This is a genomic window from Gordonia aichiensis NBRC 108223 (assembly GCF_000332975.1).
Classification (GTDB): Bacteria; Actinomycetota; Actinomycetes; order Mycobacteriales; family Mycobacteriaceae; genus Gordonia; species Gordonia aichiensis.
The window spans coordinates 1-44472 of sequence record NZ_BANR01000030.1 but is presented as its reverse complement, the minus strand read 5'-3'; the positions used below and the strand labels follow the sequence as shown (position 1 = coordinate 44472).

Below are 44472 nucleotides of genomic sequence, written 5' to 3'. Positions count from 1 at the left end.
CCCCCCAACCGTTTCGACCGCCCCAAATACAGGGGCACGCTGGTGTGCTCGGCGAACACCGCCAAGAACGGTTGCACCCCGCTTGCCGAGCGGGCGGCCATCGCGATCAGATCCGGGACCGGTACCAGGGTCCCGGATGCGGTCTGCGCCACCCCGGCGTGTGCCTGCAACTCGGCCAGCGTGGCCGTGGCGATGACCTGGATCGGCAGCCCACGATGCGAGCGGCCGAGTACACCGGCATCAACCACCTGCGACAGCAACGCCGACACCGCGTCATGGTTGCGTTGGGCTTGTGAGCGTTGATCACGTGCGGCTGCCTGCGCCACCACCTCGGCATCAGCCTCGCCCACCGGCCCTGCCGGTGAGGTGTCGTCGTCGGGGTTGTTCATGCCGGGTGTCGCCCACGCATCCAGCACCACATCCAGGCGGGCGCGGGTCGCCGGGTCGAGATCAGCAGTCAACCTGGACATCAGATCCGCACCTTGGCGGTTCACCCACAACCGGCGACGCCGCCTGCGGTCGGTGTCGTCGGTGACCGTGCCATCGGGATCGAGATGTGCCATCAACCGGGTACCCAGAGTGGTGATTTCTTTCGGCGTGAACTGCACCCCATAACCAGCCATCTGCGCCTCGGCCGCCGCACACACCTCAGCCGGAATCTGATGCGGAATCTGGCCCAACACCTCCAACACGGCCCGTGCGCGGGCCGGCGCTATCAGCCCCTGCCCCCAATACTGTGCCAACGTCGGGCAGCGTGGTTGCTCTTTCTCACCCACGATCGACGTGAACGAACCGGTCGCCGAGATGAGTTGATGTCGTGCCGCCGGGTCCCCGACACCCAACCGGTGGGCCAGAAAGTCCCGCACATCCCGGTAGCCGAGCGCGCGTGGCAGAGTACGATCCGATGCCTCGACCACCAGCCGATCAGTGACCGCTGCCGCGGTGCGCCGCGCCAACCGCTCAGCCACCTGCGCCGCCTCCACCACACCCGCATCCGAGAGCTGCGACACATCACAGCCGGCCAACTCATCGACCACCTCAGCAAGACGCGTCAACGCCTCCGCCACCCGCGCATCAGCAGACCCCGCCACCGCACAACCCAACCCGGCAGCATCCAACAAGGCTGGTGCACACAATGTTTCACCGACACCCGGACCGTCGTTGCCGCTGTCGTGCTCGCTACTCATTCCGTGTCACCCCCACCCTCCCGGAACATCTCGATCGAATATGCGTTCTACGCTAGCCGACGCCACCGACAAATTCCGTCGCACGCTTTCCGGACATCGGTGACGCGCTACCAGCAGCTGGATGGAACCGACCTTGTGTGACCGGCGGGCGTGCGTTCGTCATCCCGTCAATCTCTCCCTCCCGTCAATCTCGGCGGTAGCATGGCGCGTATGCGAAGGCATCCGCTCGGCGCCTCGGCGCGCCTGCTCGTTGTTGCCATTGCGGTGCTCGTGATCATTTTCCTCGTACCGCTTCCGACGTGGCTGGTTGTAGCGCTGTCTGGATTCGGTCTCGTTCTCATCGGTGCGACAGTTGCCGACATGACCGCACGCCGACCGGTCGAGTAGGGCATCAGCTGACAAGACCTCATGCGTCAGCGTGATGGCGCGGCGGGTCAGTGGCTGGCTGAGCAGACGTGAAACGTGCTGTCCACCGTGGGCTTGTGGCGTGGTGCGTGGCGGTGTCGGCGCGTTCGAGCACGACGCTCTGAGAAATGGGTGGAATGCGGTCTTCGGCACGGCCGCAGCGGTAGGTTCGCTCGAGGATCCACGCCGGTGGGGCTGCTCGAAACCGACAGCCCGGCTGCTCCTCCGGGATTCGAGCGCTGGGAAAGGGACTCCGAGGTGGCCCTGCGAGGGTCGCGTCGCCTGAGGCTGGGCGGACCGCATTCGGAAAGCAGTGGTGCCGACACATATCCTTGACGGGTAAACCCGACCGATCAGGAGACACCCATGCTCGCCCGAACCGACCTGCGCGGTACCTCGCCGACGCTCGCTGAGCTGCGTCGCGCGTTGCCCCGTGGGGGCACCGACGTCAACGCCGTTCTGGACACGGTGGCGCCGGTGGTGCATGCGATCGCCGACCGCGGCGTCGAGGCGGCACTGGAGTATGGCGAGAAGTTCGACGGCGTGCGTCCGTCGAGCGTTCGGGTACCCGCGGCCGTGATCTCCGATGCCCTCGAACAGCTCGACCCCGCCGTCGCCGACGCGCTCCGCGAATCGATCACCCGCGCACGCCTCGTGCACGCCGATCAACGACGCACGACGACCCGCACGCAGGTCGTCGACGGGGGAGCGGTCAGCGAGAAGTGGATTCCTGTTCGTCGTGTCGGCCTGTATGTCCCCGGCGGCAACGCGGTCTACCCGTCGTCGGTGATCATGAATGTCGTGCCCGCCCAGGAAGCTGGTGTCGGCTCACTCGTCGTCGCATCGCCTCCGCAGAAGGACTTCGGGGGATGGCCGCACCCGACCATCCTTGCGGCGTGTGCACTCCTCGGCGTCGACGAGGTGTGGGCGGTTGGCGGCGCACAGGGTGTGGCGCTGCTGACCTACGGTGGCGTCGACACAGACGGTGCCGTTCTCGACCCCGTCGACCTCATCACCGGTCCCGGAAACATCTATGTCACGGCAGCCAAGCGCCTCTGCCGCGGACTCGTCGGCATCGACGCCGAGGCAGGTCCCACCGAGATCGCCATACTCGCCGACAACACTGCCAACGCGTCCTTTGTCGCAGCCGACCTCATCAGTCAGGCCGAGCACGACGTTCTCGCGGCATCGGTGCTGGTGACCGACAGCGTCGAACTCGCCGACGCCGTCGACGCAGAGCTCGATCGCCAGGTGTCCGAAACCACACACCGCGAACGCGTCACCACCGCACTCAGCGGCAAGCAGTCGGGCGTCGTGTTGGTCGACGACATCGACGCAGGCCTCGCCGTAGTCGACGCCTACGCGGCAGAACACCTCGAGATACAGACCCGCGACGCAGCGCGTGTGGCCGACCGCGTGCACAACGCCGGGGCCATCTTCGTCGGTGATTTCGCGCCGGTCAGTCTCGGCGACTACTGCGCCGGCTCGAATCACGTTCTGCCGACGTCGGGTTCGGCGCGCTTCGCATCGGGACTGTCGGTGCAGACCTTCCTTCGCGGCGTGCACGTCATCGACTATGACGAGAACGCCCTTCGAGATGTCTCCGCCCAGGTCGTCACCCTCGCCCGGGCCGAAGACCTTCCGGCGCACGGTGATGCGATCACCCGTCGATTCGCCGTCGAGGTAGCGAAGTGACGCCCATGAACGCCCCCAGCCCGTCGATCCCGGGCACCTCGGTGACGGTCGATGATCTGCCGATCCGCGAGAATCTGCGTGGCAAAACCGCTTACGGCGCACCGCAATTGAAGGTTCCGGTGGTTCTCAACACCAATGAGAACCCGCACCCGCCCTCGGCCGAGCTGATTGCCGACGTCGCCGAAGCCGCCAGGGCGGCTGCAGCCGAACTGCACCGTTACCCCGACCGCGACGCCGTGGCCCTGCGTACCGATCTCGCCGCATACCTCAGCGCGGCGACCGGGACGTACCTCGGCGTCGAGAACCTCTGGGCGGCAAACGGTTCCAACGAGATCCTGCAGCAACTCCTGATGGCGTTCGGCGGTCCTGGCCGTAGCGCGGTCGGCTTCGTGCCCAGCTACTCGATGCATCCGATCATCTCCGACGGCACCGACACCACCTGGCTCGAGTGCAAACGGAACGCCGACTTCTCCCTCGACATCGACTACGCGGTCGGGGAGATCACCGCGCGACGCCCCGACGTCGTTTTCGTGACATCGCCCAACAACCCGACCGGTGCGTCGATCCCGAACGAGGGACTGCGAGCGATCGTCGACGCCGCTCCGGGCATCGTGATCGTCGACGAGGCTTACGGGGAGTTCTCCGAACAGCCCAGTGCGGTGGAGCTGATCGATGAGTTCCCGGCGAAGGTCGTGGTCAGCCGGACGATGAGCAAGGCGTTCGCCTTCGCGGGCGGGCGGCTCGGGTATCTCGCGGCGTCTCCCGCGATCGTCGACGCGCTGCAGTTGGTGCGTCTGCCGTATCACCTCTCGGTGCTGACACAAGCCGCGGCGCGTGCGGCCCTGCGCCACAGCGAGGAAACACTCGGCGGGGTCGCAAAGATCATCGCCGAGCGCAAACGTGTCGTAGCCGAACTGGAGAAATCCGGTTTCGACGTCGTGGATTCCGACGCGAACTTCGTGCTCTTCGGACGCTTCGCCGACGCCCCGGCGTCGTGGCAGCGGTATCTCGACGACGGCGTGTTGATCCGCGATGTCGGAATTCCCGCGCACCTGCGTGTCACGATCGGTTTGGTCGACGAGAACGACGCGTTCCTCGACGTCAGCAGAAGACTTGCCACCACAGATCTGGAGAACACACAGTGACCACCCCGGCACCGCGGATCGCGCGCGTCGAACGCACGACCAAGGAGTCGTCGATCGTCGTCGAACTCAATCTCGACGGCACCGGCGCGACCGCCATCTCGACGGGTATCCCGTTCTTCGACCACATGCTGACGGCATTCGGTGCGCACGGCAGCTTCGATCTGACAGTCGAGGCGAAGGGCGACGTCGAGGTCGAGGGGCACCACACCATCGAGGACACCGCGATCTTGCTCGGGCAGGCGCTCGGTCAGGCACTCGGCGACAAGAAGGGCATTCGACGCTTCGGTGACTCGTTCATTCCGATGGACGAGACACTGGCACATGCCGTCGTCGACGTCTCCGGACGGCCGTACTGCGTGCATACCGGCGAACCCGAACACATGCTGACGGCGGTGATCGGCGGCTATCCCGGCGTCCCGTATTCGACGGTCATCAATCGACACGTCTTCGAATCGATCGCGCTCAATGCGCGCATCGCGCTGCACGTGCGTGTGCTCTACGGTCGCGATCAGCACCACATCACCGAGGCCGAGTTCAAGGCAGTCGCGCGCGCACTGCGGGCAGCCACCGAGGCCGACCCAAGGGTGAGTGGCGTGCCATCCACCAAGGGCGCCCTATGAGTTCGACGGGCATCGTCGTCCTCGATTACGGGTCGGGCAATCTGCGTTCCGCGCAACGCGCGTTGGAACGCACGGGCGCCGATGTCACCGTGACCAGCGACTTCACAACGGCGCTGGAGGCCGACGGCCTCGTGGTACCGGGCGTCGGGGCCTTCGCCGCCTGCATGGAGGGCCTGCGCGCGGTGAAGGGCGACCGGATCATCGGAAGACGGCTGGCCGGCGGGCGCCCGGTCCTCGGCATCTGCGTCGGCATGCAGATCCTGTTCGAGCGCGGCGTCGAATTCGGTGTGGAAGCCGATGGCTGCGGGCAGTGGCCGGGAACCGTGTCGCGACTCGACGCTCCCGTCCTTCCACACATGGGGTGGAACACCGTCGACGCACCTGCCGACTCCACGCTCTTCACGGGGATCGACGCGGGCACGCGCTTCTACTTCGTCCACTCGTATGCGGCGCAGTCGTGGGAGATGGACAACGTCGGCTCACCGCTGGCCGCTCCGAAGTTGACGTGGGCACAACACGGCAGTCGCTTCCTCGCGGCGGTCGAGAACGGCGCACTGAGCGCCACTCAGTTCCACCCGGAGAAGTCCGGGGACGCAGGAGCCGAGCTACTTCGCAATTGGGTCGGGAGCATCGCATGAGTACACCGGGCGAGCCATCACGACGACCGCACTTCTCCTACGGGCGGTTCGTCACGCTCGTCCTCGGGTCGGGTGTGCTGGTGTTGGTGGTCGGTACGCCCATCATCCTCGCGCTGGCACACTGGTCACCGATAGCCGGTCTGGTTGCGGCGCTGGTCGTGGTCATCGCGATGGTCGCGGTGATCGGCTGGATCGCGCGCCGCATCATCGGCTCGTACGAACGCAGGGTTCGCGACCTCGAGGAGGGGACCGCGAACCCCTGACCGCACGCAGACCGCCCACAGCGCACGCGACGAATACAGGACCGCGACGAATACAGGACCGCGACGAATACAGGACCGCGACGAATACAGGACAAGGAAGACATCACGTCATGGGGAAGACCCTCGAACTACTACCAGCCGTCGACGTCGCCGATGGACAGGCCGTTCGGCTCGTCCGCGGCGCGGCGGGCACCGAAACCGCCTACGGCTCACCCCGTGAGGCAGCGCTGGCATGGCAACGTGACGGCGCCGAGTGGATTCACCTCGTCGACCTCGACGCCGCGTTCGGCCGCGGCAACAACCGTGAGCTGCTCGCCGGCGTCGTCGGCGAACTCGACGTCAAGGTCGAGTTGTCGGGCGGTATCCGCGACGACGACTCCCTCGAAGCCGCTTTGTCGACGGGCTGCACGCGCGTCAACCTCGGTACCGCGGCACTGGAGAATCCCGAATGGTGCAGGCGGGCAATCGCGACCTACGGCGACCGGATCGCAGTGGGACTCGACGTCATCGCCGACGGCGACTCGTACCGCCTGCGCGGACGGGGATGGGTTACCGACGGGGGCGACCTATGGGAGGTCCTCGCCCGACTCGATGGTGACGGGTGCGCGCGCTACGTGGTCACCGACGTCAGCAAGGACGGCACTCTGGGCGGCCCGAATCTCGAACTACTCTCGGAGGTCACCAGGGCCACCGATGCCCCCGTCGTCGCGTCGGGTGGCGTGTCCGCCCTCGGCGATCTGATCGCCATCGCGAGTCTGACCGACCAGGGCGTCGAGGGTGCGATCGTCGGAAAGGCGCTCTACGCCGAACGTTTCACCCTGCCCGACGCACTGGCGGCGGTCGGTAACCTGTGACCTCCCGTCCTGACCTGGATCCGTCCGCGCTCCTCGAGATCGCGGGCGGCATCCTCGACGGTGTCTCCGCTGAGTTCACCGCAGGGCTCGGTGCACCCAGCGCCGTGGCGAAGGGAGGGACAGACTTCGCCACCCAGGTCGACCTCGATCTCGAGCAACGCATCCGACGCGAACTCACCGATCGCACCGGGATCGCCGTGCACGGTGAGGAATTCGGCGGTCCCTCGGTCACCGAGGGCGCGGTGTGGGTACTCGACCCGGTCGACGGGACCTACAACTATTCGACCGGGATGCCGCTGACGGGGATTCTGCTGGGCCTGCTCGTCGACGGCGAGGCGGTGCTCGGTCTCACCTGGTTGCCGCTGACCGGGACACGCTACGCAGGCCACGTGGCAGGACCGTTGTATCGCAACGGCATTCCGATGGCACCGAATCCCCCGGCAATTCTCGCGCAGACCGCAGTGGCGTTCGGGCCGTTCAACGTCAGCCACGGCGGGAGATACCCGGGCACACACCGTGCACAACTACTCGAAGCGCTGAGCGTGCGTGCAGCGCGGCTGCGCATGACGGGCAGTACCGGAGTCGACATGGCCTATGTCGCAGCCGGGATCTTCGGCGCCGCAATCGCTTTCGGAGCGCACGCGTGGGACAACGCGGCGGGTGCGGCCCTGGTCCGTGCTGCCGGGGGAGTGGCCACCGACCTCGCGGGCAACCCCTGGACGGTGACGTCGCCGTCCCTGGTGACGGCGATGCCTGACGTCCACCGCGAACTGATGGCCGTGATCGACGACGTAATCGGCGACGAGAGGACTTCCCGATGACCCTCGCGACCCGTGTGATTGTCTGCCTCGACTGTGTTGTCGAGGACGCCTCGGCAGGGAGGACTTCCCGATGACCCTCGCGACCCGCGTGATTCCCTGCCTCGACGTGGACGACGGTCGTGTGGTGAAGGGCGTCAACTTCCAGAATCTCCGCGACGCGGGCGACCCCGTCGAACTCGCTGCGCGATACGACGCCGAGGGCGCCGACGAGCTGACCTTTCTCGACGTGACCGCATCGAGTTCGGGCCGTGCCACCATGATCGAGGTGGTGCACCGGACCGCCGATGCCATCTTCATCCCGCTGACCGTCGGCGGTGGCATTCGCACGGTCGACGATGTCGACGCGATGCTGCGTGCCGGAGCCGACAAGGTGAGCGTGAACACCGCCGCGATCTCCCGGCCCGAGGTGCTCGCCGAGATGAGCCGACGGTACGGATCGCAGTGCATCGTGCTGTCCGTCGACGCGCGAACCGTTCCCGACGATGCCGAGCCGACGCCGTCGGGCTGGGAGGTCACCACGCACGGCGGCCGCACGGGTACCGGAATCGACGCCGTCGAGTGGGCTCGGCGCGGACAAGAGCTCGGCGTCGGGGAGATACTGCTGAACTCCATGGACGCCGACGGCACCAAGCAGGGCTTCGACTTGCGGATGCTTGCCGCGGTCCGCGAGGTCGTCGACGTCCCGGTGATCGCCAGCGGCGGCGCCGGCCGGGCCGCCGACTTCGCGCCCGCGGTGCAGGCAGGAGCCGACGCCGTTCTCGCCGCGTCGGTGTTCCACTTCGGCGAACTCACCATTCCCGAGGTCAAGGGTGCGATGGCGGCCGAAGGCATCGTCGTGCGCACCGAACGCGACACGGAAGGGCAGGTGTGATCGCATGGCTCTCGACCCGGAGCTCACCGCACAGCTCAAGCGCAATGACGACGGACTCTTCGCCGCAGTGGCACAGGAGCGATCCACCGGACAGGTACTGATGGTCGCGTGGATGGACGACGCCGCCCTCGAGCGCACCCTGGCCACCCGACGCGCCACCTACTATTCACGCTCCCGTCAGGAGTACTGGGTCAAGGGCGAGACCAGCGGGCACACCCAGTACGTGCACGACGCCCGTCTCGATTGCGATGGCGACACCATTCTGCTGGTCGTCGACCAGGTAGGCGCGGCGTGTCACACCGGCAACCACAGTTGTTTCGACACCCCGTCGCTGTCATTTGAGATCGATGACGGGCAGACACGTGAGGAACAGGCGCAGGCGCGTCCCGGCGCGGCAGGTGCTGCATCGAGTTGATGCCCGGGCCAACCGGTCGAGTTGAGGCCTGGGACAATCGACCGCAGACACACTCCATGAGGATTCGCACTGTCGAGTTCGTAGGCCGTTTCAGCGTTCGGTCGGTGAACTCGACGCGGACCAGCAGACGGAAGGCGGTGACGCAGTCATGCCACTGATCCAGATCTCCCAGACCCCGGGTCTGTCCGATCGGGTCAAGCGCGAGACCATCGCGGCGGTGACCGAGGCGTACGCGAAGGCAACCGGCAAGAACCCGGATTCGGTGTGGGTCACGATCACCGAGGTGCCCCGCTCGCAGTGGGGCGTCGGCGGCGAGCCGCTGGGATGAGCGGCGAACACACGCTGACGGTGACCACCGACAGCGACTCGCATCACCGCGCGCCGTCGGCGACCACCGCAGGCACGACGACGCTCGAGGAGTTCCTCGATCTCGCATCCGACCATCGTGTCGTCCCGGTGACGCGCAAGGTACTCGCCGATTCGGAAACACCGCTGTCTGCATATCGGAAACTCGCCGGTGAGCGCGAAGGCACCTTCCTCCTCGAATCTGCCGAGAACGGAAGGTCGTGGTCGCGGTGGTCGTTCATCGGCGTGGGCGCTCCGTCGGCGCTCACCGTCGTCGACGGTAAGGCGGCCTGGTGGGGAACTGTGCCCGCGGGTGCGCCCGTCGACGGCGACCCGCTCACTGTGCTGGCGGAGTCGCTGCGTCTGCTCGCCACCGATCCCTTGCCCGATATGCCACCGCTGACGGGCGGCTTCGTGGGCTTCATGGCCTACGACATGGTGCGCAGGCTTGAACGGCTCCCCGAGACGACGGTCGACGATCTCGGTCTGCCCGATCTCATGATGCTGCTGGCCACGGATCTGGCCGCAGTCGATCACCACGAGGGCACCATCACACTCATCGCGAACGCGGTGAACTGGGACGGTAGTGCCGAACGCGCCGAGGAGGCCTACGCCGATGCCGTCGCGCGACTCGACACGATGACCAACGCGCTCGCCGCGCCCGCGCCGTCGACGGTGTCGCGATTCGACAGGCCGACACCCGACTTCCGGGTGCAGCGCAGCCGCGAGGAGTACGGCGAGATCGTGACCGGGCTCGTCCGCGAGATCGAGGCGGGTGAGGCGTTCCAGGTGGTGCCGTCGATGCGCTTCGAGATCGACACCGACGCCGATCCACTCGACGTGTACCGCATCCTGCGTGCCTCCAACCCGAGCCCGTACATGTACCTCCTACGGATGCCCGGCGTCGGCACCGACGACGATGGTCATCCGCGCACGCCGTTCACCATCGTCGGATCGAGTCCCGAGGCGCTGGTCACGGTCACCGACCGCGTGGCGACGACACACCCGATCGCCGGCACACGCTGGCGTGGAGCCACCGAGGAAGAAGACCAGCTCCTCGGCAAGGAGCTCACCGAGGACGAGAAGGAGAACGCCGAGCATCTGATGCTCGTCGATCTGGGCCGTAACGACCTCGGACGTGTCTGCGCTCCGGGGACCGTGAAGGTCAGCGACTACCGGCACATCGAGCGGTACAGCCACGTGATGCATCTGGTGTCGACTGTGTCGGGCACCCTGCGTGACGACAAGCACGCGCTCGACGCGGTCACCGCGTGCTTCCCGGCGGGAACGCTGACCGGTGCACCCAAGGTGCGAGCGATGGAACTGATCGAGGCCAACGAGAAGACACGACGCGGTCTCTACGGCGGCATCGTCGGCTACCTCGACTTCGCGGGTAACGCCGACACCGCCATCGCGATCCGCACCGCGTTGATGCGTCGAGGCATCGCCTACGTGCAGTCCGGTGGCGGAGTCGTGGCCGACAGCGAACCCGACTACGAGTACAACGAGGCCCGCAACAAGGCCACCGCAGTACTCAACGCGATAGCGGCGGCCACGACGATGCAGCGCGTCGGCACGGACAATCACGACACGGACAATGACGACACGGACAATGACGGCACGGACAATGACGGCACGGGTAGTGCCAGAGCGGAAAGTGGCGAATGAGTACCCAGGACCCCGACCGGAGTCCCGGCACCGATGCGCCGGTCGATACCGACGGTGACAAGCAGGCGGCGCGGGCGCAGCGTCGAACCAAGCTTCTCGGATCGATCCTGCTCGCCGCCGCAGCGCTCGCGTTCTGGATCGCATCGCGACTGACGTGGGCCAAGGTCCTCGCAGCTGACGGGCTCTCGCCGGCACGCACATTCGAGGTGAAGGGCAGCGACTGGAGTCCGTGGCTGACTCCGCTCGCCCTGGTACTGCTCGCCGCGATCCTGGCCGCGATGTCCCTACGCGGTTGGGGCCTGCGGATAGTGGCCCTCCTCGTCGCCGCAGCGGGTGTCCTTGCTGCGTTCCCGGCGATCTCGCTCGTCATGGGCGGCACCAACGACACCTACGCCGCGACTGCCGCCGGACTCAACGACAGGTATGTCGTGCAGTTGGTGACCACCAACAACTGGGTCGCCGCTGTGGTGCTCGTGGGTTCGCTGTGTGCCGTCGCCGCGGGCGTGCTGCTCATGCGGGTCGCATCCGGTGCAGGGATGTCGTCGAAGTACAAGACGCCCGCTGCGCGACGCGAGGAGCTCGAACGCGAGATCTTCGCCGAACACAAGAAGCGTCAGTCGGATGGGGCGTCGGGAACCGCGCCGAGTTCTGCACCCGACAACTCCGCGACGACTGGAACGGCGGGGTCGTCGCCGGCGCAACCGGCAGGGCAGAAGGGCTCGACAGCGGACGGCGCGACCACATCCGACGCCTTGTCGGGAGACCCGGGCGAGGTGCACGACGCACCCAACGAACGCATGCTCTGGGACGCCCTCGACACCGGGATCGATCCGACGGATCAACGATGACGAAAAGCACAACCCGCTCCCGGTGCACCGAACACGGCCGTCTACCCTGAGAGCACGAACAGAAAGGGAGCCAGCTGTCGTGAGCACGCCCACCGTCCTCGACTCGATTCTCGAGGGAGTGAGAGCCGACGTAGCCGCACGCGAAGCGGTCGTCGACTTTGCGGCCGTCAAAAAGGCGTCCGTTGCCGCGCCGGCTCCTCGCGATGCGATGGCTGCCCTGCGCAAGACCGGAATCGGTGTCATCGCGGAGGTGAAGCGGGCCAGCCCTTCCAAGGGAGAACTCGCCGACATCCCCGACCCCGCCGATCTCGCCGCCGCATACGAGGCGGGTGGTGCACGCATCATCAGTGTGCTCACCGAAGAACGTCGGTTCCGCGGCTCCCTCGCCGATCTCGACTCCGTGCGCGCCCGGGTAGATATCCCGGTGCTGCGCAAGGATTTCATCGTCGGGCCGTATCAGATCCACGAGGCGCGCGCGCACGGCGCCGACGTCATTCTGCTGATCGTGGCGGCGCTCGAGCAGAATGTGCTCGCCTCGTTGCTCGACCGCACCGAGAGCCTGGGGATGACCGCACTCGTCGAGGTGCACACAGAAGAAGAAGCCGATCGCGCGCTCGAAGCCGGCGCATCGGTCATCGGAGTCAACAACCGTAATCTGAAGACCCTCGAGGTCGACCGCGACACATTCGCCCGGATCGCACCCGGCCTGCCCACCGAGACGATCAGGGTGGCCGAATCCGGGGTACGGGGTACCGCGGATCTGCTGGCATTCGCCGGCGCGGGCGCCGATGCGGTACTCGTGGGAGAAGGCCTGGTCACCAGTGGTGACCCGCGGACCGCCGTCTCCGAGCTGGTAACCGCAGGCACCCATCCTTCCTGCCCGAAACCCGTTCGCTGACACCTGCTTTCGATCTAGCGTCGACTTGCGTGTCACGGACGACGAGACGTCTGTGAGAGTTCCGTGACCACCGAATCCCGATCCGCCGATCAATTCGCGAACGAGTTGCCGACCGCGAGCGTCGGTGTCAGCACGCGTACCTCGTCGGAACCCGACGCCCACGGACACTTCGGTGTCTACGGCGGACGTCACGTTCCCGAGGCACTGATGGCGGTCATTGACGACGTCACCGCGGCGTACGAGAAGATGCGCACCGACGACGAGTTTCTCGGCGAACTCGACCGCCTGCAGCGTGATTACGTCGGCCGTCCGTCTCCGCTCTATGAAGCCACACGTCTGAGTGAATTCGCCGGGGGCGCACGGATCTTCCTCAAGCGCGAAGATCTCAACCACACCGGTTCGCACAAGATCAACAACGTGCTCGGACAGCTATTGCTTGCCAAGCGGATGGGCAAGACACGCATCATCGCCGAGACCGGTGCGGGTCAGCACGGCGTCGCCACGGCGACCGGCTGTGCGCTGTTCGGCATGGAGTGCATTGTCTACATGGGCCGCGTCGACACCGACCGTCAGGCGCTCAACGTCGCGCGCATGCGACTGCTCGGCGCTCAGGTCGTCGCAGTGGACAACGGCTCGGCGACCCTCAAAGACGCGATCAACGAGGCGCTGCGTGACTGGGTCACGAACGCGCACAACACCTATTACTGTTTCGGGACCGCGGCCGGTCCGCACCCGTTCCCGATGATGGTGCGTGACCTGCAGCGCATCGTCGGACTCGAAGCCCGCGTACAGATCCTCGACAAGGCGGGGCGCCTGCCCGACGCTGTCACCGCGTGCGTCGGCGGCGGGTCGAATGCCATCGGTATCTTCCACCCCTTCCTCGACGACCGCGAGGTGCGTCTGGTCGGCTTCGAGGCCGCGGGCGACGGCGTCGAGACCGGCCGTCACGCCGCGACGTTCACCGGCGGCACGCCCGGCGCCTTCCAGGGCGCCTACTCGTACCTGCTCCAGGACGACGACGGCCAGACCATCGAGTCGCATTCCATCTCAGCGGGCTTGGACTACCCGGGCGTCGGACCCGAGCACGCCTACCTCAAGGACACAGGTCGCGCCGAATACCGTCCCATCACCGACACCGAGGCGATGGACGCACTCGCGTTGCTCAGCCGTCGTGAGGGGATCATCCCGGCCATCGAATCGGCGCACGCACTCGCAGGTGCACTCACACTGGGCAAGGAACTGGGGGAGGGTGCGATCGTGCTGGTCAGCCTGTCCGGACGAGGTGACAAGGACGTCGATACCGCGGCGCGCTGGTTCCACCTCTTCGACCCACCGCCCTCGGAGAACGAGGTCGGCGTGACGACCGGCACAGAAGCAACCACAGAAGCAACCGGCGCAGAAGCAACCGGGACAGAAACAACCGGCGCAGAAACGACGAACGCGGGGGACGTGCGATGACACACGCGAGGACGCCCGTACACGCTGGCCCGTCGAAGCTCGGCCCTGTGTTCCAGACGTGCCGCGACGAGCGACGTGCCGCACTCATCGGATATCTGCCCGTCGGCTTCCCGACCGTCGAGAAGTCCATCGAGTCCTTCGAGACGATGGTTCGCGCCGGCTGCGACATCATCGAAGTCGGTGTGCCGTACTCGGACCCGGTCATGGACGGGCCGACCATCCAGGAAGCCGCCGACCTAGCCCTCACCAACGGGGTCAGGGTCCGCGATGTGTTCCGCGCAGTCGAGGCGATCACGGCAGCGGGAGGCAACGCCGTCGTGATGAGCTATTGGAACCCCGTCCTGCAGTACGGCGTCGAGAAGTTCGCCCGGGATCTGTCCGAGGCTGGTGGCGCCGGCGTGATCACGCCCAACCTGATTCCCGAAGAGGGCGCCGCCTGGCATGCGGCGTCCGATGAGTTCGATCTCGACCGCATCTACCTCGTCGCGCCGTCCTCGACCACAGAGCGACTTGCGCTGACCGTCGACGCGTCGCGCGGATTCGTCTACGTCGCCTCGACAATGGGCGTGACCGGTGCGCGCGACGCGGTCTCCGACGCCGCTCCCGAGTTGTGCGCTCGCGTGCGTGAGTATTCCGACATACCGCTCGGCGTGGGACTCGGCGTCCGCAATCGCGAGCAGGCCTCGCAGATCGCGAGCTACGCAGACGGTGTGATCGTCGGGTCAGCGCTGGTCACGGCGGCCAAAGCGGGTCAGGATCACCTCGCCGAGCTGGTCACGGAACTCGCGAGCGGTGTCCGCGAACCGCGAGCAGACCTCTGATCGCCCCGAAGCGGAGCCGACGCTTCGCCGTCTGCGCGTGCCCGTCCGTTAGGGTGGCACCGTGACAGCGCCGACGACGACGATGCTCGCCTACATCCCCAGCCCGCCTCAGGGCGTGTGGTACATCGGTTCGTTCCCATTGCGGGCGTACGCGTTGTGCATCATCGTCGGCATCATCGTCGCCGTCTGGTGGGGAAACCGTCGCTGGATTGCCCGCGGTGGCCGGTCGGGCGAGGTTCTCGACGTCGCGATCTGGGCCGTTCCGTTCGGGCTGATCGGCGGACGTATCTACCACGTACTGACCGACTGGCAGATCTATTTCGGAGACGGCGGCAAGACTCCGATCGATGCGCTCAAGATCTGGGACGGCGGTCTCGGTATCTGGGGTGCCGTGCTGTTCGGAGGTCTCGGCGCATGGATCGGCGCGAGGCGTATGGGTATCAAGCTCCCGCCGTTCGCCGACGCCATCGCCCCGCCGATTCTGCTCGCGCAGGCCATCGGACGACTCGGCAACTACTTCAATCAGGAGCTGTACGGTCGGCCCACCGACGTTCCGTGGGGCCTCAAGATCTACGAGCGCGTCGATGCGTCGGGGCAGGCTGATCCGGGCTTGATCACGGGTGTGTCGAACGGGCACGTGGTGGCGATCGTGCACCCGACATTCCTGTACGAACTGTTGTGGAATCTGCTCGTCGTCGTGATCCTCGTGCTCGTCGACCGATACTTCCGCATCGGCCACGGACGTCTGTTCGCGCTCTACGTCGTCGGGTACTGCATCGGTCGGTTCGGGGTCGAACTCATGCGCTCCGACCCCGCGTTCACCCACATCGCGGGCGTGCGCATCAACGTGTTCACCGCTGCGCTGGGCATCGTCTGCGGTGCGATCTACTTCATCGTCGCGCCGAAGGGCCGCGAGCAGGGCCTGGAGGTGTACTGGCCTGAGCGGGCCGCCGAACTCGCCGAGCTGGGGCACACCGGTGCCCTCGTCGACGACGTGGATGACGACGACGAATATGACGACGTGGATGACGACGGCGAGAATGACGACGGCGAGGATGAGAACGAACACTTCTTCGACGACGAACCGGACGCCGACGGAGATGATGGAGCTGAGCACCTCGACGGCTCCGAACCGGACGACTCCGATCTCGAACCCGACCAGCGCATCGAGCCGCAGGCGGCATCGACGGCCTCGTCTACCGGCGGTGGGGTTGCCGCCGCGGGCGCAGCTCTCGCCGGCGTGGCCGTAGCGGGCACCGCAGCCGGCCGTGATGATCGCGAGAGCGACGATCACGAGGACGCAGGCCACGAGGACACAGGTGACGAGGACACAGACGGCGAGGGTGCAGACCACGAGGTCGACGATCACGGCCGCGAGGCCGCCGTCGATGCGTCTGATAGTGATGACGCCGACGCGCCCAGCGACGAGGGCGTTGACGCCGAGACGAGCGACGAGGGCGTCGAGGACGAGGTCGTGGAGGACGGTGCCGCCGGGCCTGCCGAAGCCGAATCCGACGGGACCGAATCTGACGGGACCGAACCCGCTGATTCCGAACCCGCTGATTCCGAACCCGCTGATGCCGAACCCGCTGATTCCGAACCCACCGATGCCGGCACCGCCGGTGACGAAACCGTGGAGGATGGAGGGGAGTCCACCGATACGGCGGGCGATCACACCGACGAAGGGGTTTCGATGAGTAGCGCCGCAGAGGGAATCGGCCCGGAGGAGATCGCCGAGGGAGTGTCCGAGGATATCGAGGACATGGTCGACGACGAGGGTGATACCAGCGCGTCCGGCGTCGACGAGGACGAGGCCGAACTCGCCGACGGCCAGGAGATCAACGCGGGCGGACCCGACCCGGTTCTCGACGAGAACGAAGAGATCGTGTCGAAGATCATTCCGGGCACCGGCGAATCGGCCGATGCGAAGCCTTGGGACCCGGAAGACGACCCGGCACGTCCAGAGGGTGTCACCACGGAGTCGGAGATCCTCGAGGAGTCCGATTCGGATTCGGACACCGATCCCGGCGACACGGCAGACGTCGATGCCGCGGACATCGAAGAGGGCATTGCCGAAGAAGCCGAGGACGCCGAGGTCGACGACGGCCCCACGGGCGCTGACGGCGTCGACGAGGACGAGGGTGCCCTTGCGGACGGGCAGATGGACAACGCGGGTGGTCCCGATCCCGTCGCCGACGACGATTACGTCGAGAGGGACAAGAAGATCATTCCCGGCACCGGTGAATCCGCCGACGCGAAGCCCTGGAAGCCGGGGGATCAGGCGTAGTCAGCGAGCAAACGGCACCGGGCCCGGTCCCAGTGCGGACTGTCGGCGCAGCGTCGAAAACCGCGTTGCGCCTCATGGTCGGATAGAGTGAGATTTCACCTGGGGTACGCGCCTTCAGCGGCGTTGTGTCCTGACACCTGCTCCACGGGCCAGCGTTGTCCCTGAGGACTTCAGCATTTGATTCACGCGAATCGAGTGGAGGCTCTTGATGTTGTTTTCTGCGCTCCCGGCCAAGCAGGGCCTGTACGACCCCGACACGGAAGTGGACTCGTGCGGCGTCGCGATGGTCTCCGACATCTACGGCCGCCGGTCGCATGCGATCGTCGCCGACGGTCTGTTGGCGCTCGAGAACCTCGAACACCGCGGTGCTGCGGGCGCCGAGCAGAACAGTGGTGACGGAGCGGGCATCCTGATCCAGCTTCCCGACGAATTGTTCCGCGGCACTGTTGATTTCCAGCTTCCCGAGCCGTCGCCTAACGGTGCCAACACGTATGCGGCAGGTACATGCTTCCTGCCGATGGACCAGGCGGCTCGACGCGAGGCGATGGATCGGATCGCGACCCTCGCGGACGCCGAGGGCATCACGATCCTCGGGTGGCGGGATCTGCCGGTCGACGTCGAGGGCGCCGACATCGGCGAGACCGCGGTGGGGTGCATGCCCTTCATGGCGCAGTTGTTCGTCACCGTCGATCCGTCCGACGGCGCGGCTCGGCTCGGCGGCATTGACCTCGATCGCTACATCTATCCGTTTCGCAAGCAGGCCGAACGCATCACTCCGGACGTCGACGAGAGCGGTACGGGATTGTATTTCGCCTCACTGTCGAGTCGGACCATGGTCTACAAGGGCATGCTCACGACGATGCAGTTGCCCCTCTACTACCCGGATCTGCGTGACGACCGGTGTGTGAGCGCGATCGCCATCGTCCACTCGCGCTTTTCCACCAACACCTTTCCGTCATGGCCGCTCGCGCACCCGTTCCGGTTCGTCGCGCACAACGGCGAGATCAACACCGTGCGAGGGAACCGCAATCGTATGCGTGCGCGTGAGGCGCTCCTCGAGACCGACCTGATCCCCGGCGACCTCGCCCGTGCGTTCCCGATCTGTACTCCCGAGGCTTCCGACTCGGCCTCGCTCGACGAGGTGCTCGAACTCCTGCACCTCGGCGGCCGCAGTGTGCCGCACGCCGTGATGCTGATGGTCCCCGAGGCGTGGGAGAACGTGCCGTCGATGGATCCCAAACGCCGCGCATTCCTGCAGTTCAACGGGTCATTGATGGAGGCATGGGACGGCCCGGCCTGTGTGACGTTCACCGACGGAACCGTTGTCGGTGCTGTTCTCGACCGCAACGGACTGCGCCCAGGACGTTGGTGGCAGACGCGCGACGGTCGAGTGATTCTCGCCTCGGAGGCCGGTGTGCTCGACGTCCCGGTCGACGACGTGGTCTCCAAGGGCAGACTCGAGCCGGGACGGATGTTCCTCGTCGACACCGCACATGGCCGGATCATCCCCGACGAGGAGATCAAGGGCGACCTCATGCGGTCGGAGCCCTACGACGAATGGCTGCACGCGGGACTCCTCGACATCGCTACGCTTCCGCCGCGGCCGGTGTACAAGCCGAACCACGACACCGTCGTCCGCAGGCAGGTGTCCTTCGGCTACACCGAGGAGGACCTACGTGTGCTGCTGACCCCGATGGCTGCCTCGGGCTATGAGCCACTCGGCTCGATGGGTACCGACACTCCGGTCGCGGTCATGTCGCAGCGGTCCCGGTTGCTCTACGACTACTTCGTCGAACTGTTCGCGCAGGTGACCAATCCGCCGCTCGACGCCATCCGCGAGGAGATCGTCACCTCGATGGCGCGTGTGATGGGTCCCGAGCAGAATCTCCTCGCCCCGACGGCGGCGTCGTGCAGGCAGATACTGCTGCACTGGCCCGTCATCGACAACGACGACCTCGCCAAGCTCGTCCACATCAACGACGACGGCGACAATCCCGGACTGTCGGCGAAGGTTCTGCATGGTCTCTATGAGGTCGCCCGTGGCGGTGAGGGCCTGGCAGAAGCACTCGACGATCTTCGACGCCGCGCCAGCCAGGCGATCGCCGAGGGACACAGCACACTTGTCGTGTCCGATCGACACTCCGACCGCGAGCACGCTCCCATCCCGTCGCTGTTGGCGGCGTCTGCGGTGCATCACCATCTCGTGCGCACCAAGGAGCGAACGAAGATCGCGCTGATCGTCGAGTCCGGCGATGCACGCGAAGTGCACCACATCGCGCTGCTCATCGGTTTCGGTGCGGCTGCGGTCAATCCGTATCTCGCACTCGAGTCGATCGAGGACCTGATCGCCGAGGGTGAGCTGACGGGTGTCACACCGTCGAAGGCCAAGCGCAACTACATCGAGGCGCTCGGCAAGGGCGTGCTCAAGGTGATGAGCAAGATGGGCATCTCGACCATCAGCTCATACACGGCGTCGCAGGCCTTCGAAGCGGTCGGGCTGTCGTCGGCTGTGGTGAAGGAGTACTTCACGCGGACCGTCTCGCGGATCGAAGGCGTCGGCCTCGACGAACTCGCAGAGGAAGTCCGCATCCGGCATCATCGCGCGTTTCCGCACAATCCGACAGAGCAGGTGTATCGGCGTCTCGAGGTGGGTGGCGAGTACCAATACCGCCGTGAGGGTGAACTGCACATGTTCACCCCGGAAACGGTGTTCCTGCTGCAACACGCCACCAAGACCGGCCGCGACGAGGTGTTCGCCGCGTACTCGGAGAAGGTCGACGAGCAGTCGCGCAAGGGCGGTACGCTGCGCGGTCTGTTCGAACTCGACTTCTCCGGCCGGGATCCCGTGCCGCTCGACGAGGTCGAGCCTGTCGAATCGATCATGACGCGATTCAACACCGGCGCAATGAGTTACGGCTCCATCTCCGCCGAGGCGCACGAGACCATCGCGATCGCGATGAACCGGATCGGCGGGCGCTCCAACTCGGGCGAGGGCGGTGAGGACACCGACCGTCTCTACGATCCGGAGCGACGCAGCGCCGTCAAACAGGTTGCATCGGGCCGGTTCGGCGTCACAAGCGATTACCTGATCAACGCCACCGACATCCAGATCAAGATGGCCCAGGGCGCCAAGCCCGGTGAGGGCGGACAGCTTCCCGCCTACAAGGTGTATCCCTGGATCGCCAAGACCAGGCACTCGACGCCCGGTGTCGCACTGATCTCGCCGCCACCGCACCACGACATCTATTCGATCGAGGATCTCGCCCAGTTGATCCACGACCTGAAGAACGCCAACTCCGACGCGCGTGTCCACGTCAAGCTCGTCAGCGCCGTCGGTGTCGGGACCGTCGCCACCGGTGTCTCCAAGGCGCACGCCGACGTCGTCCTCATCTCCGGATACGACGGCGGAACCGGAGCCTCCCCGCTCACGTCGCTCAAGCACGCAGGCACGCCGTGGGAGATCGGACTCGCCGACGCCCAGCAGACCCTCATGCTCAACGGCCTGCGCGACCGGATCACCGTCCAGTGCGACGGTGCACTCCGTACGGGTCGCGACGTCATCATGGCGGCCCTGCTCGGCGCGGAGGAATACGGTTTCTCCACGGCACCGCTGATCGTGTCCGGGTGCATCATGATGCGGGTCTGCCACCTCGACACCTGCCCGGTGGGTGTGGCGACGCAGAATCCGGTGCTGCGGTCACGGTTCACCGGGCAGGCAGAGCACATCGTCAACTTCTTCCGGTTCGTCGCCGAGGATGTCCGAAAGTATCTGGCACAGTTGGGATATCGCACACTCGACGAAGCCATCGGGCAGTCGCAGCGGCTGCACACCGATACCGCGGTCGCGCACTGGAAGAGCAAGGGACTCGACCTGAGCCCGATCTTCCGTCGCATCGAGGACAAGGGGCCGACCCGACGCGTTCGCGGTCAGGACCACGGACTCGACAAGGCCTTGGACCAGACTCTCATCCAGCTCGCGGAGGGTGCGCTCGAGGACGCACATCCGGTGACGCTTGAACTACCGGTCCGCAACGTCAACCGCACGGTCGGCACCCTACTCGGCTCCGAGGTGACCCGACGCTACGGCGCGGAGGGACTCGCGGAGGACACCATCACCGTCGAATTGACGGGGTCGGCAGGACAGTCACTCGGCGCGTTCCTACCGCCAGGTATCACCATCAAGCTCACCGGCGATACCAACGACTACGTCGGTAAGGGGCTGTGTGGCGGCAAGATCGTGGTCACCCCGCATCCCGATGCGTGGTTCATCGCCGAGGACCAGGTGATCGCGGGCAACACGATCCTCTACGGGGCCACGTCGGGCGAGGTCTATCTGCGCGGCAAGGTCGGCGAGCGGTTCTCCGTGCGCAACTCGGGCGCCACCGCAGTGGTGGAGGGCGTCGGCGATCATGCCTGCGAGTACATGACGGGCGGTCGTGTGGTGATACTCGGTCCTACCGGCCGCAACATGGCCGCGGGTATGTCTGGCGGGATCGCCTATGTCTACGACCTCGACGAGACAAAGGTCAACGGAGCCATGGTGGAGTTGCTGCGGCCCGATCCCGACGATCTGCGGTGGTTGCACGAGCACATCACCAAACACACCCGGCTCACCGGCTCGGCCATCGGCGCGTCGATGCTCGCCGACTGGCCGAGGCGATGCCTCGCCTTCACGAAGGTGATGCCCACCGATTACAAGCGTGTCCTCGACGCGGCCCGGATGGCCGAAGCCGAAGGGCGCGACGTCGATTCAGCGATCATGGAGGCGGCACGTGGCTGACCCGCGCGGATTCCTGGAAGTTGGGAAGAAAGAAGCGAAATACCGTCCTGTTGCCGAGCGCGTGCAGGACTGGGACGACGTGTATGCGCACGGATTCGATCCCGTCGCCTCGCTCAACGAGGTGTCCGAACAGGCTCGACGGTGCATGGATTGCGGAATTCCCTTCTGCCACTCCGGAACTGCCGGTTGCCCGTTGGGCAACCTGATTCCGGAGTGGAACGATCTCGTCCGGCGAGGCCGGTGGGATGCAGCGAGCGCCCGACTTCACGCGACCAACAACTTCCCCGAGTTCACCGGAATGGTGTGTCCCGCTCCATGCGAGGCGGCGTGCGTGTTGTCGATCTCCGAGCCGACGACCGGCGGCAGCGTCACGATCAAACGGATCGAGAAGACGATCGCCTACGAGTCGTGGGCTGAGGGGATCATCGGGCCCGAGGCGCCGGACGCGAGATCGGGCAAGTCGGTCGCCGTTGTCGGTTCCGGTCCCGCGGGGCTTGCCGCCGCGCAGCAGTTGACCCGCGCTGGTCATGACGTGACGGTCTACGAGAAGGACGACCGTGTCGGCGGTCTGCTGCGGTACGGCATCCCCGAGTACAAGCTCCAGAAGTCCGATATCGAACGGCGCATCGCCCAGATGCGCGCGGAAGGAACACAATTCGTCGTCAACTGCGACGTCGGAATCGATCTCACCGTCGAGGAACTGCGCAGCAGGCACGACGCCGTCGTGCTCGCGATCGGAGCCATGAAGCCGCGTGACAATCCGGTCCCGGGGCGGGAACTCAGGGGTGTGCACCTCGCGATGGAGCACCTCGTTCCGGCGAACAAGGAATGTGAAGGCGACGGACCGTCGCCGATCACCGCGGCGGGCAAGCACGTCGTGATCATCGGCGGTGGCGACACCGGCGCCGACTGCCTCGGTACCGCGCACCGACAGGGGGCGGCGTCGGTGGTGCAACTCGACTACAACGCCGAGTTGCCCAGCGATCGCGACGACAACCGCTCGCCGTGGCCCACCTGGCCGCTCGTCATGCGGACGTCGAGCGCGCACGCCGAAGGCGGCGAGCGCAAATATCAGGTCGCGGTGCAACGATTCGTGGGCGACGCCGATGGCAACGTGACGACAATGGTGCTCGCCGAGGTGAAGGTGGTACGCGAACCCGACGGTCGCCGGGTGATCACCCCGGTCAGTGACGAGTTCGAAATACCTTGCGAGTTGGCGCTTTTCGCCATCGGGTTCGAGGGTGTGCGCGAGACGAGTCTGCTCACCGACCTCGGCATCGAGCCGAATCGTCGTGGGAACATCTCGTGCGGAAGCGACTGGCAGACCGACGCGCCGGGCGTGTTCGTCTGCGGTGACGCACATCGCGGTGCGTCGCTCGTGGTGTGGGCGATCGCCGAAGGACGGTCCACCGCACGCGCCGTCGACGAATTCCTCATGGGCGCCTCCGATTTGCCGTCTCCGGTGAAACCGGCGCAACTTCCGCTCTCGGTTCGCTGACGCTCGTCGGCCACCGCGAGCAGCAACGCGACGTTGACGTCCGATGACAACTCAGGTGTAACGATGGCTATGCCGAAACGAGCGGACTAAGGTGAGCACAGTGGAACGCCGAACCAAGATCGTGTGCACCCTGGGTCCAGCCACCAACAGCGAGGAGAGGCTCAAAGAACTCGTTGATGCCGGAATGGATGTCGCCAGGCTGAACTTCAGCCACGGCACCCACGACGACCACAAAGTGGTCTACGAGCGAGTTCGTAAGGCCAGCGACAACGCTGAGAAGGCCGTCGGCATCCTCGCCGACCTGCAGGGCCCCAAGATCCGGCTCGGCAAGTTCGAGGACGACGGCGCGCTCAACGGCGAGGTCATGTGGAACACCGGTGAGACGGTGCGCATCACCACCGACGACATCATCGGAAACCACGACCGTGTCTCGACCACGTACAAGCGTCTCGCCGACGACGCTGTCCCCGGCGACCGCCTGCTCGTCGACGACGGCAAGGTCGGCCTTGTGGTGACCGATGTCGAGGGCAACGACGTCGTGTGCACCGTGACCGAGGGCGGTCCGGTGTCCAACAACAAGGGACTCTCGCTTCCCGGTATGAACGTCTCGGTCCCGGCGATGAGCGAAAAGGACATCGCCGACCTCGAGTTCGCGCTCGGCCTCGGAGTCGACATGGTGGCCCTGTCCTTCGTGCGTAGCCCCGCCGACATCGAACTGGTCCACGAGGTGATGGACCGCGTCGGCCGACGGGTACCCGTCATCGCCAAGCTGGAGAAGCCCGAGGCCATCGACAACCTCGAGGCCATCGTCCTCGCCTTCGATGCGATCATGGTCGCCCGCGGCGACCTCGGCGTCGAGTTACCGCTCGAAGAAGTGCCGTTGGTGCAGAAGCGGGCCATCCAGATGGCTCGCGAGAACGCGAAGCCCGTGATCGTGGCAACCCAGATGCTCGACTCCATGATCGAGAACTCGCGACCGACGCGTGCCGAGGCCTCCGACGTCGCCAACGCCGTGCTCGATGGTGCCGACGCTGTGATGTTGTCCGGCGAAACATCGGTGGGCAAGTGGCCGATCGAAGTGGTGCGCACCATGAATCGCATCTGTAAGGCCGTCGAAGGCAGCTCGCGCGATGTGCCCCCGCTGTCGCACGTCCCACGGACCAAGCGGGGGATCATCTCGTATGCCGCCCGCGATATCGGCGAACGACTCGAGGTCAAAGCTCTTGTCGCTTTCACCCAGTCCGGCGACACCGTCCGCCGTCTCGCGCGCCTGCATTCGCGGCTTCCGCTTCTCGCCTTCACACCCACGCAGGCCGTGCGAAGCCAGCTCGCACTGAGCTGGGGCACCGAGACCTTCATCGTCGACCGCGTCGACACCACCGACAACATGATCGACCAGGTCGACCAGCAGTTGCTGCGGATCGGCAGGCTGCGCGACGGCGACGTCGTCGTCATCGTCGCGGGCGCACCCCCCGGAACCGTCGGCTCGACCAACCTCATCCACGTGCACCGGATCGGCGAGCAGGATCACTGAGTTTCGTACGCCGCTCCGGTGGCTGCGATGCAGCCACCGGCCTCACCGCATCCGCGGCTGACCACATAGGGTGATCCGCATGACAACCGACGTATCCGAGGATCTCGCCAAACTCCTCGACCTACTCGACGTCGAACGGCGCGACGACGACCTGTTCATCGGGCAGCACCCCGAGCAGAAGACGGCGCGCACCTTCGGTGGCCAGATGCTCGGGCAGGGGGTCGTCGCCGCTGGGCGCACACTGACACGGGGTAATCCGCCCGTCCACGCCCTGCACGCGCATTTCATCCGTGGCGGTGATGTGACCAAGCCCATCGAGTACCACGTCGCGCGCTACCGCGACGGCAAGTCCTTCGCCAACCGCCAGGTGAATGCGATCCAGGACGACGAGGTCATCTTCACGATGTTGGTCGCGTTCCAGGACAACTCCGCGGGACTCGAACATGCCGTCGAGATCCCTCAGGTCCCGTACCCGGAAGAGTTGCCACCGCTCGGCGAGCACTTCAAGGGCTTCGAAGACCGCATCGCCACGTTCGTCAATGCGTTGCACCCCATCGACATCCGCTTCGCCAACGACCCGTCGTGGAAGATGCGCGAGGCCGGAGAGACGTTGCGCGACAACAGGGTATGGATGAAGACCGACGGTGCCATGCCCGACGACCCGCTGCTGCATGTCGCGGCGATGTGCTACGCATCCGACACCACTGTCCTCGACTCGGTCATCACCACCCACGGCCTGTCGTGGGGCATCGACCGACTGTTCGCGGCAACCGTCAACCATTCGATGTGGTTTCACCGCGACTTCCGCTTCGACGAATGGATGCTTTACGCGACCCGGTCGCCGGTTGCCACCGGGTCGCGCGGGATGGGCTCAGGTCGTTTCTGGAAGCGGGACGGAACACTGGCCACGTCCGTCACGCAGGAAGCCCTGATCAAATACTTCCCTCCGAAGGAGTGACACGTGGTGCATCCGCAACAGGGACCATGGTCGGCACAACACGTGCCGCGGATACAGACACACTCCGAGACCCCGCAAGAGACCATGATGCGGCAGCCGACCGACGCGGCGCCGGGAACGACGGAGTTCTGGCTCGACTCGGGAGCCCCACTGCCTCGACGCATGTGGCAGCACCGCACGCGCGTACCGATCATCGTCGGGACGTCGATCGCGATGGTGGTGTTCGCGGCCCTCGCACTGTTCGCGATCCTGCTCGGCATCGGCAACACACAGCAGTTCACCGCACTCGGAGGTGTGCCGGTGAGCTGCGACACGTGGGAAACCGCGGCCACAGGAGGGACCATTTCCGACCGGGCGGCCGTCACCATTTACAGCGAGACGGGCGACAAGCTCGCAACGACGCCGCTCGAACGATATCGGACACACGACGGACAGTGCGTGCTGAAGTTCTCCGTGGACGTCGACGCGGGCCGCAGCGGCTACGTGGTGCATGTGGGAGATGGTTTCGCGCAACCGGTGTCGCCGGCTGCGTTGCAGAGTGGCGTGGTGCTGCGCCCGACATCCTGACCACACGACTGCCGTCGGATGGTCACCGTCGCCAGTACCCCGTCAGACCAGACCACCCGAGCGTTCGACTTGAGATCCCGAGTGCCATCCGCACCGAACCGAGGAATGGGAACACCGAATGAGCACGACAATCGCGCCGTTGACCGAGGATGATCGGAAGGACTGGGACCCGCTGTGGGCCGGGTATCTGACGTTCTACGAGCACGACCTGGCCCAGGCACAGAACGATCTGACCTTCGCACGAATGCTCGATCCCGAGTACCCGATGTACGGTGCCATGGCGCGCGACGAGACCGGGCGCGCTATCGGCATCGTGCACTGGTTGACACATGCCTCGACGTGGAGCGACAAGCCCTACACCTACCTCGAGGACCTGTTCGTGGCTCCAGACGTTCGTCGCAGCGGAGCCGGACGGGCGCTCATCGATCACGTCCTCGACTGGACACGCGACCAAGGGCTACCGAAGGTCTATTGGCAGACCGCGCGAGACAACGCGACGGCCCGCTCGCTGTACGACACGATCGCCACGAACGACTTCGTCGTCTACGAGGTGGAGCTCACCTGACCCGGCACGCCTGAGGAGTCGCGGGCAGGGGCGGGTGCGCGTTGAGTGCACACCGAGAAGCCCCAGAGCACCAGCCACACCGACATGCCCCCGACCTGGATGCGCTGCGCCAATCCGAGGTAGTAATCGCCGTGCAGGTTGTCGGCGATCAGCATCCAGGCCGTGGTCACCGCGACGATGACCAGCACACCGAGGCCTGCTGTCCGGAGCAGTGGCCAGATCCGTGGTTGTTGCCGATATGCCGCCAGTACGCCCGCGATCATGGTGATGAAGATGGCGAACACGGCGACCGTGCTGGTCAGTGCGTGTATGTGATGTAGCTGCGGGAGCAGGCCGCTTGGTTCGTACGGGCAGTCGGGGTCGATCCCTGGGATGCAATCGATCGGGGCGAGCGCATCTGCGAGGGTCGCTGCACCGAACACGCCGAAGGATGTCACAGCGACCCGCGCATAGAGACCGCTCACGATCGGGCGTGGGAGAAACAGGATCAGCGCCGATCCCACGGCGAGAATCGACGTCACGATGTCGCCGATCTCGTAGATATCCCGGTGCGGGCGGTGGGCAGCGTCGAGTTCGCTGAGGAAGCTGTTCAGTGGGTCCAGGGGACTCGACCAGAAGAATTCCAGAACCCACGACGAATAGCAGATGCCTGCCAGTGCGATGAGGATTCCCGCGATGACTCGGCGGGCGGTCGACAACGATGGCATCCGATCAGATTAGTCCACCGAACGTCCACCACCCGAAGGCTCACCCACCGGGTGGCTGACCTTCCGCAGAGGCCCCGAAGTCGAGGACTGGAGTCGTCACGCCGACGGCGCGCGGTGCGTGTCGACGATCGTGTGCGTCCTCGTCACCAGTGCGCGGGTCGTGCGCCGGAGCGCGTCCTCGAGATCGTCTGCGCGACCCGACGACAACAACCTCGAACGCCTGGCCGATCCCGTGTCCGGGATGATCACGAGCACGTCGTCGGTGCCGGCCAACTCGGCCACATAGTCGACGACGGAGTCGTCGTCGGGAGCCCGCAGTTCGATCAGGTGCGAGAGCGGGTGGAAGCGCCGCCACTCCGACTCGAAGTCGTCTCGTGCGGGGGCAGGCTCGCCGGTGTTCTCCCGCGTGCCGATGCTGCGCCGGTTGTCATCGACGACGACGTGCACTGCTCTGACCTCGCGACCGAATGCCCGTGCCGCGCGGAGCGCGTCGTTGGTTGCGCAGCACAGGGGCGACGAGACCGGCACGACGGCGAGGCCCTGGCCCGCGAACGAGTGTCGAGGATGGTCCCCGGGATGCGATGTGTCGCCCGCGGTACGTATATCGAGTTCCCTTGTGCGTCGGTAGCTGTGGGCCATCAACTCCATCGCGACCACCAGCAGTGCCAAGACGAGCACGACCCACAACGACCCCTCGTCGGCCTTCATCACGGTGACGACCACGGCTGCCGTGCCGGTGAGCGCGGCGCCGACACTGTTGAGTGAGGCACGAGCTCTCCAGTGACGCGTGCGCGAAGTCGACCAGTGACGCACCAGTCCGAGCTGAGCCAGAGTGAACCCGATGAACACACAGATGGCGAACAGCGGGACGAGCGCATTCACGTCACCCCCGGAGACGACGATCAGCAGAGCAGAGGCGACTGCAAGAATGAGCACGCCGTTTCGGTAGACACCGTTGTCGGTTCGGCGGACGAGACGATGCGGCAGATGGTCGTCACTCGCGACGACCTTCATCAGCTGCGGCAACCCGCCGAACGACGTGTTCGCGGCCAGCGCAAGCAGCACGATCGTGGATACCTGTACCACGTAATACAGTGCGCCACGGCCGAATACGCTTTCGGTGAGTTGAGACAGCACGGTGACGCCCTCCCGTGGCTGGATATGCAGATGCTGCACAAGCGCCGCGATACCCAGCATCATCATTCCGAGGAGCACACCAAGTGCGGCCTCGGCGCGCTGAGCGCGACGTATCCGGTTCTCTCGGAACTGCGGCGTCGCGTTGGCAATGGCCTCGACGCCGGTGAGTGCCGCGCACCCGTTCGAGAATGCCTTGAGTATCAACAGAATTCCGACCGTCCCGACCGCTGGTGAATCGACCTGCGCAACATCGTGACCGCCACCGTGCAGAAGGCCGACGACGATCACCGACAGGATGCTCACCACGAAGACTGCGGTCGGTGTGATGAAAGCTCTGGCGCTGCTGACGATTCCGTGCAGGTTGACCGCCGTGATCAGGGCGAGCGTGGCGAGTGCGATCAGGACGGTATGGCGGCCTGCCGCAGGAAACGCTGATGTGAGCGCGGCGGTTCCCGCAGTCACCGACACCGCGACGTTGAGGACGTAGTCGATCAGCAGAGATGCGGCGGCAACGAGGGATGCGCGGCGCCCGAGATGGGCTTTCGCGACGGCATAGGCGCCGCCTCCGTCGGGGAACGCAGCGATCAACTGCCGGTAGGAGAGTACGAGAACCGCGAGGAGGACGACGATCGCGGCACTGATGGGGAGGGTGAGTCCCAGTGCGTTGCCGCCCGCCGCCGCGAGTACGAGGACGATCGCCTCGGGTCCGTAGGCAACCGACGCCATCGCATCGAGCGAGAGCGCCGCGAGCCCGGTCGTAGCGGTCAGACGACGCTTCTCGCGTATCCGTGATCCGTGTGTGCGTGGATCGGCGGTGCGCCTCACGCGCGAGGTTGTCGAGTTCGAAGTCGAAGTCGGTGCAGCGGTCGATGTCTTGTCAAGTGTCCGCGCTCGCGCCACGGTGCCGGGTGATACCACGAAGGACGTTGTATCGCCGGACGATCGGGTTGTGTGCGCTTCTTACGCATCTTTGACGCTGCTCGACCAGATGTTGACACGGCCCTATCGGCGACGCCCTCGGCATCGGCGCTGTCAGGCGGCGTGTCGGTCGGCTGCGCGCACATCCGAGAGCAATCCGCCCGGATCGACGACCATGATCACCGGCCCGAGCATCTCGCCGGCACGCTCGATGACGGCATCGATCTGCGCGGGGTCGGCAGGATCGGCAATGACTGTCAGTACCCTGCCACGCACACCCGCGTCGACAAAGGGGACGAGATCGTGACACCGGGTACCCGCGATGGCCAGGTTCTTGCCGTGATCGAGGATCTGACTGGCTATGTCGTGCGCACGAACGCTGCCGTCCATGATCAGCAGGACGGTGTCGGCGCGCGTGCTCGGGGCGGCAGTGGGGGATGAGGCTGTGGGGGATGAGGCGGGGGGAAATGAGGAAGGGGCGGAGGAGGTGATCGTTGTCATGTGACCATCACAGACTTCGACACTGCTATCGGCATGGGCACGCGCTGGCAGTCGGCTGGGACCCCTGCTCGTCGCAGCATAGGCTGAGCCGCCATGAGCGAAATGATCAACGACGAGTCGCGCTGTCCGTGCGGGACCGGCCTGACCTTTGCCGAGTGTTGCGGGCCGATTCTGCTCGGACGGCGACGCGCTCCCACCGCCGAGGCGTTGATGCGGTCGCGATTCAGCGCGTTCGCTGTCGGCGACAGCGACCACCTGCTGCGCAGTTGGCATCCCGACACCCGGCCGCAGGACCTTATCCTCGATGATGGCATGCGCTGGCTGCGTCTCGACGTCGAATCGGTGACCGGCGGCGGGCCGTTCGACACTGCCGGAACCGTCGAGTTCACAGCGATGTATCGCGCCGATGGACACCGCGGACAGCTGCACGAGATCTCGTCGTTCACTCGCTACGAGGGTGCGTGGGTCTACGTCGACGGAACGGTCTGAGGCATGGAGTGCGCAGGCGTCGATTCGCAGCGGTGTGGGAATGTTCGCAGCGGTGTAGGGATGTTCAAGGCCGAGTACCGTTCACGCGAGAGCGTGTCGGATGAGCCAGTCGACGAGAGGCCGGGTCGCGCGCCAATCGTCGCGCACCCGCTCGAGAAGCTCGCCGGTATGGATGATCCCGTCGAACCCGTAGTCGCGGGATACCGTCAACGTCTTGTGGCGCAGCAACTCGATGCGTTGATGGTTGATGTCCCAGCCGCGCGGGGCCGTCTTCAGGCGGTCCCCGCCCACCTCGAATCCCGCATCGTGTAGACGGCGCACGATCAACTCGAGTTCTCCGCCCCGCCGGTCGTCGTCGATCGCCGTGCGCAGAGCCGCCAGGCGGTCGGCGGTTGCGTCGTAGAAACCCGCGCCGACCATCACCCCGGGGGCGCTGATCTGTACGTAGTAGCCAGTGGCCGAGGCGACGGGAACGTAGGCGCCCTGATGCGTCTTGTAGGGCGACTTGTCCTTGGAGAACCTGACGTCGCGGTACGGACGGAACAACTTCGCCTCGCCGAACTCGTCGGCGAGGGCATCGGTGAGAGCGCGCATCGGTGTGACCACTGCGCGTTCATAGATCTCTTTGTGTTGCTCCCAGAAGGCTTTGGTGTTGTCGATCTCGAGGTCGTCGTAGAAGTCGAGGGCGGCTTCCGGGAAACCGTCGAAGCTCATGGGTGCAGCGTACGACGAGACCTGCGCTCGTCATGTGCTCGAACCGCGCCGAGCGGTCGCCATGGATGGCACGATGTCTCGAATGGCGCAACTGACCTACGAACAGTTCGGCCGCAGGTTCTTCGAGGTCGCGGTGACCGAGGAGCGCGTGGGGTCGGCGTTCTCGTCGCTCACCGGTGAGTCCTTCGATGTCGGGCCGATCCCATCGGGGCCCGGCGGGATCGCGCGCGTGACAGCGCACGTCGAGATCGGCGAACCAGACATCACACGCACGGTGGGGGAGTTGATCACCTTCACGGTCGAGATCATGCTCAATGTCGGACTCGTGGTGGATCTACGGGTCGACCGTATCCGATACGACGTCGACGGGCTGATCACCTTGCCGCTGACCGTGCGCGCGGCCGAGCCGCTCGAACTGCGGATCGATGTCACGCCTCCGCGGCCGCGAGACGTCATCGTCGACGTCGCCGCGCACAACCTGCGCGGCGAGTTCATTCGCGCAGTAGGGCAGGTGGACAGCGAGATCAAGAGATTTATCGCACAGCACGTCGCCGACGAGATCGAGAAGCCGGAGGTCCGCGCGGCGCGCATCATCGATGTCGGCGCCGAGCTCGGACGTGCTTTCGAGAACATGTGATGTCGCCGCTGTCGCTGTCATTTCTTGGTGAGCGACGACTCCTTGTGCGCGGCCCGTGCTCCGGTCTTCGACGATTCGACGATCCAATAGGGGTCGTCGTCGCTGGCGTTGAACTTCTGACCGTCGAACGTGAACGGTGTTGTGCGCTTCTCGGTAGTCTTTCCGCGGGTCGGTCCCTGGGAGGTGTTCCACTCGACGGTGTCGTTCTTGTTGATTCCCATCACTCGAGCATGAGCGATTGTCGACGTCGTTGACGCGCGCCGAGGGAGGTGACGCGTGCTCGAGATGTGGCCGATCGTGGACCGAGACCGGGTCACGGTCAGATTGCGGCGCCGTGGCCGATGGTGAGTGAGTCAAGATCGAACTGGCGCACGCGCCCGGTGACGGTCGCCTCGCACATGGAGAACAGCGGCTCGGAGAATTCTTCGATGAGCACCACGTCGATGGGTGCGCCATCGCCGACCAGGCGTACGCGGATGCGACCGTCGAGGTGCGCGACATCGATGGGCGCGAACGATTCGATGCGGTCGTCTCCGGTTTCGACGCGGGCGAAGTGCTGCGCCGCCTGCACGGCATGAGGGAGCGACGTGCGTCCGCGAAGTAGCGAATCATCAAGTCGCCCTTGTGTGTACAGCTCCACGACCGTGGCTGGGTCGGTGGCGGTGTCAAGTCTGCCATAGCAGAGTCCGTGCGGAAGGATCAGCCCCGTGGCGGCAAATCGGTCGCCGCCGAGGTGCGAACACTCCCACGTCCACTCCGGATACGCCGACGCTATCGCCGCAGTCGCTGCGCGGCCTCGCACTGCACAGCACTGATCGTGCTTTCCGTGCGCACACACGGCGACGAGGGGCTCTGTCGTGGCCTGACCGTCGGATCCGTCGAGTGCGAGATCGAGATATCCTGCAGGACCATCGACTTCGCCGGTGTGGACGCTTTCTGCTCCGGGTTCGGCGTTCACGATGAACCAGCGCCACCGAGGTGTCGGTGGTCGTCGTCCCGGCCGTCGAATCGCCACGATGCGCATGCGTTGCTTTTCGACGCGGCGCACGATCCGAAGGCCGAGATCGTGATCGATGATCGAAGGGGACTGAAGAAAAGCCGAATGTCCCCAACCGCCGCCGAGTTCGAGCAGAACCCACGCCGTGCCTGCCGATGCGGTGCCGTAGATCGGATCACCGCGTTCTGCAGATTGCGTACTACACGGAGGTCGACGGATCATTCGGCGAGGTCCGATCGGTGAGCGGGTGCTCGGTGATCGGGCACGAGGACGCCTTCTCGAAGAAGGCGTCGGATCAGCACCAGGCCGTCGGCGGTGTCGAGTTCGGGCAATGTGCCCGCGCAGACGATGTCGCCGGACACGATGTCGTGTAGCGCGGCGGTGCAGTGGTCGGGGAAGCTGATCGTTCGGTCCTGTAGACGGATTTCTGTGCGCGTGGCCGACCGGCCGATCTCGGTCACCAGCCCGTGGCGCAGGCGGACCGCCGTACGTTCGTCGAGCGCGTCGATGGCGTCGAGAGTTGCGAGCGGTCGCACCGCCGCAGGGCGGGTGCGTTCGGCGTGGACGGCAGACATTCGAGACGCGACCGTCTCGGCGAGATCTGCTGTGCGGTCCTGTAATACGTCGATAACGGTGGCGATGGTCTTGGTGGCCAATGCTGCTGTCTCGTCACGATCGGTGAAGTCGCTGCCCATCGGTAGCGAGGCGCGTAGGGCGTCGACTGTCCCCAGCTGATCCAGGACAGCCCGGACGAGATCGTAAGCGGTCACTGCCGACACGCCGACCGTGAGGTGAATCGACGTGTCGCCGAGGGCCTCTGCCGAGTGGATCCAGCCGCGCGGCAGGTAAAGAGCGTCGCCGGGTTCGAGGAGCGTGTCGATCACCGGGCTGTCGGCGCTGCGCGCTGCGATGGCTTCGCGGTGGTCGGTCCACGGCTGCGTCGACAGTGGATTGTCGTGCACGGGTGCGTGAACCCGCCAGTGCTTGCGTCCTGAGATCTGCAGCACGAAGACGTCGTGCACGTCGTAGTGCGGATCGAACCCACGATTGGCAGGAGGAGTGATGTAGGCGTTGGCCTGGACCGGATGGCCGAGATCGTCGACCATCCCGCGGACGAAATCGATGACCGGTGGCCACAATCGGTGCAGTCCTTGCAGGACGATGGTCGCGCCCGTCGCGAACTGTGTGAGGACCTTTGCCGAGTCGACCTGGTCGGGCATCTCGGCTCCGAAGCCCGCCGAGCCGAGATAGCTGTCCTTACCGATCAGACCGCCTTCTTTGGCCATACGGATGAACGGCGCACGCACCCCGCGCTCGGCGATCAACTCGTCGACGCTGTGCGGCGAGAGCAGATCGTCGAAGTCACGGGGTAGCGCGGCCGAGCGGCTGAGCAGCGGCTGCCGACCCCAGTGCTCGCGTGCAAACACCTCGGGGTCGGCGGTGACGCATCGACTCAGCGAACTCATCATTCAGGCGGTGCCGTCTGCGCCGCCGTCGTGTCCACCGGGGTTGGAGCCGCCGTCGGCGGGACCTTCGCCGGGTGATGCGGTGCCGTCTGCGCCGCCGTCGTGACCATCGGGGTTGGAGCCGCCGTCGGCGGGACCTTCGCCGGGTGATGCGGTGCCGTCTGCGCCGCCGTCGTGACCGCCGGGGTTGGAGCCGCCGTCGGCCGGACCTTCACCCCCGGGGCTGGAGGTGGTGATGTCGTCATCATCGAGTGCCATGGGAAAACCCTTTCCTCGTCGGGAGCCGCGCGGTCGCGAACTCCACTCTCCACTATGTCGACGTGACGCGACGTTGACGAGGTGTCTCAGCCACGATGGCGATTTCGTTATCGGGGCGAGACAGCGATTCCGGCGCGGTCACGACGTCGACATAGGCTGCGGGGGTGAGTGAAGAATCGGAGCGCGACGAGCACGCGGACGAGACGTGGTTCGACGCCGCGAGCGACACTGCCGAGCGCTGCTGGAACGGCTTCCTGGCGGTGCTCGACGATCTGTCCGACGATGACCTCAATCGACGGCTTTCCGCACCGGGCTCGAACGCTCCGTATGCGCTCGTCCACCACTGCATCGAGATGACCCGCTGGTGGCTGGGGACATTCGGCTGCGGTCTCGACATACCGCGCGACCGGGCGGGCGAGTTCGAGGCCACCGGTACGCGCGCCGATCTCGTCGAACGACTTGCTCAGGTTCGCCGGGACGCCGATGTCTGGGCGCCGCGCATGCTCCGCGATGGCATCGCCGGTCGCGCCGCCCGCGGTACAAATGCCGATGTCGATCTCGACACCGTCACGCCGCAATGGGTTGTGCTGCATGTCGTACACGAACTCGCACAGCACCTCGGGCAGCTCCAGGTCACTCGTGATCTGCTGAACTCGCCGGTGTCGAAGGGCTGAGTCGGAGGGGTTGACAGGGCCTACTCGGAAGCGTTGAGGCGAAGGCGCCAGAACTTGTCGGTGGCGTCGGCTAGCGTAGAACGCATATTCGATCGAGACGTTCCGGGAGGGTGGGGGGTGACACGGAATGAGTAGCGAGCACGACAGCGGCAACGACGGTCCGGGTGTCGGTGAAACATTGTGTGCACCAGCCTTGTTGGATGCTGCCGGGTTGGGTTGTGCGGTGGCGGGGTCGGTGGATGCTCGGGTGGCGGAGGCGTTGACGCGGGTGGCGTCGGCGTTGGACGAGTTGGCGGGCCTCGAGCTGGCGGGGCTGTCGGATGCGGGTGTGGTGGAGGCGGCGCAGGTGGCTGAGCGGTTGGCGCGGCGCACCGCGGCAGCGGTGACTGATCGGCTGGTGGTCGAGGCATCGGATCGTACTCTGCCACGCGCGCTCGGGTATCGGGATGTGCGGGACTTTCTGGCCCACCGGTTGGGTGTCGGGGACCCGGCGGCACGACATCAACTCATCTCGGCGACCGGTTCGTTCACGTCGATCGTGGGTGAGAAAGAGCAACCACGCTGCCCGACGTTGGCACAGTATTGGGGGCAGGGGCTGATAGCGCCGGCCCGCGCACGGGCCGTGTTGGAGGTGTTGGGCCAGATTCCGCATCAGATTCCGGCTGAGGTGTGTGCGGCGGCCGAGGCGCAGATGGCTGGTTATGGGGTGCAGTTCACGCCGAAAGAGATCACCACTCTGGGTACCCGGTTGATGGCACATCTCGATCCCGATGGCACGGTCACCGACGACACCGACCGCAGGCGGCGTCGCCGGTTGTGGGTGAACCGCCAAGGTGCTGATCTGATGTCCAGGTTGACTGCTGATCTCGACCCGGCTACCCGCGCCCGCCTGGATGTGGTGCTGGATGCGTGGGCGACACCCGGCATGAACAACCCCGACGACGACACCTCACCGGCAGGGCCGGTGGGCGAGGCTGACGCTGAGGTGGTGGCGCAGGCAGCCGCACGTGATCAACGCTCACAAGCCCAACGCAACCATGACGCCGTATCAGCGTTGCTGTCGCAGGTGGTTGATGCCGGTGTACTCGGCCGCTCACATCGTGGCCTGCCGATCCAGGTCATCGCCACCACCACCCTGGCCGAGCTGCAGGCACACGCCGGGATCGCGCAGACCGCATCCGGCACCCTGTTACCGATCCCCGATCTGATCGCGATGGCCGCGCACTCGGCAAGCGGGGTGCAACCGTTCCTGGCGGTGTTCGCCGAGCACACCAGCGTCCCCTTGTATTTGGGGCGGTCGAAACGGTTGGCCTCGCAGGGGCAACGGTTGGCGTCGTTCGCGTCGGCGGGTGGGCGGATGTGTTCGGCACCCGGTTGTACCCAACCAGCCAGCCGGGTGGCGATGCACCACGCCGCCAAGGATTGGGCCCAGGGTGGGCTCACCGACATCGACCAACTGGTACCGGCGTGCGATGTGCACAACAACCGGGTCGGACCCAAGCCCGGCCAGTACACGACCCGCATCATCACCGACGGCCCCGACACCGGACGCGTCGCCTGGCGGTTGAACACCGCTACCGGTATGCCACCCAATCCTGAACACATCAACCGCGCCGCGGACGTCGCCACCGACTTCCGCGACCACCTCGCCGAGGCTCGCGCCCAGGCGTCTACCACCGCGGGCGGCACCATCACCCACCTCTCCGACCACCGCCGCCGACACACACCTGCAGACACAGATGCTGACACAGGGGCCGATGCTGTCGGTGCTGCTGTGCGGGAGAGTGTCGATCGCGGCGGCGTGACCGCGTCGGCCGGTCGGAGTGAAGGACGTGGCAATCCCGGCAACCCGGCGACGCCCACAGCGATCAGCGTCGTCGATCACCGACTCCTGACGACGCTGCTCGACACCACACCCGAGCACGCAGGCGAGCGCCGCGTCGACATCACCTGGAACCCACCCCGACCACTCGACCTCGACCCCGACCCCGACCCACCACCCGGCGACCCACCACCCGGCAGCGAACCACCCGGCAGCGTCGACCCGCCCCTAGCTGACGCCGCCTGACAGACGCATTTTTCGCCGCCACCCCACCCCGCCACCACACCAGGTGGCGGGGCAGGAGTGGTCGCCGAGCGTCGTGCTCACCAAGAAAGCTCGCCCGGTCGTTCAGATGCCGCCGACCACCACGTACTGACCGGTCGCAACGCCACTGGCCGTCGTTGCAACGGCCATCACGATAGCTCCGTAAGGCAGACGCCATTGGGAATGCTGGCGGCGGAGTTCGATCGCGGGGATCTCGACCGAGGCGGAGAATTTGTCGCCGTCGCGGTCGAATGCAACTGCCTCTCCGTTGACGAACAGTTGCAACAGGGTGCCGTCGGATGAGCCGGTGATGTCGATGACGGCGGTCTGGGTGTCGGAACCCGTAGCGGCACTGAGTTCGATTGCGGTAGCGGTAGCTTCGCCAACTGCTTGCCCGGCCACGCTGCTTTGCGGCACCTCGCTCTGGCGCTGCAGAGGTGGCAGCTCGGGCGTCGTAGGAGGGGCGACCCGTCGTCTGGACAGCTGTTCGTACGCCCACCCGTACGCAAGCAGTGCGTTGTCGTCGTAAGCGCGCCCGGCGAAGGTGAGGTTCACCGGCATACCGATATCAGCCATCGTCCCCATGGTGACGTTGACCGTCGGGATACCGTAGTGGCGGATCATCGTGTTTCCGGTCGACACCCACACGCCGTTGGCCATTGCACGCTCGTGCGAGGTGGAATTCACATCTGCATCGGCTGCGCCGACGTCCAGCGCGGAAGGGCAGACGAGTGCATCGAGTCCCAGTTCGTCGAGCCAGTCCTCGAGATCGATGCGACGCAATTCCTCCAGCCCACGAACTCCGGCGGCGAGGTCGGGGATGTCATCAAACTCCCGAATGCCGTCGGCTGCCCGTTGCGGATACTGGCTGATGTCGAGGTTGTAGCGCGCGTAATATCCGTGCAACTCATCGGGAATGGTGCCGTCGGCGAGTGGGAAGATCAGTGAACCGTCGACATCCACGAGACGGTTCAGCGCCGGATCGTCATTGGCCTGGAGGAAGTCGTTCCACGACCACATTGTCAGGTCCCACATCTCGGCGTCGAAGAACCCTTCGGGCAGGATTCCCCGCGCGTAACCGTCCCGAGCGTCGGCGCGGTCGAGTTCGTAGTTGGTGAGGGCAGGAAAATCAACGTCGACGACTTCTGCTCCTGCAGTTTCGAGGTCGGCGCGGGCGCGATTCCACAATTCGATGACCGACGGGCGTGGTGTGATCGGCCAGCCGGCGTCGGGGTCGTCGCCGAGGATCACGCGTGGTACCCCGAACCGTTTGCCCTGCAGCGCATGCTGATCGCGCAGATCCAGATACGACGCCGGGCGCACCGAAGACGCCGTGGGCAACTCGACCCACGGCTGTGTGCGCCAGAAATCACCGCGCGTGTCGAGGTCGTCGGCGACGAGAACGTCGAGCAGGGCGAGCATGTCGTCGACGGTTCGAGTATGCGGCACAACCACATCCATCGTTGGTGTGAGCGGCCAGTTGCCTCTCACCGAGATGACCCCACGCGATGGTGTGTATGCGATCAAGGCATTGTTCGATGCCGGGGAGCGGCCACTCGACCATGTCTCCTCGCCCAGACCGAATGCCGCCATGCTCGCCGCAGTGGAGGCGCCGGAGCCGTTTGACGAACCCGACAGGTAGGCAGCTGCCAGATATTCGCTGTTGTAGGGGCTCTCGGCGCGCCCGTAGACGCCACGTTGCATCCCACCGTTGGCCATTGGCGGCATGTTGGTCAGACCGAGACAGATCGCTCCCGCCTCGCGCAAGCGCTCGACGGCGAAGGCATCTGACCCGGCAACCAGGTGAGCGAACGCGGGCGATCCCGACGACACAGTGAGTCCGCGCACGCGGTAGCTGTCCTTGGCGGTGTAAGGAATGCCGTCGAGCGGTCCACGCGTCTCGCCACGGGCGCGACGTTCGTCGGAGGCACGAGCCTCGTCGAACATGGCGGGGTTCAGGACCGGAATCGCGTTGAGTGCCAAGCTGTGTCGGTCGTAGCGAGCAATGCGGTTCAGGTATCCTGCGACGAGCTCGACGCTGGTGACCGCACCCGTTTCCAAAGCCTCGCTCAGCTCGGCGATCGACGCTTCGACCAGCGGCGGAGTGCTCGTGACCGCGGTCATGACCGGCTGCCGACGGCTGGTTGTTGCTGAGTGATGCAGTGGATTCCGCCGCCGCGCGCGAGGATCTCGCGCGCATCGATTGTTACCACCCGGCGTCCGGGATAGACCGACTCGAGGATCTCGGCTGCTTGTGCGTCGGCCTCAGGTTCGCCGTAGCCGCACGCGACGACACCGCCGTTGACGACGAGGTGATTGATGTAGCTGTAGTCGACGAAGCCTTCTGAGTCGCGGATCGTCGCGGGCGCAGGAAGGTCGACGATGTTCCACGTGCGTCCGGCCGCGTCGGTCGTATGCGCGAAGAACTCGCGAAGTCCTTTGGTGACGGCATGGTCGGGATGGTCGGGATTCGGTTGGTGGTGGAGGAGCAGCGTGCCGGGGGAGGGAATCGTCGCGACCATGTCGATGTGCCCACGAGTACCGAACCGTTCGTAGTCCCGCGTCAGGCCGCGGGGGACCCAGATGACCTTTTGTGCGCCGAGTGTCCGTTCAAGTTCTGCCTCGATTGTCTGATGTGTGGCGTAGGGGTTGCGATAAGGGTCGAGTTGCACCGTCTCGGTGACCAGCACCGTTCCCTCTCCGTCGACGTGGATGGCACCGCCCTCCTGGACCAGCATGGAACTGACGACGGGCACGCCCGCCTGTCCCGCAACGAACCGGCCGATCTGACGATCATTGGTCCACTCGGCCCACTCCTGTGCACCCCAGCCGTTGAAAGTCCATGCGACAGCACCGAGTTGGCCGTTCTCGTCCACGACGAAGGTTGGCCCGATATCGCGCATCCACGCGTCGTCGAGCGGTGCCTCGACGATCGTGACCTCGCCAGAGAGCAGGGCACGGGCGCGCGCGACCTCTGTCGGGTCGACGACGATCGTGACCGGCTCGAACTCGGCGACCGTGTTGGCCACCGTGCTCCACGCCGCGTACGCCGTCTCCGCATCGGCGGCGCTTTCGGCCAGGGTTGTATTGGCACGGGGAAAGGCCATCCACACTCGTTCGTGCGGAGCGGTCTCGGCGGGCATCGTCCAGGGCATGGTGTGGCCTCTCGTTATTGATCAGACAATCAATAGCTAAACGGTAAGCGGTCCAGGAGGCGTGGTCAAGCGGAACGTCAAAATTATTGAGCGCACGATCAATAGCCGTTGACTACGTGATCAACAGGCGTGATGATCGCAGGGTGATGGTCTCGAAGAGTCGTGCGCGAGCACCCCGCAAGTCTCCGCAGGAGCGTGCCGCCGAGATCCGTTCCGCTGCAGTTCAGGTAGCACGCACCGACGGGCTTCCCGCGCTTACGCTGCGGTCCATCGGGGCGCGGGCCGACGTTGCACCGGCGCTCGTTGCGCATTATGCGCCGAGTATGGACGAACTCGTCGCGTCGACGTTCACTGTCATCACCGGCGCGGAGATCGAGGAGATCGCGGATCTCTTGTCGAGTGACCCGTCCGCCATCGGCAAACTGCGGCGTTTGATCCAGACCCTCACCGAGCCGGGGCGCGACGACGTCACGATTGCATGGGCGGACGCTTTCAGCCTCGGTCGTGTCAACCAGTCACTGGCCGCAGCAGTGCGCGAGGTGATGGGCGACTGGCAGGTGCTGGTGCAGAACCTCATCGCCGAAGGGGTCGAGACCGGTGAGTTCTCGACAGACGATGCCGCCGACGTCGCGTGGCAGTTTCTCGGAATGATCGACGGCGTCAATTCACATGCGTTGGTGCACTACGCCGGCGCGCCCGATCGAGGTCGCCTCGTGCGTCGTGCGATGGAGAACGAACTCGGTCTTGCACGTGGCGCTCTGCAGTAGTGATTGTCGGTCCTCGCGACTCGGCGATTCGTCAGTCGTCGAGTCGTCCCGACAGCCGTTCGACGCCGCGGAACAGTGCGCTGTGGTCGAGTCCGCCGTCCCCGTTCGCTCGAGCCGACGCCATCAACGTTGCTACGAGTGAACTGATCGGGAGAGCGAGTCCCGCGTCTCGAGCGGCAGAGGCGACGATTCCGAGATCCTTGTGGTGCAGGTCGATCCGACCTCCGGGATGGAAATCACGATCGATCATGCGTTGTGCCTTGTGGTCCAGAACGGCGGATCCCGCGAGGCCCCCGGAGAGCACTCGCACGGCCTTCGTCGTCTCGACGTCGTGCGCCTCGAGGAAGACGATCGCCTCGGCGAGTGCTTCGATGTTGGCAGCGACGATCAGTTGATTCGCTGCCTTGACCAATTGTCCACTGCCACTTGGGCCGACATGCACAATGGTGGAGCCGACGGCGTCGAACAGCGGTGCTGCCTTGGTGAATGCCTCGTCGGAGCCGCCGACCATGATCGACAGGTCGCCGTTGATCGCACCCTCCTCGCCGCCCGAGACCGGCGCGTCGAGAAAAGCCTGCCCACCGTCGTCGGCGAACTGCGCCATTCGACGGGCGACGTCAGGTTGGATCGTGGAGAAATCGACCACGACGGTTCCGGGCGCAGCGTGCGCGAATACGCCGTCAGGGGCGGTCAGTGCCTTCTCGACGTCGGGGGAGTCGGGCAACACCGTGGCCACGATGTCTGCGTCCGCGACGGCGTCGGCGATCGAGTCCGCAGCCCGACCACCGGCGTCGACGAGGGCAGCAGCGCGTGAGGGTGTGCGGTTGTATCCGACGACGCGATGCCCCGCGCGGACGGCGTTGATCGACATCGGACTGCCCATCACGCCGAGACCGATGAACGCGATACGTGTCATGAGTTCTGCCCTTCATGTGGTGTGGATTCACCGCGGCTCGATCGCGAAGCCTGCGAGCCATCCGAACGGGTCGGGCAGCGTGCGGCGATATTCGAGACTCAGCCATCCGGTGTAGCCGGCGTCGTCGAGTGTGTGCAGATGCCGACCGAGATCGATTGTGCCGGTGCCGGGTTCACCACGGCCAGGGGCGTCGGCGAGCTGCACGTGGCCGATCCGGTCAGCGTGCTGGGCGAGTGCTCGATCGAGATCCTCGCCGTTGACCGCCAGGTGATAGAGATCGGCGAGCAGCAAGACGTTGTCGATGCCGTGATCGCCGAGAACCCGGTGCGCGACGGCGATCGCGTCGTCGGCGCTACGGAGCGGATAGTCGGGAATCGCGCTGAGCGGCTCGATGAGGATGTCGGCGCCGATGGTGGCAGCCGCACGGGCGGCGAATGCCAGGTTCTCGGTGGCGATCGCGTCCTGTCTCGCAGAGTCGAGACCGTCGACTCGGTTGCCGTACAACGCATTGAAACCCACAGTGCCGAGCCGTTGTCCGATCCCGACGGCGACCTCGACGCTGTCCCTGAACTCGCCGGACGTGTCGGGATGGGAGAGCAATCCTCGCTCTCCCGCCGACAGATCACCCGCCGCGAAATTGAGGTGAGTCAGCCGAACCCCGGCGTCCTGCACGGCGGCGATGAACGCGGCTACATCGGAGTCCGACGGAACCGCGGCGCCGAACGGCCACCAGAACTCGACGGCGTCGAAGCCGGCGTCGCGCGCTGCCTGCGGCCGGCGCAGGAGCGGGAGTTCAGTGAAGAGGATCGAGCAGTTCACCGTCAGCCGTCTGGTGTCCACCGGGTTCACTCCTGTCGTGCCGATGCTTCGCACAGGGTAGTCGGTGCGCTGGCCGTCGCGTGAGGGTGATCCGGGTGTCGCAGGAGCTTGTCGCCTTTGCACGCCGGTGGTGGCATGCGATAACCGGGTGACGTGCGGTGGGGGTGGGCTGGACCTGTGTTTGTCGGAGAACAGGAGCGTACGTCTCGTCGTGGCGGAACATCTTGAGAGTTCTCTCTGGGAACTTTCGAGTACCTCCTGGGCCTCGGGTTGGTCCGGCCTGTCTGATTTGTGCAAAGCAGTGTCGGTGGCGTGAACGGGCGGCGATAGTCCTTGAGGTCTGACGACCTTCGGAGGTTATGGTTCCAATGTCCATTCTCGGGTTATCGCAGCAACAGGGGGATAATCCGAACACAAATACAACGTGCTGACGAATCAATAGTAAATCACCAGGTCTACTGCTATTCGTCCTTCCTGGCTTACGGGTGGATCGGTATCGCTTTACGTGATGCGGCTACCTGTTGTGTGAATTGAGGTTCGTAACCAATATGTGCTGCTCGTGCAATGCAGTCTTCTCGCAAAACAATTCGATTGCGGACGAGGCTCACACCTCCGTGGCGCAGTTAAGTAGGCGTTCGGTAGTCGCCGGACTGGGCGGTCTGGCGGCCATTGGTGGTTTCGCAGCGTGCGCTTCATCGAGTACGACGACTGTTACCACGGCTGCGCCGGCGTCGAAACCTTCGACGGAAGATGTAAAGTTGGGAGCTGTGCTGCTCGGTACACAAGCGGGACCTCCACCGAGTCCGACGCGCACCGGCATCTCGACCGCCGTGACTGTCGAGGGCAAAACCTACATTGTCGACTGTGGGCGTGGAGCCACAACGCAGTATGTGCGTTCAGGACTACGATTTCGATCCCTGCAAGCAATCTTTCTGACTCATCTCCATGCTGACCATCTTGCCGACTACTTCAACTTCTTCCTGCTGGCGGGAAATGTTCCTAATCGAGCCCATGACGACAATCTCGGTGAGACGATCAGGGTTTACGGACCGGGCGGCGCTGGTGGATTACCGCCAGCGTTTGGTGGCTC

Annotated in this window: 42 protein-coding genes; 29 read left to right on the top strand and 13 right to left on the bottom strand. The window is 65.5% G+C overall.

Features of this window, described 5'->3' with window-relative positions:
• On the bottom strand, positions 1 to 1187 hold a 1187-nt coding region (locus GOACH_RS20525; protein ID WP_005179225.1), incomplete at its 3' end, for a DUF222 domain-containing protein.
• 210 nt (positions 1188 to 1397) lie between these two features.
• On the opposite strand from GOACH_RS20525, the gene GOACH_RS20520 reads away from it, so the two are divergent.
• The 23 genes from GOACH_RS20520 to GOACH_RS20410 all read left to right on the top strand — a co-directional run bounded on the left by GOACH_RS20520 (position 1398) and on the right by GOACH_RS20410 (position 27141).
• A complete protein-coding gene (locus tag GOACH_RS20520) occupies positions 1398 to 1574 on the top strand; it encodes a hypothetical protein (RefSeq protein ID WP_157227882.1) in 177 nt (58 codons plus the stop codon).
• Between the two features lie 384 nt (positions 1575 to 1958).
• Positions 1959 to 3287, top strand: a complete 1329-nt coding sequence (hisD, locus tag GOACH_RS20515) for a histidinol dehydrogenase (protein WP_005179209.1) — start codon at positions 1959 to 1961, stop codon at positions 3285 to 3287.
• A 5-nt stretch (positions 3288 to 3292) separates the two neighbouring features.
• A complete protein-coding gene (locus GOACH_RS20510; RefSeq protein WP_174320858.1) occupies positions 3293 to 4432 on the top strand; it encodes a histidinol-phosphate transaminase in 1140 nt (379 codons plus the stop codon).
• On the top strand, positions 4429 to 5052 hold the full coding sequence (gene hisB, locus GOACH_RS20505) for an imidazoleglycerol-phosphate dehydratase HisB (RefSeq protein WP_005179206.1): 624 nt from the start codon (positions 4429 to 4431) through the stop codon (positions 5050 to 5052). The genes GOACH_RS20510 and hisB overlap by 4 nt, the downstream gene beginning before the upstream one ends.
• Positions 5049 to 5690, top strand: a complete 642-nt coding sequence (gene hisH, locus GOACH_RS20500) for an imidazole glycerol phosphate synthase subunit HisH (protein ID WP_005179204.1) — start codon at positions 5049 to 5051, stop codon at positions 5688 to 5690. The genes hisB and hisH overlap by 4 nt, the downstream gene beginning before the upstream one ends.
• Positions 5687 to 5953, top strand: a complete 267-nt coding sequence (locus GOACH_RS20495) for a hypothetical protein (protein ID WP_005179202.1) — start codon at positions 5687 to 5689, stop codon at positions 5951 to 5953. The genes hisH and GOACH_RS20495 overlap by 4 nt, the downstream gene beginning before the upstream one ends.
• A 110-nt stretch (positions 5954 to 6063) precedes the next feature.
• Positions 6064 to 6807: a bifunctional 1-(5-phosphoribosyl)-5-((5-phosphoribosylamino)methylideneamino)imidazole-4-carboxamide isomerase/phosphoribosylanthranilate isomerase PriA gene (priA, locus tag GOACH_RS20490; protein WP_005179200.1), complete on the top strand. Its 744-nt coding sequence runs from the start codon at positions 6064 to 6066 to the stop codon at positions 6805 to 6807.
• Positions 6804 to 7628 carry an inositol monophosphatase family protein gene (locus tag GOACH_RS20485; protein ID WP_005179198.1) on the top strand — a complete coding sequence of 275 codons (825 nt, stop codon included), beginning with the start codon at positions 6804 to 6806 and terminating at the stop codon, positions 7626 to 7628. The genes priA and GOACH_RS20485 overlap by 4 nt, the downstream gene beginning before the upstream one ends.
• Before the next feature lie 70 nt (positions 7629 to 7698).
• Positions 7699 to 8499 (top strand): imidazole glycerol phosphate synthase subunit HisF, encoded by an 801-nt coding sequence (gene hisF, locus GOACH_RS20480; RefSeq protein ID WP_005179196.1) that lies wholly within the window; start codon positions 7699 to 7701, stop codon positions 8497 to 8499.
• 4 nt (positions 8500 to 8503) lie between these two features.
• Positions 8504 to 8914 (top strand): phosphoribosyl-AMP cyclohydrolase, encoded by a 411-nt coding sequence (gene hisI, locus GOACH_RS20475; protein WP_005179193.1) that lies wholly within the window; start codon positions 8504 to 8506, stop codon positions 8912 to 8914.
• Positions 8915 to 9062: 148 nt separating this feature from the next.
• A complete protein-coding gene (locus GOACH_RS20470; protein WP_005179191.1) occupies positions 9063 to 9242 on the top strand; it encodes a tautomerase family protein in 180 nt (59 codons plus the stop codon).
• Complete coding sequence (locus GOACH_RS20465; protein ID WP_005179188.1) at positions 9239 to 10927, top strand: anthranilate synthase component I; 1689 nt, start codon at positions 9239 to 9241, stop codon at positions 10925 to 10927. The genes GOACH_RS20470 and GOACH_RS20465 overlap by 4 nt, the downstream gene beginning before the upstream one ends.
• Positions 10924 to 11775: a TIGR02234 family membrane protein gene (locus tag GOACH_RS20460; RefSeq protein ID WP_005179186.1), complete on the top strand. Its 852-nt coding sequence runs from the start codon at positions 10924 to 10926 to the stop codon at positions 11773 to 11775. Before GOACH_RS20465 ends, GOACH_RS20460 begins: the two co-directional genes overlap by 4 nt.
• Positions 11776 to 11854: 79 nt before the next feature.
• A complete protein-coding gene (trpC, locus tag GOACH_RS20455; protein ID WP_005179183.1) occupies positions 11855 to 12673 on the top strand; it encodes an indole-3-glycerol phosphate synthase TrpC in 819 nt (272 codons plus the stop codon).
• Positions 12674 to 12736: 63 nt separating this feature from the next.
• Entirely contained in the window at positions 12737 to 14131 is a 1395-nt protein-coding gene (gene trpB / locus GOACH_RS20450; protein WP_005179181.1) for a tryptophan synthase subunit beta, read from the top strand.
• Positions 14128 to 14952, top strand: coding sequence for a tryptophan synthase subunit alpha (trpA, locus tag GOACH_RS20445; RefSeq protein ID WP_005179179.1), 825 nt, complete (start codon positions 14128 to 14130; stop codon positions 14950 to 14952). The genes trpB and trpA overlap by 4 nt, the downstream gene beginning before the upstream one ends.
• A gap of 82 nt (positions 14953 to 15034) precedes the next feature.
• Positions 15035 to 17239 carry a prolipoprotein diacylglyceryl transferase gene (gene lgt / locus GOACH_RS20440; protein WP_005179177.1) on the top strand — a complete coding sequence of 735 codons (2205 nt, stop codon included), beginning with the start codon at positions 15035 to 15037 and terminating at the stop codon, positions 17237 to 17239.
• 208 nt (positions 17240 to 17447) lie between these two features.
• On the top strand, positions 17448 to 22019 hold the full coding sequence (gltB, locus tag GOACH_RS20435; RefSeq protein ID WP_005179176.1) for a glutamate synthase large subunit: 4572 nt from the start codon (positions 17448 to 17450) through the stop codon (positions 22017 to 22019).
• Positions 22012 to 23517: a glutamate synthase subunit beta gene (locus GOACH_RS20430; RefSeq protein WP_005179174.1), complete on the top strand. Its 1506-nt coding sequence runs from the start codon at positions 22012 to 22014 to the stop codon at positions 23515 to 23517. Before gltB ends, GOACH_RS20430 begins: the two co-directional genes overlap by 8 nt.
• A gap of 100 nt (positions 23518 to 23617) precedes the next feature.
• Entirely contained in the window at positions 23618 to 25051 is a 1434-nt protein-coding gene (pyk, locus tag GOACH_RS20425) for a pyruvate kinase (RefSeq protein WP_005179170.1), read from the top strand.
• A 79-nt stretch (positions 25052 to 25130) separates the two neighbouring features.
• Positions 25131 to 26009: an acyl-CoA thioesterase gene (locus GOACH_RS20420; protein WP_005179166.1), complete on the top strand. Its 879-nt coding sequence runs from the start codon at positions 25131 to 25133 to the stop codon at positions 26007 to 26009.
• A gap of 87 nt (positions 26010 to 26096) precedes the next feature.
• Positions 26097 to 26576, top strand: coding sequence for a hypothetical protein (locus tag GOACH_RS20415; RefSeq protein ID WP_052004082.1), 480 nt, complete (start codon positions 26097 to 26099; stop codon positions 26574 to 26576).
• A 118-nt stretch (positions 26577 to 26694) separates the two neighbouring features.
• Positions 26695 to 27141, top strand: coding sequence for a GNAT family N-acetyltransferase (locus GOACH_RS20410; RefSeq protein ID WP_005179161.1), 447 nt, complete (start codon positions 26695 to 26697; stop codon positions 27139 to 27141).
• On the opposite strand, the gene GOACH_RS20405 is transcribed toward GOACH_RS20410, so the two are convergent.
• The 3 genes from GOACH_RS20405 to GOACH_RS20395 all read right to left on the bottom strand — a co-directional run bounded on the left by GOACH_RS20405 (position 27120) and on the right by GOACH_RS20395 (position 30404).
• A complete protein-coding gene (locus tag GOACH_RS20405; protein ID WP_005179159.1) occupies positions 27120 to 27848 on the bottom strand; it encodes a DUF998 domain-containing protein in 729 nt (242 codons plus the stop codon). The genes GOACH_RS20410 and GOACH_RS20405 overlap by 22 nt on opposite strands.
• A gap of 96 nt (positions 27849 to 27944) precedes the next feature.
• On the bottom strand, positions 27945 to 29810 hold the full coding sequence (locus tag GOACH_RS20400) for an APC family permease (RefSeq protein ID WP_005179157.1): 1866 nt from the start codon (positions 29808 to 29810) through the stop codon (positions 27945 to 27947).
• A 207-nt stretch (positions 29811 to 30017) separates the two neighbouring features.
• Positions 30018 to 30404, bottom strand: coding sequence for a hypothetical protein (locus tag GOACH_RS20395; RefSeq protein WP_005179154.1), 387 nt, complete (start codon positions 30402 to 30404; stop codon positions 30018 to 30020).
• Between the two features lie 93 nt (positions 30405 to 30497).
• Between GOACH_RS20395 and GOACH_RS20390 the strand changes: the two genes are divergently transcribed.
• Complete coding sequence (locus GOACH_RS20390; protein WP_005179151.1) at positions 30498 to 30893, top strand: YchJ family protein; 396 nt, start codon at positions 30498 to 30500, stop codon at positions 30891 to 30893.
• Between the two features lie 81 nt (positions 30894 to 30974).
• Here GOACH_RS20390 and GOACH_RS20385 read toward each other — a convergent pair whose 3' ends face one another.
• Positions 30975 to 31607 (bottom strand): DUF2461 domain-containing protein, encoded by a 633-nt coding sequence (locus GOACH_RS20385; protein ID WP_005179149.1) that lies wholly within the window; start codon positions 31605 to 31607, stop codon positions 30975 to 30977.
• An 82-nt stretch (positions 31608 to 31689) separates the two neighbouring features.
• On the opposite strand from GOACH_RS20385, the gene GOACH_RS20380 reads away from it, so the two are divergent.
• A complete protein-coding gene (locus GOACH_RS20380) occupies positions 31690 to 32244 on the top strand; it encodes a hypothetical protein (RefSeq protein ID WP_005179147.1) in 555 nt (184 codons plus the stop codon).
• Positions 32245 to 32261: 17 nt separating this feature from the next.
• Here the strand turns inward: GOACH_RS20380 and GOACH_RS20375 are convergent, their stop codons facing one another.
• The 4 genes from GOACH_RS20375 to GOACH_RS20360 form a co-directional block, all read right to left on the bottom strand.
• A complete protein-coding gene (locus GOACH_RS20375) occupies positions 32262 to 32465 on the bottom strand; it encodes a hypervirulence associated TUDOR domain-containing protein (protein ID WP_005179144.1) in 204 nt (67 codons plus the stop codon).
• A 98-nt stretch (positions 32466 to 32563) separates the two neighbouring features.
• Positions 32564 to 33463: a sucrase ferredoxin gene (locus GOACH_RS20370; RefSeq protein WP_005179139.1), complete on the bottom strand. Its 900-nt coding sequence runs from the start codon at positions 33461 to 33463 to the stop codon at positions 32564 to 32566.
• Positions 33460 to 34710 carry a cupin domain-containing protein gene (locus GOACH_RS20365; RefSeq protein WP_005179138.1) on the bottom strand — a complete coding sequence of 417 codons (1251 nt, stop codon included), beginning with the start codon at positions 34708 to 34710 and terminating at the stop codon, positions 33460 to 33462. Before GOACH_RS20365 ends, GOACH_RS20370 begins: the two co-directional genes overlap by 4 nt.
• Complete coding sequence (locus GOACH_RS20360) at positions 34711 to 34965, bottom strand: hypothetical protein (protein ID WP_005179135.1); 255 nt, start codon at positions 34963 to 34965, stop codon at positions 34711 to 34713.
• 164 nt (positions 34966 to 35129) lie between these two features.
• Between GOACH_RS20360 and GOACH_RS20355 the strand changes: the two genes are divergently transcribed.
• On the top strand, positions 35130 to 35639 hold the full coding sequence (locus tag GOACH_RS20355; protein ID WP_005179132.1) for a mycothiol transferase: 510 nt from the start codon (positions 35130 to 35132) through the stop codon (positions 35637 to 35639).
• A 127-nt stretch (positions 35640 to 35766) separates the two neighbouring features.
• Entirely contained in the window at positions 35767 to 37707 is a 1941-nt protein-coding gene (locus GOACH_RS20350; RefSeq protein WP_005179130.1) for an HNH endonuclease signature motif containing protein, read from the top strand.
• A gap of 102 nt (positions 37708 to 37809) precedes the next feature.
• On the opposite strand, the gene GOACH_RS20345 is transcribed toward GOACH_RS20350, so the two are convergent.
• Both GOACH_RS20345 and GOACH_RS20340 read right to left on the bottom strand, forming a co-directional pair.
• Complete coding sequence (locus tag GOACH_RS20345) at positions 37810 to 39849, bottom strand: amidase (protein ID WP_005179127.1); 2040 nt, start codon at positions 39847 to 39849, stop codon at positions 37810 to 37812.
• On the bottom strand, positions 39846 to 40880 hold the full coding sequence (locus GOACH_RS20340) for an agmatine deiminase family protein (protein WP_005179124.1): 1035 nt from the start codon (positions 40878 to 40880) through the stop codon (positions 39846 to 39848). Before GOACH_RS20340 ends, GOACH_RS20345 begins: the two co-directional genes overlap by 4 nt.
• An 86-nt stretch (positions 40881 to 40966) precedes the next feature.
• Between GOACH_RS20340 and GOACH_RS20335 the strand changes: the two genes are divergently transcribed.
• Complete coding sequence (locus GOACH_RS20335) at positions 40967 to 41647, top strand: TetR/AcrR family transcriptional regulator (RefSeq protein WP_245551978.1); 681 nt, start codon at positions 40967 to 40969, stop codon at positions 41645 to 41647.
• A gap of 31 nt (positions 41648 to 41678) precedes the next feature.
• Here GOACH_RS20335 and GOACH_RS20330 read toward each other — a convergent pair whose 3' ends face one another.
• Entirely contained in the window at positions 41679 to 42563 is an 885-nt protein-coding gene (locus tag GOACH_RS20330; RefSeq protein ID WP_005179121.1) for a 2-hydroxy-3-oxopropionate reductase, read from the bottom strand.
• Positions 42564 to 42590: 27 nt separating this feature from the next.
• The gene (locus tag GOACH_RS20325) at positions 42591 to 43403 is read right to left on the bottom strand and encodes a hydroxypyruvate isomerase family protein (RefSeq protein WP_005179119.1); all 813 of its coding nucleotides are present in this window, start codon (positions 43401 to 43403) and stop codon (positions 42591 to 42593) included.
• A gap of 746 nt (positions 43404 to 44149) precedes the next feature.
• Between GOACH_RS20325 and GOACH_RS24385 the strand changes: the two genes are divergently transcribed.
• Positions 44150 to 44472 (top strand): MBL fold metallo-hydrolase (locus GOACH_RS24385; protein ID WP_245551977.1); only part of this gene is annotated, 323 nt, incomplete at its 3' end.

Excerpts from the sequence above, each read along its gene's own strand:
- GOACH_RS20410 (WP_005179161.1), top strand. The coding sequence starts at position 26,695 with ATGAGCACGACAATCGCGCCGTTGACCGAGGATGATCGGAAGGACTGG.
- GOACH_RS20375 (WP_005179144.1), bottom strand. The coding sequence starts at position 32,465 with ATGGGAATCAACAAGAACGACACCGTCGAGTGGAACACCTCCCAGGGA.
- priA (WP_005179200.1), top strand. The coding sequence starts at position 6,064 with ATGGGGAAGACCCTCGAACTACTACCAGCCGTCGACGTCGCCGATGGA.
- GOACH_RS20340 (WP_005179124.1), bottom strand. The coding sequence starts at position 40,880 with ATGCCCTGGACGATGCCCGCCGAGACCGCTCCGCACGAACGAGTGTGG.
- GOACH_RS20405 (WP_005179159.1), bottom strand. The coding sequence starts at position 27,848 with ATGCCATCGTTGTCGACCGCCCGCCGAGTCATCGCGGGAATCCTCATC.
- GOACH_RS20520 (WP_157227882.1), top strand. The coding sequence starts at position 1,398 with ATGCGAAGGCATCCGCTCGGCGCCTCGGCGCGCCTGCTCGTTGTTGCC.
- GOACH_RS20460 (WP_005179186.1), top strand. The coding sequence starts at position 10,924 with ATGAGTACCCAGGACCCCGACCGGAGTCCCGGCACCGATGCGCCGGTC.
- hisI (WP_005179193.1), top strand. The coding sequence starts at position 8,504 with ATGGCTCTCGACCCGGAGCTCACCGCACAGCTCAAGCGCAATGACGAC.
- GOACH_RS20470 (WP_005179191.1), top strand. The coding sequence starts at position 9,063 with ATGCCACTGATCCAGATCTCCCAGACCCCGGGTCTGTCCGATCGGGTC.
- hisF (WP_005179196.1), top strand. The coding sequence starts at position 7,699 with ATGACCCTCGCGACCCGCGTGATTCCCTGCCTCGACGTGGACGACGGT.
- hisD (WP_005179209.1), top strand. The coding sequence starts at position 1,959 with ATGCTCGCCCGAACCGACCTGCGCGGTACCTCGCCGACGCTCGCTGAG.
- GOACH_RS20350 (WP_005179130.1), top strand. The coding sequence starts at position 35,767 with ATGAGTAGCGAGCACGACAGCGGCAACGACGGTCCGGGTGTCGGTGAA.
- gltB (WP_005179176.1), top strand. The coding sequence starts at position 17,448 with ATGTTGTTTTCTGCGCTCCCGGCCAAGCAGGGCCTGTACGACCCCGAC.
- GOACH_RS20390 (WP_005179151.1), top strand. The coding sequence starts at position 30,498 with ATGAGCGAAATGATCAACGACGAGTCGCGCTGTCCGTGCGGGACCGGC.
- GOACH_RS20465 (WP_005179188.1), top strand. The coding sequence starts at position 9,239 with ATGAGCGGCGAACACACGCTGACGGTGACCACCGACAGCGACTCGCAT.
- GOACH_RS20385 (WP_005179149.1), bottom strand. The coding sequence starts at position 31,607 with ATGAGCTTCGACGGTTTCCCGGAAGCCGCCCTCGACTTCTACGACGAC.
- GOACH_RS20330 (WP_005179121.1), bottom strand. The coding sequence starts at position 42,563 with ATGACACGTATCGCGTTCATCGGTCTCGGCGTGATGGGCAGTCCGATG.
- GOACH_RS20370 (WP_005179139.1), bottom strand. The coding sequence starts at position 33,463 with ATGATCCGTCGACCTCCGTGTAGTACGCAATCTGCAGAACGCGGTGAT.
- GOACH_RS20495 (WP_005179202.1), top strand. The coding sequence starts at position 5,687 with ATGAGTACACCGGGCGAGCCATCACGACGACCGCACTTCTCCTACGGG.
- GOACH_RS20420 (WP_005179166.1), top strand. The coding sequence starts at position 25,131 with ATGACAACCGACGTATCCGAGGATCTCGCCAAACTCCTCGACCTACTC.
- trpA (WP_005179179.1), top strand. The coding sequence starts at position 14,128 with ATGACACACGCGAGGACGCCCGTACACGCTGGCCCGTCGAAGCTCGGC.
- hisH (WP_005179204.1), top strand. The coding sequence starts at position 5,049 with ATGAGTTCGACGGGCATCGTCGTCCTCGATTACGGGTCGGGCAATCTG.
- GOACH_RS20510 (WP_174320858.1), top strand. The coding sequence starts at position 3,293 with ATGAACGCCCCCAGCCCGTCGATCCCGGGCACCTCGGTGACGGTCGAT.
- GOACH_RS20395 (WP_005179154.1), bottom strand. The coding sequence starts at position 30,404 with ATGACAACGATCACCTCCTCCGCCCCTTCCTCATTTCCCCCCGCCTCA.
- GOACH_RS20345 (WP_005179127.1), bottom strand. The coding sequence starts at position 39,849 with ATGACCGCGGTCACGAGCACTCCGCCGCTGGTCGAAGCGTCGATCGCC.
- lgt (WP_005179177.1), top strand. The coding sequence starts at position 15,035 with ATGCTCGCCTACATCCCCAGCCCGCCTCAGGGCGTGTGGTACATCGGT.
- GOACH_RS20415 (WP_052004082.1), top strand. The coding sequence starts at position 26,097 with ATGCGGCAGCCGACCGACGCGGCGCCGGGAACGACGGAGTTCTGGCTC.
- GOACH_RS20380 (WP_005179147.1), top strand. The coding sequence starts at position 31,690 with ATGGCGCAACTGACCTACGAACAGTTCGGCCGCAGGTTCTTCGAGGTC.
- GOACH_RS20360 (WP_005179135.1), bottom strand. The coding sequence starts at position 34,965 with ATGGCACTCGATGATGACGACATCACCACCTCCAGCCCCGGGGGTGAA.
- GOACH_RS20365 (WP_005179138.1), bottom strand. The coding sequence starts at position 34,710 with ATGATGAGTTCGCTGAGTCGATGCGTCACCGCCGACCCCGAGGTGTTT.